Source organism: uncultured Allobosea sp. (genome assembly GCF_945956895.1).
Lineage (GTDB): Bacteria > Pseudomonadota > Alphaproteobacteria > Rhizobiales > Beijerinckiaceae > Allobosea.
On sequence record NZ_CAMFJF010000003.1, the window covers coordinates 171,382 to 226,536 of the forward strand.

Annotated in this window: 54 protein-coding genes and 1 tRNA gene (1 of these 55 only partly in view); 22 read left to right on the plus strand and 33 right to left on the minus strand. The window is 66.7% G+C overall.

Going from position 1 to position 55,155, the window contains the following annotated elements; translation table 11 throughout:
* On the plus strand, nt 1–1,614 hold the 3' portion of the coding sequence (locus tag Q0Q02_RS03405) for a S9 family peptidase (protein WP_293806881.1). Its footprint begins 543 nt before the window's first position; the window shows 1,614 of its 2,157 coding nt (coding positions 544–2,157); its start codon lies beyond the left edge, outside the window; the stop codon is at nt 1,612–1,614.
* Between the two features lie 115 nt (nt 1,615–1,729).
* Here the strand turns inward: Q0Q02_RS03405 and Q0Q02_RS03410 are convergent, their stop codons facing one another.
* Nucleotides 1,730–3,124: a hypothetical protein gene (locus Q0Q02_RS03410; RefSeq protein ID WP_293806883.1), complete on the minus strand. Its 1,395-nt coding sequence runs from the start codon at nt 3,122–3,124 to the stop codon at nt 1,730–1,732.
* 289 nt (nt 3,125–3,413) lie between these two features.
* On the opposite strand from Q0Q02_RS03410, the gene Q0Q02_RS03415 reads away from it, so the two are divergent.
* Nucleotides 3,414–4,010, plus strand: coding sequence for a superoxide dismutase (locus tag Q0Q02_RS03415; RefSeq protein WP_293806884.1), 597 nt, complete (start codon nt 3,414–3,416; stop codon nt 4,008–4,010).
* A 72-nt stretch (nt 4,011–4,082) separates the two neighbouring features.
* Here Q0Q02_RS03415 and Q0Q02_RS03420 read toward each other — a convergent pair whose 3' ends face one another.
* The gene (locus Q0Q02_RS03420) at nt 4,083–5,768 is read right to left on the minus strand and encodes a HAMP domain-containing methyl-accepting chemotaxis protein (protein ID WP_293806886.1); all 1,686 of its coding nucleotides are present in this window, start codon (nt 5,766–5,768) and stop codon (nt 4,083–4,085) included.
* A 114-nt stretch (nt 5,769–5,882) separates the two neighbouring features.
* The gene (locus tag Q0Q02_RS03425; protein WP_293806887.1) at nt 5,883–6,716 is read right to left on the minus strand and encodes a ChbG/HpnK family deacetylase; all 834 of its coding nucleotides are present in this window, start codon (nt 6,714–6,716) and stop codon (nt 5,883–5,885) included.
* Nucleotides 6,717–6,962: 246 nt separating this feature from the next.
* On the opposite strand from Q0Q02_RS03425, the gene Q0Q02_RS03430 reads away from it, so the two are divergent.
* Entirely contained in the window at nt 6,963–7,985 is a 1,023-nt protein-coding gene (locus Q0Q02_RS03430) for a glycosyltransferase family 2 protein (RefSeq protein WP_293806993.1), read from the plus strand.
* A 116-nt stretch (nt 7,986–8,101) separates the two neighbouring features.
* Nucleotides 8,102–9,628: a murein biosynthesis integral membrane protein MurJ gene (murJ, locus tag Q0Q02_RS03435; protein WP_293806888.1), complete on the plus strand. Its 1,527-nt coding sequence runs from the start codon at nt 8,102–8,104 to the stop codon at nt 9,626–9,628.
* Nucleotides 9,629–9,758: 130 nt separating this feature from the next.
* Here the strand turns inward: murJ and Q0Q02_RS03440 are convergent, their stop codons facing one another.
* From Q0Q02_RS03440 to Q0Q02_RS03455, 4 genes are all read right to left on the minus strand, one after another.
* Nucleotides 9,759–10,736: a nitronate monooxygenase gene (locus tag Q0Q02_RS03440; protein ID WP_293806889.1), complete on the minus strand. Its 978-nt coding sequence runs from the start codon at nt 10,734–10,736 to the stop codon at nt 9,759–9,761.
* A gap of 17 nt (nt 10,737–10,753) precedes the next feature.
* Nucleotides 10,754–11,626 (minus strand): branched-chain amino acid aminotransferase, encoded by an 873-nt coding sequence (locus tag Q0Q02_RS03445; RefSeq protein ID WP_293806890.1) that lies wholly within the window; start codon nt 11,624–11,626, stop codon nt 10,754–10,756.
* A gap of 279 nt (nt 11,627–11,905) precedes the next feature.
* Entirely contained in the window at nt 11,906–12,286 is a 381-nt protein-coding gene (locus tag Q0Q02_RS03450) for an AzlD family protein (RefSeq protein WP_293806892.1), read from the minus strand.
* The gene (locus tag Q0Q02_RS03455; protein WP_293806893.1) at nt 12,273–13,004 is read right to left on the minus strand and encodes an AzlC family ABC transporter permease; all 732 of its coding nucleotides are present in this window, start codon (nt 13,002–13,004) and stop codon (nt 12,273–12,275) included. The genes Q0Q02_RS03450 and Q0Q02_RS03455 overlap by 14 nt, the downstream gene beginning before the upstream one ends.
* Nucleotides 13,005–13,274: 270 nt before the next feature.
* Here Q0Q02_RS03455 and Q0Q02_RS03460 point away from each other — a divergent pair, with 270 nt between their 5' ends.
* Complete coding sequence (locus Q0Q02_RS03460) at nt 13,275–13,883, plus strand: 4'-phosphopantetheinyl transferase superfamily protein (RefSeq protein ID WP_293806895.1); 609 nt, start codon at nt 13,275–13,277, stop codon at nt 13,881–13,883.
* A gap of 9 nt (nt 13,884–13,892) precedes the next feature.
* Here Q0Q02_RS03460 and Q0Q02_RS03465 read toward each other — a convergent pair whose 3' ends face one another.
* From Q0Q02_RS03465 to pheS, 7 genes are all read right to left on the minus strand, one after another.
* Nucleotides 13,893–14,633, minus strand: coding sequence for a TerC family protein (locus tag Q0Q02_RS03465; protein ID WP_293806896.1), 741 nt, complete (start codon nt 14,631–14,633; stop codon nt 13,893–13,895).
* A gap of 27 nt (nt 14,634–14,660) precedes the next feature.
* Complete coding sequence (locus Q0Q02_RS03470) at nt 14,661–15,365, minus strand: TerC family protein (RefSeq protein WP_293806898.1); 705 nt, start codon at nt 15,363–15,365, stop codon at nt 14,661–14,663.
* Between the two features lie 29 nt (nt 15,366–15,394).
* Entirely contained in the window at nt 15,395–16,486 is a 1,092-nt protein-coding gene (locus Q0Q02_RS03475; RefSeq protein WP_293806899.1) for a tartrate dehydrogenase, read from the minus strand.
* On the minus strand, nt 16,483–17,385 hold the full coding sequence (locus tag Q0Q02_RS03480) for an alpha/beta hydrolase (protein WP_293806901.1): 903 nt from the start codon (nt 17,383–17,385) through the stop codon (nt 16,483–16,485). The genes Q0Q02_RS03475 and Q0Q02_RS03480 overlap by 4 nt, the downstream gene beginning before the upstream one ends.
* A 338-nt stretch (nt 17,386–17,723) precedes the next feature.
* Nucleotides 17,724–20,147 carry a phenylalanine--tRNA ligase subunit beta gene (gene pheT, locus Q0Q02_RS03485; protein ID WP_293806902.1) on the minus strand — a complete coding sequence of 808 codons (2,424 nt, stop codon included), beginning with the start codon at nt 20,145–20,147 and terminating at the stop codon, nt 17,724–17,726.
* Nucleotides 20,148–20,173: 26 nt separating this feature from the next.
* Nucleotides 20,174–21,355, minus strand: a complete 1,182-nt coding sequence (locus Q0Q02_RS03490; RefSeq protein WP_293806904.1) for a ceramide glucosyltransferase — start codon at nt 21,353–21,355, stop codon at nt 20,174–20,176.
* Nucleotides 21,356–21,383: 28 nt separating this feature from the next.
* Entirely contained in the window at nt 21,384–22,466 is a 1,083-nt protein-coding gene (gene pheS / locus Q0Q02_RS03495; RefSeq protein WP_293806905.1) for a phenylalanine--tRNA ligase subunit alpha, read from the minus strand.
* Between the two features lie 115 nt (nt 22,467–22,581).
* On the opposite strand from pheS, the gene Q0Q02_RS03500 reads away from it, so the two are divergent.
* The gene (locus Q0Q02_RS03500; protein ID WP_293806906.1) at nt 22,582–23,358 is read left to right on the plus strand and encodes a TIGR00730 family Rossman fold protein; all 777 of its coding nucleotides are present in this window, start codon (nt 22,582–22,584) and stop codon (nt 23,356–23,358) included.
* 178 nt (nt 23,359–23,536) lie between these two features.
* On the opposite strand, the gene rplT is transcribed toward Q0Q02_RS03500, so the two are convergent.
* Both rplT and rpmI read right to left on the minus strand, forming a co-directional pair.
* Nucleotides 23,537–23,911, minus strand: coding sequence for a 50S ribosomal protein L20 (gene rplT, locus Q0Q02_RS03505; RefSeq protein WP_047575636.1), 375 nt, complete (start codon nt 23,909–23,911; stop codon nt 23,537–23,539).
* A gap of 28 nt (nt 23,912–23,939) precedes the next feature.
* Entirely contained in the window at nt 23,940–24,140 is a 201-nt protein-coding gene (gene rpmI / locus Q0Q02_RS03510; protein WP_047575639.1) for a 50S ribosomal protein L35, read from the minus strand.
* Between the two features lie 270 nt (nt 24,141–24,410).
* On the opposite strand from rpmI, the gene Q0Q02_RS03515 reads away from it, so the two are divergent.
* Entirely contained in the window at nt 24,411–25,433 is a 1,023-nt protein-coding gene (locus tag Q0Q02_RS03515) for an amino acid ABC transporter substrate-binding protein (RefSeq protein ID WP_293806908.1), read from the plus strand.
* Nucleotides 25,434–25,657: 224 nt separating this feature from the next.
* On the opposite strand, the gene Q0Q02_RS03520 is transcribed toward Q0Q02_RS03515, so the two are convergent.
* Entirely contained in the window at nt 25,658–26,866 is a 1,209-nt protein-coding gene (locus tag Q0Q02_RS03520) for an MFS transporter (protein WP_293806909.1), read from the minus strand.
* Nucleotides 26,867–26,971: 105 nt separating this feature from the next.
* On the opposite strand from Q0Q02_RS03520, the gene Q0Q02_RS03525 reads away from it, so the two are divergent.
* Nucleotides 26,972–27,559 carry a TetR/AcrR family transcriptional regulator gene (locus tag Q0Q02_RS03525; RefSeq protein WP_293806910.1) on the plus strand — a complete coding sequence of 196 codons (588 nt, stop codon included), beginning with the start codon at nt 26,972–26,974 and terminating at the stop codon, nt 27,557–27,559.
* 215 nt (nt 27,560–27,774) lie between these two features.
* Here Q0Q02_RS03525 and infC read toward each other — a convergent pair whose 3' ends face one another.
* Together infC and Q0Q02_RS03535 are read right to left on the minus strand one after the other, a co-directional pair.
* Nucleotides 27,775–28,368 (minus strand): translation initiation factor IF-3, encoded by a 594-nt coding sequence (gene infC, locus Q0Q02_RS03530; protein WP_293806911.1) that lies wholly within the window; start codon nt 28,366–28,368, stop codon nt 27,775–27,777.
* 67 nt (nt 28,369–28,435) lie between these two features.
* Nucleotides 28,436–29,653: a glycosyltransferase family 4 protein gene (locus tag Q0Q02_RS03535; RefSeq protein ID WP_293806912.1), complete on the minus strand. Its 1,218-nt coding sequence runs from the start codon at nt 29,651–29,653 to the stop codon at nt 28,436–28,438.
* Between the two features lie 107 nt (nt 29,654–29,760).
* Here Q0Q02_RS03535 and Q0Q02_RS03540 point away from each other — a divergent pair, with 107 nt between their 5' ends.
* Nucleotides 29,761–30,543, plus strand: a complete 783-nt coding sequence (locus tag Q0Q02_RS03540) for an alpha/beta hydrolase (RefSeq protein WP_293806913.1) — start codon at nt 29,761–29,763, stop codon at nt 30,541–30,543.
* 12 nt (nt 30,544–30,555) lie between these two features.
* Here Q0Q02_RS03540 and Q0Q02_RS03545 read toward each other — a convergent pair whose 3' ends face one another.
* The 5 genes from Q0Q02_RS03545 to Q0Q02_RS03565 all read right to left on the minus strand — a co-directional run bounded on the left by Q0Q02_RS03545 (nt 30,556) and on the right by Q0Q02_RS03565 (nt 33,181).
* A complete protein-coding gene (locus tag Q0Q02_RS03545) occupies nt 30,556–30,822 on the minus strand; it encodes a DUF1150 domain-containing protein (RefSeq protein WP_199087089.1) in 267 nt (88 codons plus the stop codon).
* Between the two features lie 111 nt (nt 30,823–30,933).
* A complete protein-coding gene (locus Q0Q02_RS03550; RefSeq protein ID WP_265058332.1) occupies nt 30,934–31,362 on the minus strand; it encodes an Hsp20 family protein in 429 nt (142 codons plus the stop codon).
* 286 nt (nt 31,363–31,648) lie between these two features.
* Nucleotides 31,649–31,725 (minus strand) — tRNA-His (locus tag Q0Q02_RS03555).
* 150 nt (nt 31,726–31,875) lie between these two features.
* Complete coding sequence (locus Q0Q02_RS03560) at nt 31,876–32,688, minus strand: phasin family protein (RefSeq protein WP_293806915.1); 813 nt, start codon at nt 32,686–32,688, stop codon at nt 31,876–31,878.
* Nucleotides 32,689–32,785: 97 nt separating this feature from the next.
* On the minus strand, nt 32,786–33,181 hold the full coding sequence (locus Q0Q02_RS03565) for a phasin (protein WP_293806916.1): 396 nt from the start codon (nt 33,179–33,181) through the stop codon (nt 32,786–32,788).
* A 224-nt stretch (nt 33,182–33,405) separates the two neighbouring features.
* Here Q0Q02_RS03565 and Q0Q02_RS03570 point away from each other — a divergent pair, with 224 nt between their 5' ends.
* The 3 genes from Q0Q02_RS03570 to Q0Q02_RS03580 all read left to right on the plus strand — a co-directional run bounded on the left by Q0Q02_RS03570 (nt 33,406) and on the right by Q0Q02_RS03580 (nt 37,014).
* A complete protein-coding gene (locus Q0Q02_RS03570) occupies nt 33,406–36,318 on the plus strand; it encodes an ATP-binding protein (protein ID WP_293806917.1) in 2,913 nt (970 codons plus the stop codon).
* A gap of 173 nt (nt 36,319–36,491) precedes the next feature.
* Complete coding sequence (locus Q0Q02_RS03575; protein ID WP_293806918.1) at nt 36,492–36,767, plus strand: BrnT family toxin; 276 nt, start codon at nt 36,492–36,494, stop codon at nt 36,765–36,767.
* Nucleotides 36,736–37,014, plus strand: coding sequence for a helix-turn-helix domain-containing protein (locus tag Q0Q02_RS03580; RefSeq protein ID WP_293806920.1), 279 nt, complete (start codon nt 36,736–36,738; stop codon nt 37,012–37,014). The genes Q0Q02_RS03575 and Q0Q02_RS03580 overlap by 32 nt, the downstream gene beginning before the upstream one ends.
* An 85-nt stretch (nt 37,015–37,099) precedes the next feature.
* Here Q0Q02_RS03580 and mgtE read toward each other — a convergent pair whose 3' ends face one another.
* Nucleotides 37,100–38,467, minus strand: a complete 1,368-nt coding sequence (gene mgtE, locus Q0Q02_RS03585; protein WP_293806922.1) for a magnesium transporter — start codon at nt 38,465–38,467, stop codon at nt 37,100–37,102.
* A 335-nt stretch (nt 38,468–38,802) separates the two neighbouring features.
* On the opposite strand from mgtE, the gene Q0Q02_RS03590 reads away from it, so the two are divergent.
* The 7 genes from Q0Q02_RS03590 to Q0Q02_RS03620 all read left to right on the plus strand — a co-directional run bounded on the left by Q0Q02_RS03590 (nt 38,803) and on the right by Q0Q02_RS03620 (nt 45,561).
* Nucleotides 38,803–39,465 (plus strand): glutathione S-transferase family protein, encoded by a 663-nt coding sequence (locus Q0Q02_RS03590; protein WP_293806924.1) that lies wholly within the window; start codon nt 38,803–38,805, stop codon nt 39,463–39,465.
* Between the two features lie 91 nt (nt 39,466–39,556).
* Nucleotides 39,557–40,492 carry a DMT family transporter gene (locus tag Q0Q02_RS03595; protein ID WP_293806926.1) on the plus strand — a complete coding sequence of 312 codons (936 nt, stop codon included), beginning with the start codon at nt 39,557–39,559 and terminating at the stop codon, nt 40,490–40,492.
* A 180-nt stretch (nt 40,493–40,672) separates the two neighbouring features.
* Nucleotides 40,673–41,656, plus strand: a complete 984-nt coding sequence (locus Q0Q02_RS03600; protein ID WP_293806927.1) for a LysR substrate-binding domain-containing protein — start codon at nt 40,673–40,675, stop codon at nt 41,654–41,656.
* Nucleotides 41,656–42,348 carry a tripartite tricarboxylate transporter TctB family protein gene (locus Q0Q02_RS03605; RefSeq protein ID WP_293806929.1) on the plus strand — a complete coding sequence of 231 codons (693 nt, stop codon included), beginning with the start codon at nt 41,656–41,658 and terminating at the stop codon, nt 42,346–42,348. The genes Q0Q02_RS03600 and Q0Q02_RS03605 overlap by 1 nt, the downstream gene beginning before the upstream one ends.
* 3 nt (nt 42,349–42,351) lie before the next feature.
* Complete coding sequence (locus tag Q0Q02_RS03610) at nt 42,352–43,851, plus strand: tripartite tricarboxylate transporter permease (RefSeq protein WP_293806931.1); 1,500 nt, start codon at nt 42,352–42,354, stop codon at nt 43,849–43,851.
* Nucleotides 43,852–43,912: 61 nt separating this feature from the next.
* Nucleotides 43,913–44,887 (plus strand): tripartite tricarboxylate transporter substrate-binding protein, encoded by a 975-nt coding sequence (locus Q0Q02_RS03615; RefSeq protein ID WP_293806933.1) that lies wholly within the window; start codon nt 43,913–43,915, stop codon nt 44,885–44,887.
* Between the two features lie 242 nt (nt 44,888–45,129).
* Entirely contained in the window at nt 45,130–45,561 is a 432-nt protein-coding gene (locus Q0Q02_RS03620) for a DUF1236 domain-containing protein (protein WP_293806935.1), read from the plus strand.
* Between the two features lie 104 nt (nt 45,562–45,665).
* Here Q0Q02_RS03620 and upp read toward each other — a convergent pair whose 3' ends face one another.
* The 6 genes from upp to Q0Q02_RS03650 all read right to left on the minus strand — a co-directional run bounded on the left by upp (nt 45,666) and on the right by Q0Q02_RS03650 (nt 52,748).
* Nucleotides 45,666–46,307 (minus strand): uracil phosphoribosyltransferase, encoded by a 642-nt coding sequence (upp, locus tag Q0Q02_RS03625; protein ID WP_293806937.1) that lies wholly within the window; start codon nt 46,305–46,307, stop codon nt 45,666–45,668.
* Nucleotides 46,308–46,346: 39 nt separating this feature from the next.
* The gene (locus tag Q0Q02_RS03630) at nt 46,347–47,564 is read right to left on the minus strand and encodes a URC4/urg3 family protein (protein WP_293806939.1); all 1,218 of its coding nucleotides are present in this window, start codon (nt 47,562–47,564) and stop codon (nt 46,347–46,349) included.
* A gap of 26 nt (nt 47,565–47,590) precedes the next feature.
* Nucleotides 47,591–48,853, minus strand: coding sequence for a GTP cyclohydrolase II (locus Q0Q02_RS03635; protein ID WP_293806941.1), 1,263 nt, complete (start codon nt 48,851–48,853; stop codon nt 47,591–47,593).
* 102 nt (nt 48,854–48,955) lie between these two features.
* Entirely contained in the window at nt 48,956–49,117 is a 162-nt protein-coding gene (locus tag Q0Q02_RS03640) for a Thivi_2564 family membrane protein (protein ID WP_176168593.1), read from the minus strand.
* Between the two features lie 344 nt (nt 49,118–49,461).
* The gene (gene glyS / locus Q0Q02_RS03645; RefSeq protein WP_293806943.1) at nt 49,462–51,831 is read right to left on the minus strand and encodes a glycine--tRNA ligase subunit beta; all 2,370 of its coding nucleotides are present in this window, start codon (nt 51,829–51,831) and stop codon (nt 49,462–49,464) included.
* Nucleotides 51,831–52,748: a glycine--tRNA ligase subunit alpha gene (locus Q0Q02_RS03650; protein WP_293806995.1), complete on the minus strand. Its 918-nt coding sequence runs from the start codon at nt 52,746–52,748 to the stop codon at nt 51,831–51,833. The genes glyS and Q0Q02_RS03650 overlap by 1 nt, the downstream gene beginning before the upstream one ends.
* 253 nt (nt 52,749–53,001) lie before the next feature.
* Between Q0Q02_RS03650 and Q0Q02_RS03655 the strand changes: the two genes are divergently transcribed.
* The 3 genes from Q0Q02_RS03655 (at nt 53,002) to Q0Q02_RS03665 (ending at nt 54,142) form a co-directional block, all read left to right on the plus strand.
* A complete protein-coding gene (locus Q0Q02_RS03655) occupies nt 53,002–53,271 on the plus strand; it encodes a hypothetical protein (RefSeq protein WP_293806945.1) in 270 nt (89 codons plus the stop codon).
* A 137-nt stretch (nt 53,272–53,408) separates the two neighbouring features.
* On the plus strand, nt 53,409–53,681 hold the full coding sequence (locus Q0Q02_RS03660) for a hypothetical protein (RefSeq protein WP_293806947.1): 273 nt from the start codon (nt 53,409–53,411) through the stop codon (nt 53,679–53,681).
* A gap of 155 nt (nt 53,682–53,836) precedes the next feature.
* Entirely contained in the window at nt 53,837–54,142 is a 306-nt protein-coding gene (locus Q0Q02_RS03665) for a hypothetical protein (RefSeq protein WP_293806949.1), read from the plus strand.
* On the opposite strand, the gene Q0Q02_RS03670 is transcribed toward Q0Q02_RS03665, so the two are convergent.
* Nucleotides 54,133–54,918, minus strand: a complete 786-nt coding sequence (locus Q0Q02_RS03670; protein ID WP_293806951.1) for a methyltransferase — start codon at nt 54,916–54,918, stop codon at nt 54,133–54,135. The two genes, Q0Q02_RS03665 and Q0Q02_RS03670, sit on opposite strands and share 10 nt — an antisense overlap.
* A complete protein-coding gene (locus Q0Q02_RS03675; RefSeq protein ID WP_293806953.1) occupies nt 54,911–55,135 on the minus strand; it encodes a DUF2007 domain-containing protein in 225 nt (74 codons plus the stop codon). The genes Q0Q02_RS03670 and Q0Q02_RS03675 overlap by 8 nt, the downstream gene beginning before the upstream one ends.
* Between the last annotated feature and the right edge of the window lie 20 nt (nt 55,136–55,155).

Below are 55,155 nucleotides of genomic sequence, written 5' to 3' on the forward strand. Positions count from 1 at the left end.
GGCTCGGAATTGCATGCGATCCGCGTCAAGGATCTGGAAAGCGGCAGCGACCTGCCCGATCGCGTCGAGGATACCACCGGCGAGATCATCTGGGCCCGCGATTCCCGCTCGTTCTTCTACGTCGCGCTCGATGCAGACCATCGCCCGTCGCGGGTGAAGCGCCACCGCCTCGGCACACCCGCCGAGGCTGACGAATTGCTCCACGACGAAGCCGATGCCGGCATGTTCGTCGATATCGACAAGACCCAGTCCGGCCGTTTCCTGCTGATCTCGATCGGTGATCACGAGACCTCGGAGACGCACATACTCGACCTCGACCGGCCAGAGGCGAAGCCCGTGCTCGTCGCAGCTCGTGAGCCCGGACGCCAGTATAGTCTCGAACATCACGGCGACATCTTCGCAATCCTCACCAATGCGGACGGCGCCGAAGACTTCAAGATCGTCACCGCCCCCATCGACGCGCCCGTGCCGGCGAATTGGCACGACCTGATCGCGCACAAGCCCGGACGCCTGATCCTCGATCATCTCTGCCTGAAGGGGCGCCTGATCCGGCTGGAGCGCGAGGACGGGCTGCCGCGCATCGTCATCCGCAGCCTTGCCGACGGTTCCGAGAGCAGCATCGCCTTCGACGAGGAGGCCTATGGACTCGGCATGGATGCCGGCTACGAATTCGAGACGAATACGCTGCGCTTCATCTATGCCTCGATGGCGCGCCCTGCCGAAACCTATGATTACGACCTCGCCACCAGCGGGCGGACCCTGTTGAAGCGGCAGGAGGTGCCATCAGGCCATGATCCGGCGAAGTATAAGGTCCGCCGGATTTTCGCCACGGCCGCCGACGGCGCACGCGTGCCGATCTCGATCCTGCACCGTGCCGATCTCGCGCTCGACGGCAGCGCACCCTGCCTGCTCTACGGCTACGGCTCCTACGGCTCGGCGATGTCGGCCTCGTTCCGGACGCGGCCGCTCAGCCTGGTCGATCGCGGCTTCGTCTATGCGATCGCCCATGTGCGCGGGGGCACCGAGAAGGGCTGGCGCTGGTATCTCGACGGCAAGCGCGAGAACAAGCGCAATACCTTCACCGATTTCATCGCTGCCGCCGGGGCGCTGACTGACGCCGGCTTCACCCGGCGCGGGCGCATCGTCGCCGAGGGCGGCAGCGCCGGCGGCATGCTGATGGGCGCGGTCGCCAACATGGCGCCGGAACTCTTCGCGGGCATCGTCGCGGAGGTTCCCTTCGTCGATGTGCTCAACACGATCCTCGACGACACCCTGCCGCTGACTCCGCCCGAATGGCCGGAATGGGGCGACCCGATCCGCGACGTGAAGGCCTTCGAGACGATCCGCAGCTATTCGCCCTATGACAATGTCGCGGCGCAGGATTACCCGCCGATTCTCGCCATGGGCGGGTTGACTGATCCGCGCGTGACCTATTGGGAGCCGGCGAAATGGGTCGCACGCTTACGCGCCACCATGACCGGCGGCGGCCCGGTCCTGCTGCACACCAACATGGATGCCGGTCATGCCGGTTCGGCCGGGCGCTTCGACTCGCTGAAGGAAACGGCGCTGGCCTATGCCTTCGCCATCCATACAGTCAGCGAAGGCTGGGGCTGAGCCCCCACGTCATGCCCGGGCTTGACCCGAGCATCTTGGGCCGAAAGAGGCGACGGAGCCTCCATGTCATGAGATTCTCGGGTCAAGCCCGAGAATGACGACATCGTCCGCCTGATCAGCCCCCCAGCCGGCTCTTCTCGCTGGCGAGATAGACCTTCAGCTCGTCCATCGAGGCGAAGCTGTATTCGCCATCGGGCGTGCGGGCACGGATCGAGCCATCGGCATAGATGGTGAAATGCGCGTCGCCGACCTGATAGGCGCCGACGATGCCCTCATCGGAGGCAGGGCGGGCTTCAGGCGCCGCCGGCGCTTCTTCGGCCTGCGCTTCGCTTGCCTCGACATGTGCAGCCGCCTGTTCCGGCTCGCCGCTGGAGGCGCCCATTCCCTCGTCATGGTGCACCGGCTCGACGGCCTCGGGAACTGAAGCCGTCTCGACATCGTCGCTCGCAGGCTCGGCCGGCTCGTCGAAAGCATGGGCTTCCGTCCGCGGCGGCCAGTGGAGTGCCGTTTCCGCGGCAGGCTCCGGCTCCGCAACGGGCGGCGTATCGAGCCAGGGCTCGACACGCGGCGAGGCGCGATCCATCCAGGACTCGGCCGCGGCGAAGGGGTCCGGCTCCTGCGAGAAGGACGGCTCGATGCGGCCGGTCTCGCGTTCCGGTTCGTTCAGGTGGCCGGCGAGGCTCGCGCGCAGGGCGCTGAACTCGTCGAGTTCGGGCTCGTCTGCGGCCGCAGCGGGGGCTTCCACCGTCTCGTCAGGCGTCGCCGGCGGCTCCTCCGCGGCCCACTCGCCGGGATGCGCCGGTTCGTCATGCCGCGGGAAGGTCCATTCCCGTTCAGCGTCCTGCACCTTGGCGGCGACCAGCTCGGCGGGCTTATCGCCCTCCGCTTCCAGTTCGACCGAGGATTTGTTGTCGTCGAACGACGGCGCCGCCGATAACGCCTCGTCGAACATGTCGGGCAGCGGCTCGGCTTCCTCGGGCGAACTCGGTTCGTGCTCCTGCGCCTCCTCGGGCTTGTCCTCGGCGGCAGGTTCCGGCTTATCGAGATGCTGCGTGACGAGCGCGCCGAACAAGTCCCTGTCCCCGGATGCATGCGGTTCCTCGGCCGAAGCCTGGGAGCTTTCGCCTTCGGAAGCTGTCAGAGCATGAGCCACGGCGCCGGCTGCCGCAGCGCCGACAACCGCGCCGAGCACCGCGGGAGCCGCAGAGCCTGGGAAGGACGGGAGATCGGGGCGCGAAGGCATGACCGGCGGGGGCTCCGCCACCGCGGCTGCCGGAACCTGCACTTCGGACCGAAGGCCCAGCGCCTCGGTCAAAGCGCGGCGGGTCGCCCGGACTTCCCTGAGCACCCAGGCGAGCGACAGCATGATCAGGCCTGCGCCGCTCGCGATCGAGCCGATGATGACCTGCGTGAAGCCGCGTTCCAGCACCAGATAGGGCCAGCCGTCGAGGATGGCGTAGGCGCCACCGCCGAACAGGAGCACACCCAGGATGGTAAAAATCGCGATCAATTCGGTATCCTTGGCAGGGCCGCATCGGCGCCGGTCCGAGGCCGGCGTTTGCGTCACTATCTAACGTATTGAATAAGGGAGAGTTTCCAATCCGGACCGCTTAGAGCGAGAAATCTGGCGCGATTGTGGCGGCCTGTCGAGAAGACATATGCTTTTCGCAGCCGGAGCGGTTGTCGACCGACGCGGAGGCGCTTAACTATCGCGGGGAATGGCAGGGCCTCCACGGCTCCGCCTGCCCTGGGCAGGCCATTCTCATTTCAAGCGATTTCACAGCCCGAGGAGAGGCCTCATGTCCTTTACCCTTCCCGATCTTCCCTACGCCCATGATGCGCTCCAGCCCTTCATGTCGAAGGAGACGCTCGAGTACCATCACGACAAGCACCACCTCGCCTATGTGACCAACGGCAACAATGCCATCAAGGGCACGGAGTTCGAGGGCAAGTCGCTGGAGGAGATCGTCAAGGGCTCCTATGGCAAGAACCCCGCCGTCTTCAACAATGCCGGCCAGCACTACAACCACCTCCATTTCTGGAAGTGGATGGAGCCGAATGGCGGCGGCAAGATCCCGGGCGCGCTGGAGAAGGCGATTGTCGACTCATTCGGCTCGGTCGACAAGTTCAAGGAAGACTTCGTCGCCGCCGGCGTCGGCCAGTTCGGCTCGGGCTGGGCCTGGCTCGAGGTCAAGGGCGGCAAGCTCGCCGTCAGCAAGACCCCGAACGGCGAGAGCCCGCTCGTCCATGGCGCGACCCCGATCCTCGGCGTCGACGTCTGGGAGCACTCCTACTACATCGACTACCGCAACCGTCGCCCCGACTATCTCAAGGCTTTCCTCGAGAGCCTAGTGAACTGGGAATACGTGGCCGAGCGCTTCGACGCCGCCAAGTAATCGGCAGATTGCCGGATATGAAAACGGGGCCTCGCGGCCCCGTTTTTTTTATGCCCTTGATTTGCGCCGCGCTCAGGCCGCGACGTTGCGCAGGAACTGGTCCACGGTCGAATCGAGGCGCTGCGCCTGATCGGCAACCTCGCCGGCCGCGCCACGCACCTGCTCGGCCGAGCGGCCGGTTTCCTCGACGCTGTCGGCGAGCACGCTGAGATCGCTCGACACCGAAAGCGCCGAGGTGCTGGCCATGGCGACGCCGCTGGCGATCTCGCCGGTGGCGATAGCCTGCTGCTCGATCGAGGTCGCGACCGAATTCGCGAATTTCTCGATGGCGTTCATGCGCTCGGCGATGTTCTGGATCGCCCCGACCACCTGGCCGGTCGCGCCCTGGATCGCGGCGACCTGCGCCACGATGCGGTCCGTCGCATCGGCCGTCTGCGCCGCCAGCGACTTGACCTCGTTGGCCACGACCGCGAAACCGCGCCCCGCCTCGCCGGCACGCGCTGCCTCGATCGTCGCGTTGAGAGCGAGCAGGTTGGTCTGAGAGGCGATATCGCGGATCAGGTTGACGACCTCGCCGATGGCGCGGGCGGTCTCGTCGAGCGCCTGCACGGAGCCGGCGGTATCGCGCGAAACGGAAGCCGCCTCGACGATCTCGGTGCGGACACGGCGCACCTGGAACTCGACCTCGCGGATGGCCGCGCCCATCTCCTCGGCCGCCTGCGCGGCATTCTCGACATTGCCCGAGGCGCCATGGGCATTGTCGGCGGCGCGTGCGGCGCGCTCGGAGGATTCGGCCGCAACGCGGGCGAGGCCGTCCGAAGCCTCGCGCATGCGCTCGGCGTTGTTCTTGAAGGCTTCGAGCGCCAGACTGACCTCAGTACGGAACGAGGTGATCGCGTGGTCGACGCCCTGCTGGCGCGAACGCCGCTCGATTTCGGCTGCGCTCTGCCTCTCCTCGAGGGTCGCCCGCTCGGCGAGGCGGATCTTGAGGACGCTGAGCGCGCGCGCGATCGCGCCGATCTCGTCGCGCCGGCCGATCGCGTCGATCCGCGTCGAAAGGTTGCCGTCGGAGATGCTGACGATTGCCTTGGTCATGCTGCGCAGCGGCCGCATCGCCCGCGACAGCGAGAACCAGAGCAGCGGGCCAAGCACCAGCAGGATGAGCAGGCCGAGCCCCATGGTCACGAACTGCTCCCAGGCGGCACGCGCCACAAGGCGCGTCTTGTCGAAGCGCAGCGCGACGTAGCCGATCTGCTTCTGCTGGCTGCCGACGCGGACTGCGTGGATCTTCGTCACATAGACATCGTCCTCGATGTCGATCTGGTTGCGCGTCTGCAGCGCCTTCCAGGGCTCTTCGCCGATCTGTTCGGCGAGCCATCGCGGCGTCAGCGACAACCGCGCTTCGACAGTACGCCCGGAGGACGCCAACCCTGCGACATCGTCGGCGACGATGCCGGCATCGAAATCGGGATCGCGCTGCAACGAGGTGAGGATGTATCCCAATGTGCTGTTGTCCCGCGACAGGATCAGCGACGGCGCGGCATTGACCACCATCAGGGTCAGCGCCGTGACCTTCTGGTCGAGATCGGCGCGCGTGCGCGCATCATTGTAGCGGGCGATAGCCATCACGACGAAAACAACGGCGACGGCGACGATCGCCACGGCCGCCGCTGCGATCTGCCGGCTGAGGGAGCCCAGGCCCTGCCCGCCCGGCTGCGCCGCCTCTTTCGCGCCGGCTGCGCGCCTGAACACCTTCATCGAGCCGATCATCTCCGAAACCGGCGCATGCTGCTGCGAAGAGCGGCGCCTCCAACTCGCTGCCAGAATGGCCTATCCCGGTAAACAAATCGCTTGCGGCGTGCCGCCCCTCGATCAGCCTTCCAGCGCGCTGAAACGGCGCAGCGGCAGGTCCGGCGGCGGCGCGAAAGCAGCGATGGCGGCATGCTCGACAGGCCGCGCCGCGACGACCGGGTCGAGGCTCGCCAACTCGTCGTCGATGAAGCCCGGGTGGCACATCACGAGATGGCACGGGCCAGGCTCGATCAGGAAACGCGCGAGATCCTCCGTGAAGTCCCGGCTGGGATCGAAGGGAGCCACGCCGGAAAAGCCGCGATTGACGCGCAGGCCCCGCTTGAGCGCCGCGGCGCGGAAGCCGGTCGCCAGGCCTGCGATGACGAGCGCCTTGCCGACCGCCACGCCCCGCGCGCGAATGGCAGAGAGGCGGTCCGCCGGGTCGCGCACGTAAAGCGTGCCCGCCCGGTAGCGTCGGGCGAGCGTGTCGAGCAGCGCGCGCCGCACGCCCGGCAGCACATGCACATGCTGGTGCCCGTCGACGAAATCCGGGGGGCGCCCGAGCGCATCCTCGAAGGCATCGAGCTGGCGGGCGATCTCCGCCGAAATCTCGGCTCGCACGCCGGGAGAGAGAGCGGCGGCACGCGCAACATCCTTCAGACCCGGCAAGATGCCGCCAGGGGCCAGTCGCGGCATCACCGAGATCGGAGCCGCGCAGGTCAGGTTCAGATGCAGCCCGAGATCGGCCTGGCCCGCGAAGGCCGCAAGCTCCGGCGCCAGACGCCGCCAATGCGGGCGATTGGTCATGGCGCCCGTCGCGGTCAGCTTGCCGCGTCCGAGGAGGTCGAGGATCGCACGGCTGACGCCTCCCGTCATGGCGAAATCATCGGCGCACAGGATGAACCCCTTCGCCATTGCGTTCCTCAGCCTCCATTCGCGCCAAAGCCGCCGTCGCCCGTTTCCGCGATCGTGGCAACCCTTTTGTGGCGCATCTCCGGCTGAGCTTCCCCGTAAAATCACCTTGCTCATGAGCGATTTTCGATGGAACGCACACCACGCTGTGAGGCTGTGGGCTTGTCGGCCGGCGAGCTTTGCGGTTCTGTGCGTCGCGCGCCGCCCCCGAAGCGACGCATCCTCGATGAAAGGTCGTTCGTGTCGGATATCGGGTCCCAGCCGGTTCAACGTGCGCCTCGGGCTTCCCGCTGGCCCGAGCTCTCCATCGTCGTGCCCGTACACAATGAGGCCGCCAATCTGCCCCTGCTCGTCGAAAGGCTGCAGGCCGCGCTCCAGGGGCAGGTCGCCTCCTGGGAGATCGTCTTCGTCGACGACGGCAGCCGCGACGAGACATTGGCCGTGATCCGCAATCTCAACGCGGCCGACCCGCGAATCAGCGCCGTCTCGCTGAGCCGCAATTTCGGCAAGGAGATCGCGATCGCGGCCGGGCTCGACCATGCGCTGGGCGACGCCGTCGTCATCATGGACGCCGACCTCCAGCACCCGCCGGAGACAATTCCCGCGTTTCTCGCGAAATGGCACGAGGGCTACCTCAACGTCTACGGCCAACGGACCGACCGCGCAGGCGAAACCCGGATGAAGCGCGGCTTCGCCAAGCTGTTCTACCGGCTCTTCGGCTATTTCGGCGAAACGCCGCTGCCGGAAGGAGCCGGCGATTTCCGCCTGCTCGATCGCAAGGCCGTCGATGCGCTGCGGGCGCTGCCTGAACGCGCGCGCTTCTCGAAGGGGCTTTATGCCTGGGTCGGCTTCCGCTCGATCGGCGTGCCCTTCCACGTCGCCGATCGCGAGCACGGGCAGTCGAAGTTCAGATACGGCAAGCTGTTCTCCTTCGCCTTCGACGGCCTCTCGTCGTTTTCGACCGTGCCGTTGAAGATCGCGACCTGGTCGGGTGCCGTCATCGCGGTGATCGCGGCCTTCTCGGCGGTCTACTTCCTGCTGCGGACGCTGCTGTTCGGGACCGACCTGCCCGGCTTCCCGTCGCTGATCGTCTCGATCATGTTCTTCTCGGGCATCCAGCTCTTGTCGCTCGGGATGATCGGGGAATATGTCGGGCGCATCTTCGCCGAGGTGAAGCGCCGGCCGCTCTACCTGATCGGCGAGCGCGTCGGCTTCGACGCCCGCACAGTCGACCACCCGCATGGCGACGCCTTGCCGCCGCTGATCCGCTGAAGACCATGACAGGGCGTCATTCCCGGGCTTGACCCGGGAATCTCGTTCAGGAAGAGGCTCAGGCGCCTCAGCGTCCCGAGATGCTCGGGTCAAGCCCGAGCATGACGAGGTTGGAGATGCTCAAGAACATCCTGTCGGTCGGCGGCTACACGCTGATCTCGCGCATCACCGGGTTCGTGCGCGATATCGCGCTCGCGGCCGTGCTCGGCGCCGGCGCGACGATGGACGCCTTCTCGGTCGCGCTGCGCCTGCCCAATCATTTCCGCGCCATTTTCGGCGAGGGCGCCGTCAACCAGGCCTATGTGCCGACCTATGCCCAGATCGCCGAGAAGGACGGGCAGGAGGCGGCCAATCTCTTCGCCGACCGGCTCTTCACCGTCCAACTGATCGTGCAGGTCGTGCTGCTGGCGCTGGCCTTGCCCTTGATGCCGTGGCTGGTGAAGCTGCTGGCGCCGGGCTTCAGCGCCGATCCGGCGGTCTTCGAGCTCGCAGTCGCGCTGACGCGGATCACCTTCCCCTATCTGCTGTTCGTGACCATGGTCACGTTCCTCGGCGCGACGCTCAATGCCGTCGAGCGCTATGCTGCCTTCGCGGCCGCGCCGATCCTGCTCAACGTCTTCATCGTCGCGGCGCTGGCCGTGCCCTTCCTGTTCCCGAGCGCCGCCCATGCCGCCGCCTGGGGCGTCGCGATCTCGGGCGTCGCGCAATGGGGCCTGCTCTATGTCGCGGCCAAGCGGGCTGGCGTTTCAAGCAAGCTGGTGCGCCCGCGGGCGGATGCCGGCGTCCGGCGCTTCCTCAAGATGTTCGGCCCGGCCGTGATCGGATCGGCCGGCGTGCAGATCGCGATTTTCGCCGACACGATCATCGCCTCGCTGCTCCCGCGCGGCGGCTATGCGGCGCTCTATTATGCCGAACGGCTCTACCAGTTGCCGCTCGGGCTGATCGCGATCGCGGTCGGCACCGTCGCGCTTTCGGCGATGAGTCGCGCCATCGCGCGAGGCGACGAGGCCGCCGCCAACCGCGCACAGAACCGCGCCATCGCGATCTCGCTGATCGCCAGCGCGCCTTTCGTCGCAGCCTTCGTGGCCGTGCCGGAACTGATGGTCGCCGGCCTGTTCCAGCGTGGCGCCTTCGATGCGCAGGCGAGCGCGGCGGCGGGCGCCGTGCTCTTCGCCTATGCGCTCGGCCTGCCGGCGATCGTGATGATCCGCGCGCAGGTCTCGGCCTTCCAGGCGCGCGGCGACACCAAGACACCGATGCTGGTCGCGCTTGCGGCGATCGCCTGCAATCTCGCGGTGAAGCTGCTGCTCTGGCGTGACTGGGGTGCGCCGGGCCTGGCGCTGGCGACCGCCGCCGGCGCCTGGATCAACCTCACGACGCTGTTCGTGCTGGCCAAGCGACGCGGCTGGACCGAACCGGACAGGCGCCTGCCGGGTTTCGCGGCCATCGTCTGCGGCGCGGCGGCGATCTGCGGTGCGCTGGCCTGGTGGGGCAAGCCATTGGCGCTCAAGCTCACCGCCGGCCTGCCCTTCGAGCCGCTGCTGATGACGGTGCTGCTGGTGTCGGGCGTCGCTGCCATCGCCTACGCCGTGCTTGCCGGCGGCCTGCTCAAGGCGACGGGGCTGCTCCGGCTGCTGCGATAGAGGACTGGAATCTAGCCGTCATTCTCGGCGCAGCAAAGCGCAGACCCGAGAATCTCAGGCCGAAAGAGGCTCTTGAGCCTCCCCGGCAAGAGATGCTCGGGTCAAGCCCGAGCATGACGGAGAATGTTCTTCAGACGACGAAGCGCCCTGCCCCGCCGAGCAAGGCCGCAGCCTCCGCAACCATGCGCTCGACGATCTCGCCGGCGCTGGGAATATCGGAGATCAAGCCGGCAGCCTCGCCGAAAATGACGGCGGCCTTGTCGGGATCACCGGCCATGAACGCCTCGCGATAGGCGGAGCCCTCGACGGCGATGGCGTCCTTGAGTTCGGTATCGCGGCCGGTCCAGTTGGCGATGAAGGCGTTGTCGGAGACGCGGATATCGAAGGGCTTGGGCCAGTCGAGCTGGCGAGCGATATCCGGCAGCGAAGAGCGCACGGTCTGGTCGCCGGTCGCGGCGACGGCAGCGGCGTGGTGGCGCTCGTGGACCATCGCCTCTCGGCTCGCCCAGAAGCGTGTTCCGGCAAGCACGCCATCGGCGCCGAGCATCAGGGCCGCGGCGAGCCCCCGGCCATCGGCAATGCCGCCGGCAGCGACGAGCAGGGTATCGGGGCTTTCGCGGGCGATCAGATCAGCCGCCTCGGGCACGAAGGGCAGCGTCGCGCGGCTGGCGCCATGCCCGCCGGCTTCAGAACCCTGCGCGACAACGATTGTGGCACCGGCCTCGAGCGCCTGCCGGACATGGGCGAGCGACTGGCACTGGCAAATCAAGGGCACGCCCGCCGCCGCGATCTCGTCGGCAAAGGGGCGCGGGTCGCCGAAGGAGAGCATCAGCGCGGCCGGCTTGTGCGATAGCGCCTGCGTCAGAAGCTCGGGCTTCCTGGCCATCGACCAGGTGATGAAGCCGCAGCCGACCTGCGTGTTGCCGGCTGCGGTGAATTGCTGCTCGATCCAGCCGGCATCGCCATAGCCTCCGCCGATGAGGCCGAGGCCGCCGGCGCGGGTGACCGCCGCAGCCAGCGCCCCGCCGCCTGCCAGCGCCATCGGCGCCGACAGGATGGGGTGAGCGATACCGAGGCGCTCGGTCAATCGCGTGGCGAGGCGCGCCATGGAGCGGGCCTTCCGGCTCAGGCCGCCTTCGGCTTGCTGTGGGCGTAGTCCATGTAGAGCTCGCGGGCGCGGCGGAAGAGCGGGCCGGGCTGGAGCGTGCGGTTGTCGATGCGGGTCACCGGCATGCACTTGGAGTAGTTGCCGGACATGAAGATCTCGTCGGCCTGCTCGAAATCCTCGTAGCGCAGGCTGCATTCCTCGACCGGCACGCCGCTCTCGCGCATCAGCTTGATGACGCGCTGGCGGGTGATGCCGTTCAGGAAGGTGCCGTTCGGAACGGGGGTCTTCACGACGCCGTCCTTGGCGAGGAAGATGTTCGAGGTCGCGGTCTCCGCGACATTGCCCTGCATGTCGAGCACCAGCGCGTTGTCGAAGCCGGCAGCCTTCGCCACCTTCAGCACGCGGGCATTGTTCGGGTAGAGGCAGCCTGCCTTGGCGTCCGTCGGAGCGGTCTCGTAGCTCGGACGGCGGAAGGCGCCCTTGGTCACAGAGAAGCCGGCCGTCGGCTGCGGCATCGCCGCCTCGAACAGGCAGAGCGCGAACTGGGTCGATTCCGGATCGGGCATGATGGTGGACGGGCCGTCCGCCTCGCCCCAGTACATCGGCTTGACGTAAATCGCCGTACCGGGGGCGAATTTCTTGACGCCCTCGAACATCTTCCCGACGATGAAATCCGCCTCGACGGTCGGCTTCAGGCCGAGCGCCGTCGCCGAACGATTGACGCGGGCGGCATGCAGGTCGATGTCCGGCGCGACGCCGTCGAAATAGCGGCCGCCGTCGAAGACCGAAGAGGCCTGCCAGAGCACATGGCTGCGCGGACCGACGATGCCGGGGTTGCCCTCATGCCAGGCCCCATCGAACCAGGTCCACGTCTGAGAATACCATGCCATGACGGCGCTCCATTGTAGGCGGATTTGCTGTGCCCGCACCGTCCTCCCACGCTCGCCCGCCGTCAACATGCCGCGACGCATATCGCGATGACGGGATGTGATGGAAGCAATCGCCCCGCGTGATGGATCAAGGGCTTTCTGAAACTCAGCCCTCATCCTGAGGAGCAGCCACAGGCTGCGTCTCGAAGGATGCTCCAGATGGTTCCGGGGCCTCCTGAAACATCCTTCGAGACGCCGCTGACGCGGCTCCTCAGGATGAGGGCTTCGTTCACAATCTTCCTAGAAGCCGAGCGCGCGCAGGCCCGAGATCGCGGCCATGCCGACGAGCAGCGCCAGGAGCTCGCTGCGCCGCAGGATCATGGTGCCCACAGCAGCCAGCAGCGCGATCGCCGCAGCCCAGCCCAGCCGCTCGATCAGGGGCAGCACCGTTGCCACGACGATCGACCCCGGCAGGGCCGCAAGCCCGCGCCGGACATGTGGCGTCAGCGGGATGATGCTCATCAGCGCCACGCCGGAGATGCGGCAGAGATAGGTCGCGGCCGCCATCGCCGTGATGGCGATGATTGGGCCCCAGATGGCTAGATTCGGTGCGGGCAGCTTTGCCAACAGGCGCCCCAATTGGACGATCAGCATAACGTCCGACGGATCAGGCAGCGTCATCGCGGAACGCTCCCGTGATCGCGCCGGCGAGCGAGCCGACGATGATGAAGGCATAGCCATCGACCAACCGGGCCGTGACTAGCGCGACGAGGCCGGCGACGACCCAGGGCACCATGCCGCGCTTCCCGCGCCAGAGCGGCACGATCATCGCGGCGAAGAAGATCGGCATGACCAGATCGATGCCGTAGCGGCGCGGATCGCTGACGAGTGCGCCCAGCGTGTAGCCGCCCCCCGTTGCGATCACCCAGACCAACCAAAGCCCGAGCCCGGCGCCGACGAGCACGCCGAGATCGCGCCCGCCCTCTGCCTGATAGCGCGTGCCGATCAGCCAGCTGGCATCGGTGAAGAAGAAGAGATGGAAAGCGTTGAGCGTCTTCGGATATTTCGCGAACCAGGGTTGCAGCGAGGCGCCTTGCAGCACCATGCGCGCGTTCACGGTGGCGGTGACGACGGCGATGCCGGCTATGGCGCCCCAGCTCCATTCCGGACGCCAGAGCTCCAGCGAGACGAGCTGCGCGACGCCGGCATAGACGAAGCCGCTCATCAACATGGCTTCGAAGAAGGACAGCCCCTTGGCGGCGGCCGCCGCGCCGAAGGCCACGGCAAAGACCACGATGCCTGGCATCAGCACCGAGACCTTGCGCAAGCCGAGCATCATACCGGCGGCGGTGATCGGTGCTTCCTGGACGGCCGGCGGTGTATTCGGATCGGGTGACATGATCCTTCCAAAAGCGGGAAAGCCTGCGCGAAGGTCAACGCGCGCGAACGGCGCGCCTGCATGAATTCCGCGCAGGGCGCGACAGCCTTCGGCAGGAGCCATGAAAGGCCTCCAGCCTCCCGCAATCGTCATTGCGAGCGAAGCGACGAAGCAATCCAGGAGGACTGGGTGAGCGCTTCGGCCCAGTCCCCCTGGATTGCTTCGTCGCTTCGCTCCTCGCAATGACGGCTCGCGTTTCAGCGCGATCGAAAAACCGCTTACAGATGAGCCATGCACTGGTTTGACGACGCCGATGCCATCGCTCCCGCCCTGCCCGCAATCTGGGTCGTCCGGACGGACGCTAATCCGCGCAACCTGACGGAACGGTCGGCGTTACGGCGCAGCATCGCGCGTCGGATTCTGGCGCGACAGCTCGGCCGTCAGGAAGACGAGATCGTCATCGACCATGACCCGGCCGGGCAGCCGCTGCTCACTCTGCCCGGCACGCCCCATCTCCATCTGTCGCTGGCAACGCGATCAGGCGTCGTCGCCGTCGGCCTGGCTCGATACCCGGTCGGTGTGGATGTCGAGCGCGTCGATGCGCAGGCGGCTGCGCCGCTCGACCTGCTGCATCCGGACGAGCGCCGGCTTCTGGAGGCTGTCGCATTGACTGCTCGCCCTCTCGCCTTCGCCCGCCTCTGGGCCGCGAAGGAAGCCTATGTGAAGGCGCTCGGCACCGGCTTCGCCCGGCCGCCCGAGAGCTTTTGCGTATCGCTGCTGTCCGAGACGCGGTTCGGCGTCCTCGATCCGTTGCGCTCAGCGAAGTCGGACGGCGAGCTGCGCCTCATGAAAAACGGCGGCCAGGATACCCTGGCCGCCGCAGCAATCGTTCTCGGCTGAGACTGGTCTTCAGCCCGGCTGGTTGGCCGGCTTGTTTTTCAGGACGTAGCCGACGACGCAGACAAAGACCGCACCGATCACCGCCGCCGCATAATGCGGCAGGTTGGCCGGAACCAGGCCGACGGGGTTGATGTCGATCGGCACGGTGACGACCCAGCTCGGCATGACCGTGGTCAGCCAACGCAGCACAGCGGCGTCGCCGAGGATCATTTCGGCAGCGATCCAGCCGAGCAGAGCCGCGCCAAGCCAGACCAGGATCGGATAGCGCTCGATGATCGTGGTGAGCAGCTGCGCCCCCATGATGATCAGCGGGATCGAAAGCAGCAGGCCGAAGATGAAGAGCTCCGGATGGCCCTTGGCCGCGCCGGCGATGGCAATGACGTTGTCGAGGCTCATCACCGCATCGGCGATGGCGATGGTGCGCACGGCCTTCCACAGATTCTCGGACGCCTCGATCTCGCCATGCGACTCCTCCTCGCCGACCGCAAGCTTGATCGCGATCCAGAACAGCAGGACGCCGCCGATCACCTTCAGATAGGGCACGCCGAGCAGGTAGCTGACGACCAGCGCGAAGATGATACGCAGGCCGACAGCCGCGCCGGCCCCCAGCCAGATTCCGAGCCTCCGGCGGTTCTCCGGCAGGGAGCGGCAGGCCAACGCGATCACCACCGCATTGTCGCCGGACAGCAGCAGGTCGATCCAGACGATCTGCAGCAGCGAGATCCAGAAGGTGGAGGAGGAAAAATCCATCGTTATTCTTGCCCTCTTGTCGGGTGGTCAGTGCGCCGGATCGGGCCGACGCGCCTTGATGAAGTAGCCGAGGCCGACCACGAGCAGGGCGCCCAGGATCGCGGCCGGGTATTCCAGCTTGTGCAGCACTTCCTCGCCGAAGCGGGCGATCAGCCACGGGTCGCTTTCGAACATCTCGCCGGCGACCCAGCCCAGCAATGCCGCGCCGGCCCAGACCAGGATAGAGAAGCGCGCCAGCAAGCTGGTGATCAGCGAGGCCCCAAGCACGATCAGCGGAATCGAGATGACGAGGCCGGCGACCAGCAGGGGGATCGAATCCTTGGCGACGGCGGCAATGGCCAGCACGTTGTCGAGGCTCATGACGATGTCGGCGATCGCGACCGTCTGCACCGCCCTCCAGAGCTTGCTGCTGGCGGTGATCGAATCCTCGTCCTGGCCCTCGTCCTCGACGATCAGCTTCACGGCGATCCAGATCAGCAAGCCCGCACCGACGATGCGCAGGAAGGGCGTGTTCAGGAGCGAGGCGATCAGCACGGTGAAGACCACGCGCAGCACCACCGCGACGCCGGCGCCCAGCGCGATGCCTTTGGTCCGTTGAGCCGGTGCCAGTGCACGGCAAGCCAGCGCGATGACGACGGCGTTGTCACCCGAGAGCACGATATTGAGCAGGATGATCTCAGCCAGCTTGCCCCAGACAAGCGGGTCGACGAACGAAACCGACGACAAATCCATTCCTCAAATCCTTGCGTTCAAAGTCCTGCTCAAAGCGCCTGCTCGACCGCCTTGCCGGCGGCTTCCGTGCCGAGCGCGCCGCCGAGGTCGCGCGTGCGGGTGCGGGCATCGCCGAGCGCCCGCTCGATCGCGGCCTCGATCCCCTTGGCGGCCTCGTGCTCGCCGAGATGGTCGAGCATCATCGCGCCGGACCAGATCATGCCGACGGGATTGGCGATGCCCTGGCCCGCGATATCCGGCGCCGAGCCGTGGACCGGTTCGAACAGCGAGGGATGGTCGCCGGTCGGGTTGATGTTGCCGGAAGGTGCGATGCCGATCGTGCCGGTGCAGGCCGGGCCGAGATCGGAGAGGATGTCGCCGAAGAGATTTGAGGCGACGACCACGTCGAAGCGGTCGGGATTCAGCACGAAATGCGCGGTCAGGATGTCGATATGGTACTGGTCGACGGCGACGCCCGGATAGTTCTTGGCCATCTCCTTCACCCGCTCGTCCCAGTAAGGCATGGTGATCGAGATGCCGTTGGACTTGGTGGCCGAGGTCAGCTTCTTGCGCGGACGGCGCTGAGCCAGTTCGAAAGCGTATTTCAGCACGCGGTCGACGCCGACGCGGCTCATCACCGTCTCCTGGATGACGATCTCGCGCTCGGTGCCGGCATACATGCGCCCGCCGACCGAGGAATATTCGCCCTCGGTGTTCTCGCGCACGACGAAGAAGTCGATATCGCCGGGCTTGCGGTTGGCGAGGGGGCCGGGCACGCCCGGCATCAGACGCACGGGACGCAGGTTGACGTATTGGTCGAACTCGCGCCGGAACAGCAGCAGCGAGCCCCAGAGCGAGATATGGTCCGGCACCTGCTGGGGCATGCCGACGGCGCCGAAATAGATCGCGTCATGGCCGCCGATCTTCTCCTTCCAGTCGTCCGGCAGCATCTTGCCGTGCCTGGCGTAGTAGTCGCAGGAGGAGAAATCGAACTCGTCGAGGCGCAGTTCGAAGCCATATTTCTTCGAGGCGGCCGCGAGCACGCGCAGCCCCTCGGGCATGACTTCCTTGCCGATACCGTCGCCGGGGATGACGGCGATACGATAAACGCGATTGGTCCCGCTGGTCGTTGTTCCGCTCATGCGGCTTCTCCGAAAAAGGCTTCGAACTCCGCGGCAACGAGATCGGGGACCTCCTCCGCGAGATAATGACCGCCCGGCAGGGCGTGGCCGCGCACATCCTGCGCACGCTCGCGCCACAAGGCCAGAGGATCGAAACACTTGCCGATGATGCCGCGCTCGCCCCAGAGCGCCAGCAGCGGACAGGAGAGCTTCCGGCCGCCATCGGCATCGTCATGCGCGATGTCGATCGTCGCAGCGGCGCGATAATCCTCGCAGCTCGCATGGATCATCGCGGGGTCGCGGAAGCAGCGCAGATATTCCTGCAACGCCTCCGGCTCGAACAGGCGCATGTCCGAGGCGCGCCGGCTCGCCCAGTAGAAGTCGGGATCGCTCTCGATCATGCGCTCCGGCATCGGAGCCGGCTGGATCAGGAAGAACCAATGCCAATAGCTACGAGCGAAGGCATCGGTCGTGTCGCGATACATCTCGCGCGTCGGTGCTATGTCGAGGGTCGCGAGCTTCAGCACGCGCTCGCCATGATCCAGCGCCAGCCGGTGCGCGACGCGGGCACCGCGATCATGCGAGCCGACAAAGAAGCGCTCATGACCGAGCGCGCTCATGACCTCGGCCATATCCTGCGCCATTGCGCGTTTCGAGTAAGGCGCGTGATCGGACGCGCTCGGCGGCTTCTCGGAATCGCCGTAGCCGCGCAGGTCCGGACAGATCAGGGTAAAACGCTCAGCCAGCCGCGGGGCGACCCGGCGCCACATCGCGTGCGTCTGCGGATAGCCATGCAGCAGGAGTAGCGCCGGCCCTTTGCCGCTCGTCCGCACGCGAATCCGCGCGCCCGACGTCTGGACATCGAGCAGGCGAAAGCCAGGGAACAGATTGTCCGTGACGGGACGTTCGGTGAGAACCATAGGACCGCGGAGATGCAAGAATGCGTCAGCGCTTACCCCGAAAGCTCAGGGATTTCGCGCACGGATTATTACATAATATCGATCAATGGTCGGGAAGGGCTCCGCCGTTTCCTTCTCCCCTTGCGGGAGAAGGTGGCAGCGCGTCAGCGCTGACGGATGAGGAGTCTCGCAACCTCTCCATTCCAGCCGCCAGGCAGGCGCAAACGCTTCAGGGCAGCGCGACCCCTCACCCCAACCCTCTCCCCCCGGGGGAAGAGGGTTGGGTCGCGGTTCACGCGCCTCATCCTGCACGTGATGCTCGGGTCAAGCCCGAGCATGACGCGCTTCTGATGGCTGCCTCAGCCGCGCAGGGTCGCGCCGTAGCGCTTGCCGATCTCGGCGACGATCTTGCTGCCGACGGCCTCGATCTCGGCTTCGGTCAGCGTTTTCTCGGTCGGCTGGAGCGTGACCGCCAGCGCAACCGACTTCTTGCCGGCCTCGACGCCCGCGCCCTCATAGAGATCGAAGACGCCGACATTGGCGATCAGCGCGCGGTCGGTGCCCTGCGCCGTCTTGACCATGTCACCGGCCGCCACCGCCTTGTCGACGATGAAGGCGAAGTCGCGCGTCACCGGCTGGAAGTCGGAAAGCGCGAGCTTCGGCTTGACCTTGGTCGGCTTGGCCTTGGGCGGGGGCAGCGCGTCGAGATGGATCTCGAAGGCGACCAGCGGGCCCTTCACGTCGAGCGCCTTGAGAATCTTCGGATGCACCTCGCCGAAGGCTCCGATCACGCCCTTGGGGCCGAACTGCAGCGTGGCCGAGCGGCCGGGATGGGCCCAGGCCGGGCCGCCCGCGACGATCTGGAGGCCGCCGGTCGGGATGCCGAGCCCTGAGAGCAGGCCGAGCACGTCGGCCTTGGCATCGAAGACATCGACATTCTTCGCGCCGCCATCCCAGTGACGGCCGGTGCCGTCGAGACGCGCCGTGCCGCGGCGCAGGCCGGTCGCGGCGATGAGCTGGCCTTCCGGCTCGTCGCTCTTGAAGACCTGGCCGACCTCGAACAGCGCGACATCGGGGAAACCGCGATCGGCGTTGCTCTGCGCGGCGCGGATCAGGCCGGGCAGCAGCGAGGGACGCATGTCCGAGAGATCGGCGGCGATCGGGTTGGCGAGCGCGAGCTTGGGCGAGCCGCCGCCGAAGAGCTTGGCCTGATCATGCGAGATGAAGGACCAGGTCACGGCCTCGACGAGGCCGCGCGCGGCGAGCGTGCGCTTGGCGGTGCGGGTGCGCTTCTGCAGCACGGTGAGGACCGGCTTCACGACCTCGCCCTTGATGCGCGGCAACGGCGTCGAGGCGACGCGGTCGAGCCCGGCGATGCGGACGATCTCCTCGACGAGATCGGCCTTGCCGCCGACATCGGCGCGCCAGGACGGGACTGCAACCGTGACGCGGTCGCCCGCGCCCGAGACGTCAAAGCCCAGCGAGGTCAGCGCCTGCTTCATCTCCGCCTGCGGCAGGTCGAGCCCGGTCAGGCGCTTGACCTCGGACCAGGGGAAGTCGATCGCGGCGGGGCTGGCGGGCAGTTCGCCGACGAATTCCATCTCGGAGGCTTCGCCGCCGCAGAGTTCGATCACCAGCGCGGTGGCGAGATCGAGGCCGGGGCGCGCGAAATCGGGATCGACGCCGCGCTCGAAGCGATAGCGCGCATCGGAATTGATGCCGAGCGCGCGGCCCGAGCGAGCGACGTTCAGCGGGTCCCAGAGCGCGCTCTCGATCAGGACGTCGGTGGTGGTCTCGCTGCTGCCCGAGGCCTCGCCGCCCATGATGCCGGCGAGCGACTCGACGCCATGCTCGTCTGCGATCACGACCTGCTCTTCGGTCAGCGTATAGGTCTTGCCGTCGAGCGCGAGGATGGTCTCGCCTGCCCTGGCGCGACGGACGGTGAGATTGCCCTTCACCTTGGCGGCATCGAAGACGTGCAGCGGCCGATTGCGGTCGAGCGTCATGAAATTGGTGATGTCGACCAGCGCATTGATGGGGCGCAAGCCGACGGCGCGCAAGCGGGCCTGCAACCAGTCCGGTGAGGGGCCATTCTTGACGCCGCGCACGAGGCGCAGCGCGAAGGCCGGGCATAGCTTCTTGTCGTCTTGGGCGAAGTCCAGCTTCACCTTGACCGGGCACGGGAAGGAGCCGCTGATCGGCTGGACCGGCGCGTTCTTCAGCTTGCCGAGGCCGGCAGCGGCGAGGTCGCGGGCGATGCCGGCTACGCCGAGCGCATCGGCCCGGTTCGGCGTCACCGCGATCTCGATCACGGCGTCGTCGAGCCCGGCATAGGGAGCGTAGGGCTGGCCGACCGGCGCATCGGCAGGCAGTTCGATGATGCCGTCATGATCGTCGGAAAGCTCGAGCTCGGCCTCCGAGACCAGCATACCGTTCGATTCGATGCCACGGATCACGCCCTTGCCGAGCGTGACCTTCTTGCCGGGGATGTAGCTGCCGGGCGGCGAGAACACGCCCTTCATGCCGGTGCGGGCGTTCGGCGCCCCGCAGACCACCTGCACGGGCTCGCCCGCGCCGGTATCGACCATGCAGACGCGCAGGCGGTCGGCGTTGGGATGCGGCTTCGCCTCGATGACATAGGCGATGGTGAAGGCCGACAACGCGGCGGCGCGATCCTCGATCGCCTCGACCTCAAGGCCGACGCGGGTCAAGGTCTCGGCGATCTCCGCAACGGAGGCGTCGGTGTCGAGGTGCTCTTTGAGCCAGGAGATCGTGAATTTCATCGGGCTATCGGGTCAGTATCTTCGGATCAATCGGGAAGCTTGGCATTGGCCGCCGACAAGGTCGGGGCCGCATCGTTGAGCTGGTTGGCGCCGTCGGTGCGGATCTTCATGGCATTGCCGCGCCAGCTCACCTCGCCGCCGACGAAGGCATAGGCCCAGATGCCGGGGAAGGCGATGTCGCGCGCCAGCATCGCCAAAGGGGCGCGCCAATTCAGGAACCAGCCGACGCTGGCGGACAACAGGATGTCGCCGGCATACCAGAGGAGCAGCACGAGGAGCGGCGCCAACCAGGCCGGCAGGCCCAGCGCAGAGGCGCCGAAGGCGGCCAGAACGGCGGCAAGGAAAGGCGTGGAGAGGATTTCCAGCGCGAAGAAGGGCAGGAAGGTCACGCGCCGGAGCCGCGCCCAGCGGAACTGGCGCTGCACGACGTCTCTCAGTCGGCGCCGGCCAAGCGGCTGCTCGAAGGGCTGGCCGACGAGATGGACTTGGCGGCCGGTATTGCGCACCAGCTTGGTCGAGGCCGCATCCTCGGCGATCTCGGTGCCGAGTGCGGCGATGCCGCCATTGGCGTCGAGGAAGGGCTTGTTCCAGAGCATCGACTTGCCCTGCGCGAAGCCGAGGCCCAGCGCCTCGCCGACATATTGCCAGCGCGCCTGGAAGGCATTGAGGAAGGCGCATTCGATTTCTGCGCCAATGCACAGAGGCCGGGAACCGGCCGGGGTCGAGCAGACAAGGCCGGTCGCGGGCTGCCACGCAGCCAGCATGCGCTGGATATAGTCACGGGGCATCAGCACGTTGGAATCGGCGAGGATGACCCAGTCGGTCGCCGCCGCCTCCCAGCCGCGCACGCAGTTGTTGAGCTTGGGATTGGCGCTGACCGGCACGTCGCCGACGATCAGGCGTGCCTTCTCGGCGCCGTAGATGCCGATCAGTTCCTCGATCAGCGGGATGATCGGGTCATGCGCGTCGGCGACGCAGAAGATCGTGCTGTAGCGGGGATAGTCGAGTTCGAGGCCAGAGACCGCCGTCTCGCGGCTGAAGGCTTCGATGCCACGGACCGGACGGACGATCGTGACCGGCGGCAAGGCGTCGAGCAGGGCCGAGCGCTGCAGGGGCCGGCGCAGCCGCCAGAGCGCGATGACCTGGCTCGCCAGGTTCATCACGACCAGCAGCACGGCGATCACCGCCGCCCAGCCCGCAAGCGTCATCGCGCTCTCCCCTGCCCGGCCCGCGCCGTCATGAGGAGAGGCCGCCCGTCAGCGTCGGCAGGTCGAGCGGGCGGAAGCCGTAATGGGCGAGCCAGCGCACGTCGGCCTCGAAAAAGGGGCGCAAGTCCGGCATGCCGTATTTCAACATGGCGATGCGGTCGATGCCCATGCCCCAGGCGAAGCCCTGATAGACCTCCGGGTCGAGCCCGCAATTCCTGAGCACGTTCGGGTGGACCATGCCGCAGCCGAGAATCTCCAGCCAGTCGTCGCCCTCGCCGAAGCGGATTTCGCCGCCCTTGCGCGAGCACTGGATGTCGACCTCCATCGAGGGCTCGGTGAAGGGGAAGAAGGACGGGCGGAAGCGCATCTTCACATCGTCGATCTCGAAGAACGACTTGCAGAACTCCTCGAGGATCCACTTGAGGTGGCCGAGATTGGCGGACTTGTCGATGACGAGCCCCTCGACCTGATGGAACATCGGGGTGTGGGTCTGGTCGGAATCGTTGCGATAGGTCCGGCCCGGACAGATCACGCGGATCGGCGGCTGCTGCGCCAGCATGGTGCGGACCTGGACCGGCGAGGTATGGGTGCGCAGCAGCTTGCGCTCGCCATTGGCATCCGGTTCGAAGAAGAAGGTGTCGTGCATCTCGCGGGCGGGATGGCCGACCGGGAAGTTCAGCTTGGTGAAGTTGAGATCGTCGGTCTCGACATCCGGACCTTCGGCGATGGCGAAGCCCATATCGCCGAAGATCGCGGTGATCTCGTCGATGACCTGGCTGATCGGGTGAATGCGGCCGCGCGCCTCCGGGCCGTCCTGCACCGGCAGCGACACGTCGACGCGCTCGGAGGCGAGCCGGGCTTCGAGAGCCGCCTCGCCCAGCGCCTCCTTGCGAGCCGCGATCGCGCCCTGCACGCGGTCGCGCAGGCCGTTGATCTGCGGGCCCTTCTCCTTGCGCTCGTCCGGCGTCATGCCGCCGAGCGTCTTGAGCAGCGCCGAGATCGAGCCGGACTTGCCGAGGGCGCCGATGCGCACATCCTCGACAGCGGTTTCGTCGGCGGCAGAATCGATCGCGGCGAGGACGTCGCGTTCCAGGGTGGCGATATTGGTCATGGATTCAGTCGCAAGCGTTTGAAGGCGTGGGAACGGGCGCGTTCTAGCGGGAACGGCCGGGTTATGCCAGAGCGAAGCGACGCTTTGCCGAACCCGCCCGACATGGCCGGCGCCGATGCAGGAGGATGCCTTGCCCGACAATATCCGCCAGAAGGAATCGCCCTCTTACCGGATGGCCGCGCTCGACCCGGATTTCATCCTCGGCGATTCGATGCGCGGCGCGCGCTTCATGCTGGAATACCAGAAGGCGGAGGACCAGCTCAGGGCGCGCGGCGTCGTCTCGACCATCGTCGTCTTCGGCTCGGCGCGGGTGCGCGAGGGCAATCCCTGGTACGAGGCTGCCCGCGCCTTCGGCCGCATCGCCTCCGAACGCGGCGGCGCGCTGCGCGACGGTGAGGCCGGACGCCACCATGTCATCGCCACGGGTGGCGGCCCCGGCATCATGGAAGCCGCCAATCGCGGCGCGACCGAAGCCGGCGCGATCTCGATCGGCTTCAACATCACCCTGCCGCACGAGCAGGAGCCGAATGCCTGGTCGACGCCGGACCTGACCTTCCTGTTCCACTATTTCGCGATGCGGAAGATGCATCTGGCGATGCGCGCGGCGGCGCTCGTGGTCTTCCCCGGCGGTTTCGGCACGCTCGATGAACTCTTCGAGATCATGACGCTGGTCCAGACCGGCAAGATGGGGCCGGTGCCGATCGTGCTCTACGATTCCGCCTACTGGAAGGGCCTGCTCAATCTCGACCGCATGGCGGAGGCGGGGTTTATCCGGCCTGATGACCTCAAGCTGTTCGCTTACGCGGATTCGCCGGAAGAGGCCTATGACCGGATCGTCGAAGGTGCCGGTGCGCACTGGGATCCGCCAAAGAACGGCAGCGTGCAGACGTAGTTCAGGGCCGTCATGCTCGGGCTTGACCCGAGCATCTCTCTCAGAATGGGCGCCTCGTCTGGCACGAGATTCCCGGGTCCGCGCCAGCGCGGCCCGAGAATGACGGCCTGAGGCATCGACCCAAAGAAAAAGGCCGGCGTCACCGCCGGCCTTTTCCAATTCAGCATGGCAAGGCCGCTCAGGCAGCCTTGGCCTCGGCGCCCAGCACGCCCTTGACCGTCTCGACAACCGCAGCGAACGAGGCTGCATCGTCGATGGCCATGGCCGACAGGGTCTTGCGGTCGAGCTCGATGCCCGACTTGATCAGGCCGCCGATGAAGACCGAATAGGTCAGGCCGTGTTCGCGCACCGCAGCGTTGAGACGCTGGATCCAGAGCGCGCGGAACGAGCGCTTCTTGTTCTTGCGGTCGCGATAGGCGTACTGCATCGAGCGATCGACGGCCGCCTTGGCGGCGCGGATCGTATTCTTGCGGCGGCCATAGAAGCCCTTGGCGGCCTTGAACGTCTTCTTGTGCTTGGCGTGGGCGGTAACGCCCCGTTTCACGCGAGCCATGTCATGATCTCCGGAATATCAGGTGGCGTCAGCCGTTGGGGAGGAAGAACTTCTTCACGTTGGCAGCATCGCCCTCGAAGAGGGTCGTGGTGCCGCGGTGATTGCGGATCTGCTTGTTGGTCCGCTTGATCATCCCGTGACGCTTGCCGGCCTGGGCGTAGAGCACCTTGCCGGTACCGGTGATCTTGAACCGCTTTTTAGCGGCCGATTTGGTCTTGATCTTGGGCATTTCAGCTCCTCAATGGTCGAGGCTCCACGTCTTTTGAACGCGTTGCCAATGTCTTGCTTTCAGGAAGCAAAGCACGATCGCCACGGCAGCCCTTATCAGCCGGGCGATCGAAGGCCGGGCCTATCGCAGAAAACGACCGCTATTGCAAGTGCGAAGCCGGCAATCCGCTATGAGACGGACTGAAAAAAGCAGCAGCCGCTTATCCCCTTCCTTCAAACCCTTGTGACGCCGTATGGTCAACAGGCGCGTTCCGCGACTGGAGAATACCCCGTGAAGAAGCTTCTCACCCTCGCCGCAGGCTTGGTCCTGACGGCCGCCGCCTCGGCCCCGGCGCTTGCCCAATCGACGCTCGACAAGATCAAGGCGCGCGGCCACATCATCTGCGGGGCCAGCGAGGGCGTTCCCGGCTTCTCGCTGCAGGACAAGAACGGCGTCTGGCAAGGCTTCGACACCGATGTCTGCCGTGCGCTCGCGGCTGCGATCTTCAACGACCCGACCAAGGCGACCTATCTCTCGCTGTCGAGCAAGAACCGCCTGGTCGCGCTGCAGTCCGGTGAGATCGACGTGCTCGCCCGCACCACCACCTGGTCGCTCGGACGCGATATCGGTCAGGGCGTCGCCTTCACCACCGTCAACTACTATGACGGCCAGGGCTTCATCGTCCGCAAGAAGCTCGGCGTGAAGGGCGTCAAGGATCTCAACGGCGCCTCGGTCTGCGTTTCGCAGGGCACGACGACCGAGCTCAACCTCGCGGATTACGGCCGCACCAACAACATCAAGTTCGAGACCGTCGCCTTCGCGACGCTGGAGGACACGGTGCAGGCCTATGAGGCCGGCCGCTGCGACGCCTACACCACCGACCTCTCGGCGCTCGCCGGCACGCGCGGCCGCCTGAAGGACCCGGAAGAGCACATGCTGCTGCAGGAGGTCATCTCCAAGGAACCGCTCGGCCCCTGGGTGCGCAAGAACGACCCGACCTGGTTCGACCTCGTCCGCTGGACCGTCATCGCCACGATCAATGCCGAGGAGCTCGGCGTGACCCAGGCCAATGTCGAGGAACTGGCCAAGACCTCGCAGAACCCTGAAGTTCGCCGCATGCTGGGCGCCGAGGGCAAGTTCGGCGAAGGCCTCGGCCTAACCAATGACTGGATCGTGCGCATCATCAAGGCGGTCGGCAATTACGGCGAGAGCTTCGAGCGCCATTTCGGCGCGAAGACCAGCAATCCGCTGCCGCGCGGCGTCAACAACCTCTGGACCAAGGGCGGCCTGCAATACGGCCCGCCGATCCGCTGAGGCGAGAGCAAGACGCTTCGAGCAAGAAGGCCGCCCCGGTCGGGCGGCCTTTTTTGATAGGGATAATTTGTGCTCGGAAACACGCTGTCATCCCGGGCTTGCCCCGGGATCCATCGAAAGGCGCCAAAGCTCTACGATGGATCCCGGATCGGCGCCGCTTCGCGGCTTGTCCGGGATGACGGCCCATTTTCTGATCGGTCGGCGAACTCTTGAGCTGCGCGCCTTCAGGCAGCTTCGCAGACCAGCGTTTCGCTCCGTGCGCCGGGCAGGCGGTTGTAGCCCGCGAGCACGATCAGCAACGCGGCAGTCCCCGCCCCGACCGAAATCCAGAAGCCGCTCTGCGCGCCGAAGGCGTCGATCAACACGCCGGCCACCGAGGCGCCGGCCGCCATGCCGATACCGATGCCGGTGATGCCCCAGGTCATGCCCTCGGTGAGCTGGTGCGGCGGCACCAGGCGCTCGATCAGGCCCATGGCGATGATGATCGTCGGCGAGACCGCAGCGCCGGCCATGAAGAAGACCAGCGCCAGCGAGGCGAGCCCCGTCACGGCCAGAAGCGGCAAGGTCGTCGCTGCCGCCAGCGTGATCGCCGCGAGGAACTGCGTCGCGAGCGAGGCCTTGAGCCGGAGCGTTCCGAAGACGAGGCCGACGATCAGCGAGCCCGCCGCATAGATGGCGAGCACGAAGCTGGCGGCGGCCTTCTGTCCTTGCGCCTCCGCGAAGGCGACGGCGGTGATCTCGGCCGTGCCGAAGATCGCGCCGATCGCGATCATGGCGAGCACGACGACCTGGACGCCACCGACGCGAATGACCGAGATGTCGCCCCCCGCAGTGCGGGCGCGGACTGGCGGCTCTGTCCGCCGCTGGGCGCAGAGCAAGGGCACGCCGACGACGAGGAAGATCAGGGCGGCGAGCGGCCCGGCTTCGGGAAACAGGCTGACGCTCAACCCGATCGCGACGATCGGCCCGACGATGAAGATGACCTCGTCAACCACCGATTCGAAGGCGAAGGCCGTACGCAATTGCGGGGTGTCGCGGTAGAACTCGGTCCAGCGCGCCCTGACCATCGCGCCGATGCTCGGCATCAGGCCGGCGAGCAACGCGAAGACGAAGAGCAGCCAGCTCGGCGCGCCTGCCCAAGTCGCAAACATCAAGCCGCCGAGTGCGAGCGCACCAGCCGCCGCGACCGGCATCAGCACGCGGCGCTGGCCATAGCGATCGACGAGGCGCGAGACCTGCGGCGTGATCAACGCGCTGGCGAGCGCGAAGGTCGCGGCCACCACGCCCGCGATCGCATATTCCCCGCGACGCTCGGACAGCATGGTGACGATGCCGAGCCCGACCATCGAGGCCGGCAGGCGGGCGATGAAACCGGCACCGGAAAAGGCGAAGGCGCCCGGCGCCTGGAAGATCTCGCGATAGGGGTTAGGCATGATCTGAACCGTGATTGCAGACATACGCCGCGTATGTGAATGAAGGCGTAATTGCATACGCTCCGTATGTCAATTAACATACGGAGCGCATGTGAAGAGGATGTGATGGCCCGCAGACTTCGTGCCGACATGATCGCGGAAACCCGCGCCAGCCTGATCGCTGCCGCTCGCGAGGCCTTCGGGTCAGTCGGCTATGCCGGCGCCTCGATGGACGAGATGACGGCTGCGGCCGGGCTGACGCGCGGCGCGCTCTATCACCATTTCGGCGACAAGAAGGGCCTTTTCGCCGCCGTCATCGACCAGATCGATGCGGAAATGACGGTCAGGCTGCGCGCCGTCTCGGCCCGGGCTAGCGACCGCTGGACCGGTTTCCGCGACGAGTGTGCCGCCTATCTCGCCATGGCGCTGGAGCCGGAAATCCAGCGCATCATGCTGCGCGACGGCCCAGCCGTGCTCGGCGATCCCTGGAGCTGGCCGATCCAGAACGACTGCATCCGGATGATGGCCCGAAGCCTCGACGCGCTTGTCGCTGAGGGCGTTCTGGCGCCGCTCGACCCGGAAGCGGTGGCGACACTGATCTTCGGCGCGACCCAGCATGCGGCGCAATGGATCGCGCATGCACCGGATCCGGAGGCAGCGCTCAAGGGCGCGACCGATGCCTTCGACGCGATGCTGAATGGATTGCTGCGTTAAAGCTGTTTTCGATCTGACTGAATCGTCATTGCGAGCGCAGCGAAGCAATCCAGGGGGACTGGGTAAGGCATTCAACCCAGTCCCCCTGGATTGCTTCGTCGCTTCGCTCCTCGCAATGACGGCTCAGTCAGATCGACAATGCTCCTGCCGGCATGAAAAAGGGCGCCAGCGGCGCCCTTTTTCTCGATCCAACATGATCGTGGGTGACGCGCGCCTCAGCGCGGCGCGAGCACCATGACCATCTGGCGGCCTTCGAGCTGCCAGTCGCTCTCGACCTTGGCGATCTCGGCGGTATCGACCTTGACGCGCTCCAGCACCTTCACGCCGAGGTCCTGATGCGCCATTTCGCGGCCGCGGAAGCGCAGGGTGACCTTCACCTTGTCGCCTTCCTCGAAGAAGCCGTGCATGGCCTTCATCTTCACGTCGTAGTCGTGCTTGTCGATGCCGGGGCGCAGCTTGATTTCCTTGATCTCGATGGTGCGCTGCTTCTTGCGCGCCTCCGAGGCCTTCTTCTGCTCGAGAAAGCGGAAGCGACCGTAATCGAGGATCTTGCAGACCGGCGGAACGGAGTTCGGGGCGATCTCGACGAGGTCGAGACCGGCGTCCTCGGCGAGCTTCAACGCATCGAAGAACGAGACCACGCCACGGTTGGCGCCGGTATCGTCGATGAGCTGGACTTCGCGAACTCCGCGGATATCGCGGTTCGAGCGGGGACCTTCCTTGGTCGGGGTCGGGGCAGCGCGGTAGGGACGACGAATGGGGGTATTCTCCTGTACTTGGCGCGCGTCGCGCCGTTGTTGCAGACACATTGCACAAAGATGGGCGATGTCAATGCATGACACAGCGATGGCAGGCATCTCCCACCGGAGAGGCCGGTCAGCGACCCAGCAACGCGCAATAGACGTCGAGGGTTTCCGCGACCATCGCTTCCAGCGAGAAATGCCGCTCGACATGGGCGCGCGCCCTTCGCGCCAGCGCATCTCTGGCGGATGGACGCAGACTCAACGCCTCGTTCAGGCCCTCTGCGAGCGCCGCGGCATCGCCTGGAGGCACGCGCCAGCCGGTGCGTTCTGCCGGCGCGACCTGCGGTGGCGCCAGCACCGTCTCCGGCACGGCGCCGAGATCCGAGACCACGACCGGCGTGCCCATCGCCTGCGCCTCGACCGCGACGCGGCCGAAGGCCTCCGGATCGGTCGAGGGCACCGCGACCACCGCTGCCGAGAGCATCGCCGCCGGCATGTCCGTGCAGTGGCCGACACGCTTCACGCGCCCCTCCAGCCCGGCCTTGGCGATCAGCGCGTCGAGTTCCTTGACGTAACCGTCCCTGCCCTGCGCGTCGCCGGCAAGGATGAAGGCCGTGTCGGTATCGCCGCCGTCGCGCATCAGGCGCGCCGCCTCGATCAGCACGCGCTGGCCCTTCCAGTTGGTCAGGCGGCCGGGCAGCAGCACGATGCGCTGGTGAGGCTCGACGCCCCAGGCCTTGCGCAACGCCTGCACGCGCTCGGCACCGACGGCAGCCGGCGCGAAGGCCGAGAAATTGGTGCCGCGATTGACGACCCTGACGCGGTCGCCAGCCACCGGGTGCTTCGCCTGGATCAGGCCGGCCGTATAGACGGAGTTGGCAATGACCACATCGCCGCGCGCCATCACCGAATTATAGAGTGTCTTCACCGCCGAACGGCTGTTGTAGGAGCCGTGATAGGTGGTGACGAAAGGCAGCTTCAGCAGTCGCGCCGCCCCGAGCGCGACCCAGGCCGGCGCGCGCGAGCGGGCATGGATCAGCTCCACCCCCTCCTGCTGGCAGAGCCGCGCGAGCTTGCGGATGTTGAAGAGCATCGCGACCGGGTTCTTCGAGGCCGCCGGGAATGGCAGCCAGACCCCGCCCTTGGCCTGCAACTCCGCGACGAGGCGCCCGCCTTCGGTCGCGACCAGCGCACGCGCGCCGACATCGGTCAAACCCTTGGCGATGTCGACGGCGGTGCGCTCTGCCCCTCCAGCTTCCAGCTCGGGAATGATCTGCAGGATCGTCCGCCCCGCCAGCGGATGCGTTTCGGTCGAAGGCAGCGAAAGATGGGCACCCGGCTTGAAGGACATTCGTTCTCGGTCTGGACTTTCGTTCGGCGGGGCGAATATGCCCCTATCGGTCGATAGCCGCAGCCTCTAATCGCCGCGGCCAGGTGATTCGTCACAGGAGATTTGCCTTGGAGCGCCAGCCGCCGCAATGGCTCGAAGTCGGGAAAGGTCCCGCGAAGCGCCGCCTCGCCTATCTCCTGCAGGAGGGAACGGCTGCACCGGTGGTCTGGCTCGGCGGCTTCCGCTCCGACATGCGCGCGACCAAGGCCGAGGCGCTGGCCGACTGGGCGCGCGCCAACGGCCGGGCCTGCCTGCGCTTCGACTATGGTGGCCATGGCGAGAGCGATGGCGATTTCGGCAGCTTCACCCTGTCGGACTGGCTCGGCGATGCGCTTGCGGCGGTCGAAAGCCTGTGCCGCCAGCCACCGATCCTGGTGGGGTCATCAATGGGCGGCTGGATCGCACTGCTCGCGGCGCGCAAGCTGTTTGGAACACCGCTGCAGCCGGCCGGGCTCGTCCTGATCGCGCCTGCGGTGGATTTCTCCGAGGAGCTGATGTGGGCGCAGATGCCCGATTCGATCCGCCGGATGATCCTTGACGAGGGCGTCTGGCTGCGGCCTTCGGAATACGCGCCCGAGCCGACGCCGATCACCCGTGCCCTGATCGAGGACGGACGCCGGCACCTGCTGTTCGGCGGCGAGATCAAGGCCGGCTGCCCCGTTCATATCCTGCAGGGCATGCGCGACCCCGACGTGCCCTGGCGCCAGGCGCTGAAGCTCGTCGAGCATCTCAGCGGCGATCCCGTCGTCCTGACCTTGATCAAGGACGGCGATCACCGCCTGTCCACGCCAGAGGATATCGTGAGGCTGCAAGCGGCGGTCGCCGGGATGGCGACCGCGCCCCGACCTTGAGCGTGGCCGGCGTCAGTGGACGCTGACCATCTTCAGGTCATGCTCCCAGGCATTGGCCGTGGCGGCCTCGCGCGAATCCGTGACGAGGATCGGCGCGCCGTCGGCCGAGAGCAGGGTGAAGAGCTGCAAGCCGGACTCGATCTTCGGAGCCTGCGGGAAAATCCGCATCAGCTCGTCCGAGGTCATCGACTTGACATAGGCCACTTCGCCGGCGCCGAGCGCGGCGAATTCCGCAGGGGTCAGCGGGTTGGCCTGAATAAGGATTCTGTCCTGTTTCATCGCGCCCTCCTTCAGAGCAGTGCGAATGCGGTTCTGATACTGCGCCTTCAATTATGAACAGATGCGAAAACCGCTTGCCGCATCCTTCAAAGCTGGACGGGTCTCCGTCCTCTACTCCCGGCTCATGATATCGATACGCCGGATGAGCCGTTCCGGTTCCGGCCTGACCAGATCAATCGCGAGCAGGCCGTTCGACAGATCGGCGCCGAGCACCTGCATTCCGTCGGCCAGCAGGAAGCTGCGCTGGAACTGACGGGCGGCAATGCCGCGGTGCAGAAACTGGCGATTCTTGTCGTCGCCCTGGCGCCCCCGGATCGTCAGCTGGTTTTCTTCCAGCGTGATCTCGAGCTGCTCCCGAGCAAAGCCCGCGACGGCCAGCGTGATGCGCAGGCGATCGGGCTCGTCCTCCGTCCGGGGCATCCGCTCGATATTGTAGGGCGGGTAACCCTCGCTCGCGCCCTTGGCGACGCGATCAAGCGCACGCTCGATATCGTCGAAGCCGAGCAGGAACGGATGTGACAGGCTAGGCGTACGCGTCATCTTCCAGGCCCTCGAAAGGCGCCTCACAAACATCGGAACCCGCCGCTGGCAGCATTCCGCAGGCGAAAGGCGAACCCTCCCGCTTGAGCAAGATATGGCGAAGCGCGGAGGTGGCTTCAAGAGGAGCCACCCTTGGCCGGTATCGGAGCGGTCCCCTATGCCGTCATTCTCGGGCGGAGCGACGCTTCGACCCGAGAACCTCATGACGAGAAGGCACTGGTTTCCGAGATGCTCGGGTCAAGCCCGAGCATGACGGCGGCCTTCGAGACGATGTCCGGAAGAAGAATGGTACAGCCACCCCGGCTTGAACGGGGGACCTCTAGATCCACAATCTAGCGCTCTAACCAACTGAGCTATGGCTGCCCAAACACAGGCTACGCGACCGGCCGCCGTGGCGGGGGTCGTCAGCGGCGCGGACCCTAGTGCCGACTCTCCGCTTTTGCAACCGCGTAATTCAACTCCGGCTACGGAATTTCGGCGCGGCCTTCGCACGCGCCGAATCCGGCCGTTCGATCAGTCCTTGCGCAGGGCCGCGTTGGCGGTGCGCGCCAGCTCCTTGAGATGCTCGGCATAGGATTCGTAGCTGCGACGCACGGCCTTGGCCTGCAACGCGATCGCTTCGGAGGCGCTGTTGCTGCGCGCCAGCGTCTGCGCGTCGCCCAGCGTCGCCTCCAGCTCGGCGCAGGCATGGTCGAGCATGCGGGCCTGCAAGGCACCGAAGGCCCGCGCCATGGTGAGCGCCTGGCTCATCACCGTGGCGGTCGCGACGGCCGCCGCCTCGGGCGGGCGCGGCAGGGGCAGCGAATCAAGGGAGGCAGGCTGCTGCGGCGGAGCCACCTTGGCAGCCGGAGCGGGAACGGGCTCCGCGGGCTTGGCAACCGGGGCCACCGGCGCGGCCTGGACGGGCGCAGGCCTGGCAGGCGCCGTTTCGGCGGCAACGGGCTTGACGGGCGTCGGCTTCGCCTCGGCGACGACGGGCCGTGAGACCGCGGCTGCGGGCTTGGCAGCCTTCGCCGCAAGCTTCGGCCCTGCGACCTTCGTCACGGGCTTCTCGACCCTGACCTTGACCGGGGCCGTCTTTTTCGGGGCGCTCGCGACCGGCGGCTTGACGGCAGGGGCGGGCTTGGCGGCAGCCGGCGCGGCCTGGACGACCTTCGGCGGCGCGACAGAGGCAGCCACTGCGACGGGCGCGGGCTTCGCAGGAGCGGCCTCCAGCGGCTTCGCCGTGGATGGTGGTGTCTCGACCGGCGCGGGCGTCAGCGCCTTCACCGGGGACAGGCTGACCGGAACCTTGGACTTGGTCCGGGTCGGAGCAGGCTTGACCATGACAGCTCTCCTTCAGCGGCAAACAGCGAAGGCCGGACCGCGCGGTCCGGCCAGAATAGCGATGAACGGCGCCATGCGGCGCCGAATCAGCGGCGCCTCAGCGGCCCTTGGTCGCCTTGCTGACAGTCTCGGCAGCCTTGGTCGCGGCATCCTGCGCGGCGGTGCCGAGGTCCTTGAGCTGGTTCTGGAGCGCGGCAACCTGCGACTTCAGGAAGTCGGACTGGTGCTGCATCACCTCGGTCAAATCCTTCGACTTCACCAGCTTCTGGGCGAGATCGAACGCGGCCGCGACATTGTTCTCGGCATAGGCGATGGCCTTGCGGGTCGCGTCCTGAGTATTGGCGCGGGCGCTCTCGGCGGAGCCGTGGGCATTATCCACAGCCTTATGGGCAGCGCCCATGAAGCCGTCGAACGCCTTGCGGGCCTGCTCTACGCTGCGCTCGGCGAACTCGCGCATTTCGGTGGGCACTTCATAAGGCAGCTTGCCGTTCATCGAATCCTCCTGTCGAGTGACGATCCATCCCGAGGTCATTGTGCACTGCAATATCATTGTTGCACCGCAGTGACAACAGCGTGACAATTGGCGACGCCAGCCATGTTAACGCTGTTTCGATGAGAAGCGGGAGAGCGATCTTCGGTTCCATGGATTTGCTGCCGTTTGGGGTCTATTAAGGCTTTGTTAGGCATAACGGGCGCGGATCGAACGAGCGGGCAGGCATGAGCAAGGCCGGAGAGGACTGGGCGAAGTGGAGCGTGGCGGCGGCTGAAGACGCCGCCCTTGCATCCTTTGCCGCCGGCGGCGCCCTGCTGCTGTGGGACCCGGCTTCGGAGCAGCCGCATCTCGTCAATGCCGCGGCGCAAGCGCTGCTCGGCGGACAGGCGAGCCTGCCGGCACCGACGCGGCAACGCTTGAACCTCCTGGCCGGCGGCCTGGCCTCCGCCAGCGGCATCCGCCTGGAGCGCCTGCGCCTGACCGCGAGTTTCGCCGCGGTGCCCGTCACCTGCGGCAGCAAGCTGGTTTCGCTGGCTGACGGGCGCTCCGCCCTGGCCATCGCGGTGCAGGCATCCGAACTGCGCCGCCTCGGCATCATCGTTCCCAAGGCTGCCGAACCGGCGCCCGTTGCCGCTCCGGCTCCCGCGGAGGACGCGCCCCGCAACGCAGCGCCCTCCCCCGCCAAGCCGGCGACGGTCCGTTTCCTCTGGCAAAGCGATCGCGAGGGCAGACTGACCAAGCTCTCCGACAATATCGCCATCCTGACCGGGCAACCGGCAGCGGCCGGGCTGATCGGCCGGCGCTGGCAGGACCTGCTCGGCTCAGCCTTCGCCGACAGCGATGGCGGGCTGATCGAGCGCTTCGCCAAGCCTGCGACCTGGAGCGGCCATGGCGTGCTCTGGCGCACCGTTTCGCCTGGCGAGGCCGCGCCGGTCGAGCTCTCCGGCGTGCCGGTGCTCGACGCCGCGCGCCAGCTAGCCGGCTTCCGTGGCTTCGGTATCGCCCGCCTCAACGAGCGCTGCCCCTTCCCGGTGGCCGAGGCCGCGCCCGACGATGCTCCGCAAGCGGCGGCCGATCTCTCGGCCATGGACGAAACGCCTCCCGCAACTTCATCTCACATCGACAACGTGATCGCCCCTGCCGTACCCAGCGCTGCAGATGAGGACGCTCCAGCCATCGGCGAACGTCAGACCGACGAACTCCCGGATTTGTCCGAGGATGACGAGGAGGAGGCAGAAGCAACCGCCACCTCGCCCGCGCCCGGCGAGCCGGAGGAAGAAGCGGCACAGGTGCCCGCTCCCGCAGCACCTGCTGCGCCCGAACCCGATTCGCTGCCCGGCAAGATCGTGCCGCTGCGCAATGGCCACCTGACCGCGATCCGGCCGGTTCTCGAACCGTCGAAGTCGCATCTGAGCTCGGCCGAGCGCAATGCCTTCCGCGAGATCGCCAAGGCGCTGGGCGCGAGGCTTGCCGGCGACGACGAGCCGAGCGCGCCGCGCCTTCCCCCGGTGGCGCCATTGCAGGTCAAGGACAAGGAAGAGATCACTGCCGCGAAACTCGCAGCGGAGACTGAGGCCCTCGCCCCTGCCCGGCAGCGCAACTCCCATGCCGATGTGCTCGACCGGCTGCCGATCGCCGTTCTCGTCAATCGCGGCGACGAGGCGCTCTATGCCAACCGCACGCTGCTCGAACTGCTGGATTATGCCGACCTTGCCGACCTCAAGGCCGGCGGCAAGGTCAGCCGCCTGATCAAGGAGGCCACCCGCACCGACGGCGGCACGATGACGCTGATCGACCGGCTCGGCCATCTCGTCCATGTCGATGCCGTGCTGTCGAGCGTGAGTTGGCAGGACGAGCCGGCGACGCTGATGGCCTTCCGCCATCCGACCGGGGATGGCAGCGAAGTACCGGTGCTGACGCCGGAAGAGGCGGAAGAAGCCGAGCTCGCGGCCGAATTCGCGGCGGAGGAAGCCGAATCGGCGGCACGGGTCGAGGCGCTGCGACTTGATGCCGATGCCCGCGATGCCCGCATCGGCGAGCTCACCGCCATGCTCGATACCGCGACCGACGGCGTCGTCACCGTCGACGATCGCGGGCGCATCCTGTCGCTGAACAAGGCGGCCGAAGCCCTGTTCGGCTACGACCAGCGCGAAGTCACCGGCGAGTTGTTCACCCTGCTCTTCGCCAGCGAGAGTCATGCTCCCGCGCTCGACTATCTCGAAGGGCTGAAGGGTGGCGGTGTTGCTTCCGTGCTCAATGACGGGCGTGAGGTGCAAGGCCGGGTGCGCCAGGGCGGCAAGATCCCGCTGTTCATGACGATGGGCCAGATCGCTCATGGCAACGAGCCGCGCTTCTGCGCCGTGCTGCGCGACATCACCGCCTGGAAGAAGACCGAGGGCGAGCTGGTCGATGCCCGCAAGGCGGCGGAGATGGCCAGCGCCCAGAAATCGGACGTGCTTGCCAAGATCAGCCACGAGATCCGCACCCCGCTCAACGCGATCATCGGCTTCGCCGAGGTGATGGCGGAGGAGCGCTTCGGGCCGATCGCCAACGAGCGCTACAAGGAATACCTGCGCGACATCCACCAGTCGGGCGGCTACGTCATCAGCCTCGTCAACGACCTGCTCGATCTCGCCAAGATCGAGGCCGGCAAGCTCGATCTCGACTTCGTCAGCGTCAACCTGAACGAGATCGCGCTCTCCACAGTGTCGCTGCTCCAGCCGGAGGCGCAGCGCGGCCGTGTCGTCCTGCGCTCGGGGTTGTCGCCGAAGCTGCCGCCGGTCGTCGCCGACGAGCGCTCGATCCGCCAGATCGCGATCAACCTGCTCTCGAATGCAGTGAAGTTCACCGATGCCGGCGGGCAGGTCATCATCTCGACCGCGCTCGGCGACCAGGGCGAGGCGATCCTTCGGGTGCGCGACACCGGCATCGGCATGGACGACGACGAACTCCGGCTTGCGCTCGAACCGTTCCGCCAGGTGCCGACGACGCGCCGCGCCGGCGGCACGGGCCTCGGCCTGCCGCTGACCAAGGCACTGGTTGAAGCAAACCGCGCGGCCATGGCGATCACCAGCGTCAAGAAAGAGGGCACGCTGGTCGAGATCACCTTCCCGCCGCAGCGCGTGCTGGCGAGCTGAAGCAACTCCAAGTCGCCGTCATGCTCGGGCTTGACCCGAGCATCTCGTGACGAGAGGGCGCCCCATCCTGCCGGGACTTCCCGGGTCGAAACTGTGCGTCGCCCGAGAATGGCGACTGCCCCAGGGAGTATCGGGGTTGCGCCCTATACCGAAATCCCGTACCATCCCTAGATATGTCGGAAGACAGATTTGATCCCGCCAAGGACGTGATCAACCGTGAGAAGCACGGGCTGCCGCTGGCTTTCGGCGATCGGGTTTTCGAGGATGGCAATCACCTGATCATCCCCTCCATCCGCGAGATCGATGGCGAAGAACGCTTCAAGGTCGTCGGGATCGTTGGGGGCAAGCTGTTCACCGGCATTTTCGTCTGGCGGGGCGATTGGCCTCGCTTCATCTCGGTGAGAAGGAGCAATAAAGGTGAAGAACGAGCCTACCGCTCTTCCTGCTGATGCCGCCGATGCCGAAGATTTCAGCGCATCAGCCAAGGCGCTGGACCGCGGCCAGCGCGCACGCCTGATCCGCCAGACGCGGACCGGGCTCGGCCTGTCGCAATCCGAGTTCGCTACCCGTTTCCGGGTTCCGGTTGGCACGCTGCGCGATTGGGAGCAGGCACGGGCGACGGCGCCGGATTTCGCCATCGCCTATGTGCGCGTGATCGGCCAGCATCCGGAGATGGTGGCGAAAGCAGTCGCCTAGCCTGCATGGCGGCCGAGAACGCGCCTCGACCTCCCAGAGTGTCTCGGGTCGAAGCTGCTTCGCCCGAGAATGGCGGCCCTCTGCCTTACAGCAGCGTCCCGGTCAGGATCGCGGCAGCGACGCCGAAATAGATCACCAGGCCGGTGACATCGACCAGCGTCGCGACGAAGGGCGCCGAGGCGCTGGCCGGGTCGAAGCCAAGCCGCTTCAGCGCAAAGGGCAGCATCGAGCCCGCGAGCGAGCCGAAGGTGACGATGCCGACGAGCGCGCCGCCGACCGTCGCGGCAATCAGGATCCAGTGCGGCCCGTAATCGTAAAAGCCGAGCCACTGCCACGCGATGATCCGGACCACGCCGATCACGCCGAGAATGCTGCCGAGCGTCAGGCCGGTCGGCAATTCGCGCAACGCGATCCGCCACCAGTCCTTCAGCGTGACTTCGCGCAGCGCCAGCGCCCGGATGATCAGCGAGGTCGCCTGCGAGCCGGAATTGCCGCCCGAACTCATGATCAGCGGGATGAACAGCGTCAGCACGAGCGCCTTCTCCAGCTCGCCCTCGAAGAACTGCATGACGGAGGCCGTCAGCATCTCGCCGACCAGCAGGATCGAGAGCCAGCCGGCGCGCTTGCGGATCATCGCGACGAAGCCGATCTCGTTATAGGGCTCGTCCAGCGCCTCCATGCCGCCGAGCTTCTGCACGTCCTCGGTCGTCTCGGCGATCATCGCGTCGATGACGTCGTCGAAGGTCACGATGCCGATGACCTGTTCATCCGCATCGACGACGGGCACGGAGAGCAGGTCGTATTTGGTGATGAGGCGAGCGACCTCCTCGCGATCGATCTCGGCGGTGACGCAGATCGGCTTGTGCGCCGGCACGACCGACTCGACCGGAGCCTCCGGGTCGCCGCTGATCAGGCGGCGCAGCGAGACGGCGCGCACCAGCTTGCGGGTCACCGAATCGAGCACGTAGATCGCGTAGACCGTCTCGCGCGAGCGCTCGACGCGGCGGATATGGTCGAGCGTCTGCTGCACCGTCCAGTTCGAGGGCACGCTGACGAACTCGGTCGTCATGATCGAGCCGGCGCTGTGCTCGGGATAGGCCAGCAGCTTCTTCAGATCGGAGCGGGTCTGGCGGTCGATGCGACCGCTCAGGCGCGCCTGCGTCTCCTCGTCGAACTCCTGGAAGACGTCGGCCGCCCGGTCCGCCGACATGGCGGAGAGCAGCGAGCCGGCGCGCCGATCCGGCAGCAGCGCCAGCGCCTCGGCGGCGGCGGTGAGTTCGGGCTGGTCGAGCACCTCGACGGCGCGCTCGAACGGCAGTTCGCCCAGGACATGCGCGATGGTCGCATCATCCTGATCGTTCAGCGTCTCGACGATATCGGCGACGTGTTCCTGCGCCAGCGTCTGGGCCAGCGTCACGGCAAGGAGATCCGTGGTGGCGGCGGTATCATTCATGGCTCTGTTCCTTGCGATCGGGCCGTCGTGGCCGGACCGCAGGCGAGCCGGGGGACCCGGTCAGGCGCGCGAGACGGCGGCAGACGGCTTCGACTGTCGGCTGGGACTGTCGCTTGGCATCGGGTCGGGGTTTCCTGTGAGCAGCCGGCCGCAGAGGCCGGAAGCAGGAGGCCAATGCACCTGTAAGGCGCCCGCGTCAAACGGTTTTTGCTGCGCGTGGAGAGCAATCATCGGCATTGGCTGACGCCACTTGTCCGGCCTATGGTCGCGGGTGACGAACCGGCAGCATGAGCCGGCCTCCGTCGCCGTTCGCACTCTCTCGCCGGATCCCGCCGATGTCCCTGACCATCTATGGCTGTTACCGCTCGCGCGCCTCGCGCAACATCTGGCTCGCCAACGAGCTCGGCCTGCCCTTCAATCATGTGCCGGTGATCCAGGTCTATCGCCTGCCCGATCCGAACGCGCCCGGCGTGCCGCTGCATACCCGCAGCGCCGATTTCCTGAAGGTCAACCCGAACGGCCATATCCCGAGCATCGACGACAACGGCTTCAAGCTGCACGAGTCGCTGGCGATCAACCTCTATCTCGCCCGCAAGCATGGCGGCCCGCTCGCGCCCAAGGACGCGCAGGAGGAAGGGCTCGCCATCATGTGGTCGCTCTGGGCCGCGACGGAATGCGAGACGAACGCCCTCAACCTGCAGCAGCACCTTGCCGCTTTCCCGCCGGAGAAGCGCAAGCCGGACGTGGCCGAGGCCTCGCTCGCAGCCCTGAAGGCTCCCTTTGCCGTGCTCGACCGCGCGCTGGCCGAGGGCAAGGGCTATCTCGTGGGCGGACGCTTCACCGTAGCCGACATCAACGTCGCGGAGGTGATCCGCTACGCGAAGCCAGCGACGCAGCTCTTCGACGCCAATCCGAACGTGAAAACCTGGCTCGATGCCTGCCAGGCACGGCCGGCCTTCCAGGCCATGTGGCAGGCGCGCGACGCCGAAGCCGCCTGAGCGGGCAGACACACGCAGAATACGGGTGGCCGGGCTTCGCTCGGCCACCTACTGACGCGGAATGACCCGGCCCAAGAGCAGAGCTTCCGCCATGACACAGCCGACCTCTCCCTCCGCGCTGCGCATGGGCCCGATCGAATGGCTCATGCTGATCGCCCTGTCGATCCTGTGGGGCGGCTCGTTCTTCTTCAACAAGCTGACCGTGGCAGAATGGCCGCCCTTCGCGGTGGTGCAGGTGCGCGTCGGCCTCGGGGCGCTGGCGTTGCTGCTCGTCGTGCGAATCGCCGGGCAGTCGATGGCGGTCGGACGCGAGTTGTGGATTGCCTTCTTCGGAATGGGCATCCTCAACAACCTGATCCCGTTCAGCTTGTTTCTCTGGGGCCAGCAGCAGATTGCCAGCGGCCTCGCCTCGATCCTGAACGCAACCACGCCGATCTTCGCGGTCCTGGTGATGCATTGCTTCGGCAACGAGAAGGCGACGGGCTTAAAGCTCGGCGGCGTGCTGGCCGGGCTCATCGGGGTCGCCATCCTGATGGGCCCCGACGCGATCAGCGGGCTCGGCTCCAATCTCGCGGCGCAGATCGCCTGCATCCTCGCTGCTGTCTCCTACGCCTTCTCCGGCCTGCTCGGCCGGCGCTTCCGCGGTGTGTCGCCGCTGGTCGCCGCCACGGGCCAGCTCACGGCCTCGACCTTGATGATGATCCCGATCGTCTTCGTCATGCATCCGCCCTGGACACTGCCGGTGCCCTCGCAGACGGCGTTTCTCGCGCTCGTCGGCCTAGCGCTGATCTCGACGGCGCTGGCCTATCTGCTGTTCTTCCGGATCATGCGCACGGCCGGGCCGAGCAACGTCATGCTCGTCACGTTCCTGATCCCCGTCAGCGCGATCCTGCTCGGTTCCGGTCTGTTGGGCGAGGATCTGCTGCCGCGCCATTTCGCTGGCATGGCGGCAATCTTCGTCGGCCTCGCGCTCATTGACGGGCGCATCCTGCGCATCGCCCAGGCGAAACCGGCTCCGATCTCCTGAACCACATCGTCTTCCGGAACCATCCCCAGCCGGACGCCCCGATCCACCCCTCAGCCGAAAGGCTTTGTTGCCAAAAGATTATGAATTTCTGTAGGGTCGACACCTTGGCCGGAACCGCTATTGGCCACGGCCACCGATAGAGATATCGCGGCAAGCGATACACGGGACAGGGGACGGCTTATGGATGTGCGGCAACTGCGATGTTTCATCGCGGTGGCGGAAGAGCTGCATTTTGGTCGCGCGGCCGAACGCCTCGGTGTGGCGCCCCCTGCGCTGTCGCGCCAGATCAGCGCCCTCGAAGATGAACTTGGCGTCGCCCTGCTGACCCGCACCACCCGGCAGGTCGCGATGACCCGTGCCGGGCTGATCATGCTCGAGGAGGCCAAGGGCATCCTCGTCAAGATGGAGCATGCCTCGCGGGCCGTGCGCGAAGCCTCGCTCGCCTCCGGCAAGGTCTTGCGCGTCGGGGCCATCGATGCAGCCTCGTCCAGTTTCGTGCCGGAAGCGCTGATGGCTTTCCGCGCCCGCTTCCCCGGCGTCGAGATCAAGTTCGTCGAGGCGATGACGGCGGCGCTCGTCCAGATGCTGGAGGCCGGCAAGCTCGATCTGGCATTGACCCGCCCACCACGCAAGCCGACCGACTGCGCCTTCGAGATCCTGCGGGTCGAGCGCCCGATCGTGGTGCTGCACGAGAATCACCCGCTCGCGGCGCGCGAGCACCTGACGATGCTCGACCTCGTCGGCGAGCCTTTCGTCGTGCCCTCCAAGCGCATCCGGCCCTATGCCTACGATCTGGTCATGGCCTATTTCGAGAGCGTCGGCGCGGTCCCGAACGTCACGATCGAGGCGACAGAGAAGCCGGCGATGATGTCGGCGGTCGCCGCGGGGCTCGGCATGGCGCTGGCTCCGGACTGGGTTTCGCGCCTGTCCTTCCCCGGCGTGACGATGCGGCGCCTGCGCGGCGCGATGCTCGATCCCCCGCCGCCCGGCGCGCTCGTCGGCGTTTCCTGGCGGCCGCAGCAGAAGCTGCCCTCGCGTGACGACTTCCTCGCGATCCTCAGGAAAAGCGTGACGCTGCTCGACGAGCGCCACGTCCTGCCCTTGAGCCCGCCCAAACCACTGAAACGAACAGCCCGCACCGGGTCGTCAGTCGGAGGAGCCTGATGAGTTTGAACCAGATAGAACAGGCCCAGGGCCTGCGCGTGCGATCGACGCAGGATCTGGCCGGCGGCCTGTTCATGATCCTGCTCGCGGTCGGTGCCTTCGTCTTTTCCTGGGACCTGCCTGCCGGCACGCTGCGCCAGCTCGGGCCCGGCATGCTGCCCAAGGCCTTCGCGGTGATCTGCGGCGCGCTCGGCCTGATGCTGGCGCTGGCCTCGCTGCGCTATCACGGCGAGCAACTCTCGGGCTGGTCCTGGAAGGGCATCTTCTTCGCGCTCGGCGGGGCCTTGCTATTCGGGCTGACCATCCGCGGCTTCGAAGTTAACGGCTTTCTGGCCCGCGTCATCGCCGCCGGGTTGATGGGCGCCGCCGCGACGATCATCCTCAGCTACCTATCTCCCTTGAATAATCCGCTGTCGCTGAAGCTCGGCCACCGCAATGCCGCAACGTCGATATTTGCGTTGCTGTTCCTGATCGCGCTCATTCTCTACCCCGTAACCACGATCAGCGTCCCGGCGCTGGGGCTGCTGGTCTCCGGCCCGCTGCTGATCTTCTTCTCCGGACTTGCCGCCGATGACCGCAAGCCGAAGGAACTACTGATCTTCGCCGTGGCCATGTCGCTCGGCTGCATCCTGCTGTTCAAATACGCGCTGAGCCTGCCCATCCCGCTTGCGCCCTGGCTGCTGGGTATCTGACCGATGGACATGTTCTCCAATCTCGCACTGGGCTTCGGCGTCGCGCTGACGCTGAAGAACATCGCGCTCTGTTTCGCCGGCTGCCTCGTCGGCACGCTGATCGGCGTGCTGCCCGGCGTCGGGCCAATCGCCACGATCTCGATCCTGCTGCCGATCACCTTCGGCCTCGACCCGACCGGCGCGCTGATCATGCTCGCCGGCATTTATTACGGCGCGCAATATGGCGGCTCGACCACCGCGATCCTGGTCAACATCCCCGGCGAGGCGACCTCGGTCGTGACCACGCTGGACGGCCACCAGATGGCCAAGCAGGGCCGCGCCGGCGTGGCGCTCGGCACGGCCGCGATCGGCTCCTTCTTCGCCGGCTGCGTCGCCACCGTGTTCATCGCCGCGCTCGGCGCGCCCCTGACCAAGATGGCGCTGCTCTTCGGCCCGGCCGAGTATTTCTCGCTGATGGTGATGGGCCTGTGCTTCGCGGTGGTGCTGGCGCGCGGCTCGATCCTCAAGGCCTTCTGCATGATCATGCTGGGCCTGCTGTTCTCGACCGTCGGCACCGACCTCGAAACCGGGCAGGAACGCCTGACCTTCGGCATCGCCTCGCTCTCGGACGGCATCGACTTCTCGGTGCTTGCGATGGGCGTATTCGGTTTCGCCGAAGTGCTGCGCAATCTCGAGAGCCCGGAGGCGCGTGACGTCGTCAAGAACAAGATCGGCCGATTGCTGCCGGGCTGGGACGACATCAAGCAATCCGCCGCCCCGGTGCTGCGCGGCACCTTCATCGGCGGCATCCTCGGCATCCTGCCCGGCAACGGCGCCGTGCTCGGCCCCTTCGCCAGCTATACCGTCGAGAAGAAGATCGCCAAGGATCCCTCGCGCTTCGGCAAGGGGGCGATCGAGGGCGTGGCGGGGCCGGAATCGGCCAACAATGCCGGCGCACAGACCGCCTTCATCCCGCTGCTCACGCTCGGCATCCCGCCGAATGCGGTGATGGCGCTGATGGTCGGCGCGATGACGATCCACGGCATCATCCCCGGTCCGCAAGTCATGACCCGCAATCCGGAGCTGTTCTGGGGCATGGTCGCCTCGATGTGGATCGGCAACCTGATGCTGCTGATCATCAACCTGCCGCTGGTCGGCATGTGGGTGAAGCTGCTGCAGGTGCCCTACCGGCTGATGTTCCCGGCGATCCTGATCTTCTGCTGCATCGGCATCTACTCGGTGAACAACCAGCCGCTCGACGTCGCCTTCACGGCGCTGTTCGGCCTGTTCGGCTACCTGCTGATCAAGCTCGGCTTCGAGCCGGCGCCGATGCTGCTCGGCTTCGTGCTGGGCAAACTCATGGAGGAAAAGCTTCGGCAGGCGCTGATCATCTCGCGCGGCTCGTTCATGACCTTCGTCGAGCGGCCGATCTCCGCGGGGCTGCTGGTGGTTGCCGTGGTCGTGCTCGCGATCGCGCTGCTGCCCTCGATTTCGAAGAAGCGCGACGAAGTCTTCACCGAATGACGGGGTTGCCGCTGCGGCGGCGCCCAGTCTCGATTCACGCAACGTCCAGGGAGAAATACGGATGAAGAAGCTCGTTCTTGGCCTTGCCGCGGCTGCCGCGCTGGCCGTCGCCGGCGCCGCGCAGGCGCAGGGCTATCCGACGAAGCCCATCACCATGATCGTGCCCTTCGCGGCCGGCGGCCCGACCGACATCATCGCCCGCATCGTCGCCGACAACATGTCGAAGACGCTCGGCCAGCAAATCGTGATCGAGAACGTCGCCGGCGCCGGCGGCACGACCGGCATCGCCCGCGCCGTGACGGCCGCGCCCGACGGCTACACGATCGCGATGGGGCATCTCGGCACCTTCTCGGCGGCGCCAGCGACCTATCCCGGCCTCAAGTATGACCCGATCAACGGCATGCAGACGATCGGCATGGCCGGCGGCACGCCGATCCTGATCGTCGCCCGCAAGAACCTCGAGGCGCCCGACCTCAAGGCCTTCGTCGCCGCCGTGAAGGCCAACCCGGACAAGTTCAACGAAGCCCATGCCGGCCTCGGCTCGGTCTCCTGGACGACCTGTACGCTGCTGAAGGGTATCCTCGGCACGCCGAAGATCAACGCCGTCGCCTATCGCGGCACCGGTCCGGCCCTGAACGACCTCGTCTCCGGCCAGGTCGACTTCATGTGCGACCAGATTGTCTCGGTCGCCGAGCAGGTCCGCGCCAACACCATCAAGGCCTATGCCATCGCCTCGGCCCAGCGCTCGCCGGCGCTGCCCGACGTTCCGACCACCAAGGAAGCCGGCCTGCCCGAATACCAGATCGAAGCCTGGAACGGCATCGCCGGCCCGAAGGGCATGCCGAAGGAGGCCGTAGACAAGCTGGTCGACGCGCTCGGCAAGGCGCTCAACGACGAAGGCACCAAGAAGCGCCTGCTCGATCTCGGCACCGTGTTGCCGACGGCCGAGGAGCGGACGCCCGCCGGCTTCGCCGCCCTGATCAAGCGCGACGCCGACAAGCTCACGCCCGCGCTCTCGGCCGCGCCGAAGCAGTAATCCGTCTCATCATCGACATGCAGAACGGCGGGCCTCATGGGCCCGCCGTTTTCATTTCCGGGCTCCGATTCGGTTCGGCTGACGGCAAGCGGTCTTTTGACGTAACCGAGCAAGCCATTGTCAAAAATGGGCTTTCTTTGCTCCGTTATCGAGCGTTAACATCTCGTGACCCGATTTCCGGGAACGCCCCCCCGCACGCCTTGGTTGTCTCCTCGAAGGTTCGCTTCGAAAGGAGACATATCATGTTCAAGAAGCTTGCTCTTGTCGCCGCCCTGACCATCACCCCGGCGGTCGCCTTTGCGCAGAACCAGCCTTCGGGTGGCGCGGTCGGCGGCGCGACCAGCGGTGCCGCGACCGGTGCGGTCGGTGGCGCCATCGTCGGCGGCCCGGTCGGTGCGGTTGTCGGCGGCGTCGGCGGCGCCGTGGTCGGCGCGATCGTCGGCGATGCGGCCTCGCCGCGCTTCCGTACCTATGTCGTCGAGCAGCGCGTGCCGTCCTATAGCTATGCCGAGCCGGTCGCGGTCGGCACGGTCTTACCGCAGCAGGGCGTCGTCTATCAGCGCCTGCCGGCCGAGTACGGCCCGTCGGCTTCGAACTACAGCTATACCGTGGTGAATGACCGCACGGTCATCGTCGAGCCGCAGACGCGCCGCATCGTGCAGATCATCGAATAACGCCGCCACGATCCGAAGGACGGGCGGTTTCAACTCCAGACACGCCCGTCTTTCAGGTCAGCCCGCTCCAGAAACGGGGCGGGCTGCTTTGCGTCGGGGGGAGTTCAGCGCGTGCCGAACATGCGGTCGCCGGCATCGCCGAGGCCCGGAACGATATAGCCGTGGTCGTTCAATCGCTCGTCGATCGCCGCCGTCCAGATCCGGATATCGGGATGGGCGCCGCGCAGACGAGCGATGCCCTCCGGCGCCGCCAGCAGGCACATGAAGCGCAGGTCCCTGGCGCCACGCTCCTTCAGGCGCTCCACCGCCGCCACGGCGGAGTTCGCCGTGGCCAGCATCGGGTCCATCACCACGATCATGCGATCGGCGATGTCGGACGGAGCCTTGAAATAGTACTCGACGGCCTGGAGCGTATCGGGATCGCGGTAGAGGCCGATATGGGCGACGCGGGCCGCCGGGACGAGCTCCAGCATGCCGTCGAGAAAGCCGACGCCGGCGCGCAGGATCGGGGCGAAAACCAGCTTCTTGCCGGAGATGACCGGCTGCATCGACTTCTGCAGCGGCGTCTCGATCTCGATCAATTCGGTCGGCAGATCGCGCGTCACCTCGTAGCAGAGCAGCATGCCGATCTCGTTGAGGAGCTGGCGGAAGCTCTTGGTGGAGCGATCCTTCTCGCGCATCAGCGTGAGCTTGTGCTGGACCAGCGGATGGTCGACGACGGTGACGCCGTCCTGGCTCGAAGTCATACGCCGGTTACCCCTCTATCTCTCGGACTTGGCTTACCCTCAAAATACCGTGCCATCGCTGACGATGGTCAAGGGCGGGCCGCCATCCACACGCTTTTCGCGCGCGATCCGGCGCCCGGCCGCCCAGCTGCCGCCTTCGAGCACCTTGGCGAGCGGCAGCTCATCGCGCGAGCGACCGAGCCGCTGGCGGATGAGCGCGCCAACCTCATCAAGCAGCGCGACGGTCAGCGCCCGCCATTCCACCACGAGCGGCGACGAAACCTCATGGGCCTTCGCCCGATCCGCCTCGTCCTTGAGCGCGATGACGCCGCTATCGAGGAAGAGCCCGCCATTGCGGTATTCCGGCAGGCCGGTCATCTCGTCGATACCGACCACGGCGATGCCGGCCCATTGCAGCGGCTCGATCAGCGAATAGGTCAGCCATTGCGAGAGCTTGTGGAAGGGCACGAGCCCCTCGGTCTGCTTCCCCGGCGCGATCAGAGGATGGCGCCAGGTGTCGCCGAGCGCAACGCCCGCCAGCGTCAGGCGCGACGGCCAGATGCCGCCGAAGGTGCCGAGGACCTCGCCGAGCATATGCGGCGCCCGTAGGGTGCCGGTCTCGGCGGCGGCAGCGAAGCGGTCGAACAATGCGCCCGGCCGCGACAGCCCCTGACGTTCCAGCTCCTCGCCGAGGCGGTTGAGCAGCGCGGCCCGCCCCTCGAGCGCCAGCAGCGGATTGCCCGGCCCGGCCTGGAAGCCACGCGCCAAAGCCGCTGCATCGAGTCGCTTCAGGCCGGCTGCATCGGCCTGCAAGAGGCTAGCCGGATCGCTGGAAAAGAGACCGGCAGCGAACATGTCGAGCGAGGCGAGCGCCAACCCTTCCGAACGGCCGATCTCGCGGCCGGTGGCCGCGTCGCGATAGCGCCAGTCGGGGCCGGCACCCGCATCGAGCAGAACGCTGACCACGGCGAGATCATAGGCGGCGCGGCCGCGCGCGGCGGGATCGGCGAAGCCGGCCGCCTTGTCGAGCTTCTGCCAGCGATCCTCGCCATCGAGGACAAAATGGCGCCAACGGGCGTGGAAGGGGATGTCGAGCTTCGGATAATTCGCGCGGATCGTTTCCAGCACATAATCGGCGCAGGCTTCGAGCCGCTCCGGATGCACGCTGAAATGCAGGAGCTGGCCGGCGAGCCCAAGCTCCAGCATCTCCTGCGCGCGCTCGCGCACGGCAGCGGGTTTCAACAGGGTGCGGAACGCCTCGGGATCACGGTCGGGCATCATCAACTCAGGCAGGCGTGACGGAATCAGAACTTGTCGAGATCGCGGCCGACCGTCGATTTCAGGGCGTTGTCGCCGGGCGCGCCGTCAGGCGAGTAATAGCCCGCCGCCTTCTTGGCCTCGATCTCGACGGAGGCGTCAGGCGGGACCAGTTCGGGCGGGATCGCGACGCGCTCGCCAATCTCGATACCGGACTGCACCATGGCGTCGTATTTCATGTTCGACATCGACATCAACCGGTCGATCCGCGTCACACCCAGCCAATGCAGCACGTCCGGCATCAATTGCTGGAAGCGGGCGTCCTGCACGCCGGCGACGCATTCGGTGCGCTCGAAATAGGTCGCGGCGGAATCGCCGCCCTCCTGGCGCTTGCGGGCATTGTAGACGAGGAATTTCGTGACCTCGCCGAGCGCCCGCCCCTCCTTGCGGTTGTAGACGATCAGGCCGACGCCGCCGCTCTGGGCCTCCTTCACGCATTCCTCGATGCCATGCGTGAGATAGGGCCGGCAGGTGCAGATGTCGGAGCCGAAGACGTCCGAGCCGTTGCACTCGTCATGGACGCGGCAGGCAATGCGCGTTTTCGGATCGGCGAGCCGCGAGGCCTCGCCCATGACATAGGCGGTGATCGAGCCGATCGGCGGCAGGAAGACCTTGAGGTCCGGCCGCGTCACCAGTTCGGGATACATGCCGCCGGTCTGCTCGAAGAGCGTGCGGCGCAATTCGTTCTCGGTCGTGCCGAAACGCTCGGCGATGCCCGGCAGGTACCAGACCGGATCGACCGCGATCTTGGTGACGCTGATATCGCCCGTGCTGTGCAGGATATGCCCGTCAGCGGCGAGGCGATGCGCGCCCATCGCCGCGAGGATCTCGGGCAGGTTGAGCCTGGCCTTGGTGATCGCGATCGAGGGGCGGATATCGATGCCCTCTCCAATCAGCTTGCCGAAATCCTGCGCAACGGTGTGCCCGAAGGGATCGAGCGAGACGATCTTCTTCGGGTCAGCCCATTGCGGCTGGGGCAGGATCTCAGCTGTCGGATGGGTGTTGGTCAGGTCCGGGCGCTGCTGCGGATTCATCGCGCGGGCCGAGATCGCCAGCGCCCGATAGACCGAATAGGAGCCGCCATGGGCGCCGATGACGTTGCGGTCGGCCGGGTTGGTGGTCGAGGCGATGATCGGGCCGCGCTCGGCGGCGGTCGGGGCGCCCCATCGGATGGGGAAGCGCGCGGCGGCGCTGCCCGGCTCGGGATGGGAGGTCAGCCTGATATGGCCGTTGCGGTTCGGCGCGTTCATCGCGGTCACGTCCTGAAACGGAAAAAGGCCCCGGGACGGGATCGTCCGGGGCCTTCTGGACCTCATGAAGTCTGAACCAGCGCGGCGGCGCCGTCAATCGCCTTAGAAAACAGCGAGATAGCGCAGCAGAGAGATGATGCCGATCACGATCACGATGATCTGGACGACATTCTTGATCTGCCCGTCGAGCGGCAGCATCCGCACGAGATAGAGCACGAGGCCGATGACGAGAACGGTGATCAGCAGCGAAATCAGAATGCCCATGCTTTCAGCCCTTTGTCGCGGCCGGTAGCCGGCCCCCCGGAAGCCCCACCGCGACGGGTTCGCGGCATGTCAGCCCCGTCGACAGAACGTCGCAGGGTGGGAATAGGTTCCGGGGCGGGCCTTAGCCGGCGAAACGGGCTCGGAAGCTATTTCCAGACGAACGCTGGAACCGCAAACAGAAAACCCCTCTCCCGGATGGGAGAGGGGTAGGGGTGAGGGAAGGCCGGAAAACCAGTCCGGCGCGAACCAACCGCAGCGGCGGAGAGCGCAGAGCAAGGGCTATCGGCAGCAGGCCCTCACCCCTGCCCCTCTCCCATCCGGGAAAGGGGTTCCCCGTGCCCTACTTATCCGGCGATGCGATCGAAATCCGCGACGGCGCGCGTCGCCTGGCGGAGCTGGTTCAGCAGCTTCAGGCGGTTGGCGCGCTGGGCCGGATCGGGATCGTTGACCGTGACCTTGTCGAAGAAGGCATCGACCGCCGGGCGGATTTCGGCGAGCGCGGCCATGGCGCCCTCGTAATCCTCGGCGGCGACGGCGGCCTCGGCCTTCGGCGTCGCCTGTGCGAGCGCAACGGCCAGCGCCTTCTCCTCGATCAGGCCGGCATCGGCGATGAGGTGCAGATCGGGAGCATCGGCGAAAGCACCCTCCCCGTCCTTCTTCTCCTCGGCCTTGAGGATATTGGCGGCGCGCTTGTAGCCGGCGAGCAGGTTCTTGCCGTCCTCGGTGTCGAGGAAGCGACCGAGCGCCGCGACGCGGCGGGTGATGAGCAAGAGATCGTCGTTCGAGGCGCCCGCCTGCCCCCTCTCCCCTTGCGGGAGAGGGTTGGGGTGAGGGGTCGCGCCGCCCTCACCGGAAACGTCGCGAGACCCCTCATCCGTCAGCGCTGACGCGCTGCCACCTTCTCCCGCAAGGGGAGAAGGGGCGCCAACGAGAACCGCGTCGACGAGATCATGCCGCGCGCCCTGGTCACGGAGCATGACCTTCAGGCGGTCGTGGAAGAAGGAGAGGAGGTCGGCAACAATTACAGGGCGTTCACCCGCATTACCGAGAACACGCGCTGTCGCTCCGTCCAAGGTCGAAGTCATCTCCATTATTAATGGCATTCTGCCGATATGTTCGAATAACTTCGCACACAGTGACAGGCTAGCCTTGTTCTCCACGACCAACCGAATGACGCCGAGCGCAGCTCGCCTTAACGCATAGGGATCTTTGCTACCGGTAGGCTTTTCCTCGATCAACCAGAAGCCGACGAGCGTATCGAGCTTGTCGGCCAGCGCCACCGCCACCGAAACCGGATCGCTCGGCACGCGGTCGGACGGGCCGAGCGGCTTGTAATGCTCCTCGACCGCCGCGGCGACCGAGGCGTCCTCGCCCTGCAACTCCGCGTATTTCCGGCCCATCAGTCCCTGAAGCTCAGGGAACTCGCCAACCATCTCGGTCGGCAGGTCGGCCTTGGCGAGTTTGGCAGCGCGCTCGGCCTTCTCGGGATCGGCGCCGACGATCGGAGCTAGCTCCTTGGCCAAGGCAGCGATGCGCTGGACGCGCTCGCCTTGTGTACCGAGCTTCGCATGGAAGACGACGCCGAGCTTGTCGAGCTTGGCCATGCGCTGGTCGAGCGGCTTGGCCAGATCGAGCCCGAGCTTTTCGGCGCTGTCCTTGAGGGTATCGAGGTCCGGCAACGAGCCGCGATCGGTCTGCCAGAAATAGGCGGCATCCGAGAGGCGCGCACGGACGACGCGGCCGTTGCCGGCGGTGATCGCCACGCCGCCGTCGCTGGCGACGAGGTTCGAGACCAGGATGAAGCGATTGGCGAGGTTGCCGGTCGCGGGATCGCGCAGCACGAAGCATTTCTGGTTCGCGCGGATGGTGGCGCGGATCGCCTCGCCGGGGATGTCGAGGAAGCGCTCCTCGAAGGAGCCCATCAGCACGACCGGCCATTCGACGAGCCCGGCGACCTCCTCCAGCAGCCCTTCGTCCTCGACGAGGTCGAGCCCCTGCGCGAAGGCCAGGTTGCGGGCGTCGGTGAGGATGATCTCCTTGCGCCGGTCGGCATCGAGCACGACCTTCGCCTTCTCCAGCGAGCTGACGTAGTCGTCGAGGCGCTTCACCGTGATGGGCGCAGGCGCATGGAAGCGGTGGCCATAGGTCACGTTGCCCGAGACGATGCCGTCGACCTCAAAGGGCACGACCTCCGGGTCCTCGGTCTCGGCCGCGCCGAAGGTGCAGAGGATCGAATGCAGCGGGCGTACCCAGCGCAGGCTGGCGCCGGCAGCCGAGGCCTTGCCCCAGCGCATCGATTTCGGCCAGGGGAAGGCGCGGACCACCGCCGGCACGATCTCGGCGATGGCCGCGACGGTCTCCTGGCCGGGCTTCTCGATGATGGCGACGTAAGAGTCGCCCTTCTTGGGATCGCTGACGATCGTCGCCTGGTCGAGCGAGGAAAGGCCGGCAGCCTTGAGGAAGCCCTGCACGGCAGCGTCGGGCGCGCCGACGCGCGGACCCTTGCGCTCCTCGCGCACGTCGCGGCCGCGCACCGGCAGGCCAGCGATATGCAGGGTGAGCCGGCGCGGCGTGACGAAGGCCTTGGCGCCCTCATAAACGAGGCCGCGCTCGACCAGCGCATCGGTCACGAGCTTCTTCAGGTCCTCGCCGGCCTTGCGCTGCATGCGCGCCGGGATTTCCTCGGAAAAGAGTTCGAGCAGAAGATCGGGCATTACGCAGCTCCCCCGCCGGCGGTCTTCAGCCAGGCCGCACCGCAGGCCTTGGAGAGCTCGCGCACGCGCAGGATATAGCTCTGGCGCTCGGTGACCGAGATCACGCCGCGCGCATCGAGCAGGTTGAAGATATGGCTGGCCTTGATGCACTGGTCATAGGCCGGCAGGGCGAGTTCGTGGCGGGGCTGGTTGGCGCCGGCAACCGGCTCGCCGGCGGCGAGCAGCGCCTTGCACTCGGCTTCCGCATCCGAGAAACGCCGGAACAGCATCTCGGTATTGGCATGCTCGAAATTATGCCGCGAATATTCCTGCTCGGCTTGCAGGAAGACGTCGCCATAGGAGATGCGGTCCTCGCCATCGAGGCCGTTGAAGTTGAGGTCGTAGACGTTCTCGACGCCCTGGACATACATCGCCAGGCGTTCGAGCCCGTAGGTCAACTCGCCCGCGACCGGAGCGCATTCGACGCCCGCGACCTGCTGGAAATAGGTGAACTGGCTGACTTCCATGCCGTCGCACCAGCACTCCCAGCCAAGCCCCCAGGCGCCGAGCGTCGGGCTCTCCCAGTCATCCTCGACGAAGCGCACGTCATGCAGGCCGAGATCGACCCCGATCGCCCGGAGCGAATCGAGATAGAGCTGCTGCAGATCCGGCGGCGACGGCTTCAGGATGACCTGGAACTGGTAGTAATGCTGAAGGCGGTTGGGGTTCTCGCCGTAGCGGCCGTCCTTGGGGCGGCGCGAGGGCTGGACATAGGCCGCCCGCCAGGATTTCGGGCCGAGCGCGCGCAAAGTCGTCGCCGGGTGAAAGGTGCCGGCGCCGACCTCCATGTCGTAGGGCTGCAGCACCACGCAACCTCGCTCGGCCCAGAAGCGCTGCAGCGTCAGCAGCAGCCCCTGGAAGGAGCGGGTCGGGTCCATCGCCGGGGAGGAAGCCGGGATGGTGGAATGCGAGAGTGGCGCGGGGGCGGACAAGTGCCTGCAACCTTCCGATAACGAGGGAATGGCGGTGATTAGGGTTCGCGCCGGCCAGGGTCAAGCGCGGGCCGGAACCGCAAGCCGACAGGTTTCGTTCATAACCGGCCTGATATCCATTGAGGCAACCGCAGGTTCGCGATGTTCGGGGCGAGCATTTGATGCCGGGCCGGCGGTCGAACAACGAAGGAGTACGCCCGTGTTGACAACCCGCATCATTGCCGCCGCCTTTGGCGCCGCAACCTTGCTCGGTGCCGCCATGAGCAGCGCCCCGGCCTCCGCGGCCCCGATTTCCGCCGGCACGACCTTTGCCGCCGGCGCCGAAACCGGCCTCGTCCAGCAAGCCTGGCATCGCGGCCGGCCGCATTACGGCCCAAGCCGCCCGCATGTCCGCCGCTGCTGGACCGATCACCGCCGCGTCTGGAACGGTCGGCGCTGGGTCGTTCGCTCGGTGCGCGTCTGCCGCTGAGGCCGGACGATCCTTCCTAGATGAAGGCAAGCTGAACGGCGCGGTTTCGCGCCGTTCACATGAGAAGAGATAGGGTTCTGCCAGGGACGACTTGACGACCTTCGGCATGCCCGACGGGACCAGCCATGGAGAACATCATGTTCCGGACAACCATTCTTGCCGCCGCGACGGCCGCCGCGCTCGGCGCCGGTGCCCTGATGACGACATCCGCTTTCGCGGCCCCGGTCTCGGCCCCCGCGGGACAATCGGCACAGGCGGGGCAAGGCCTCGTCGAACAGGCCCAGTATTATTACGGCCCGCGCCGCTACTATCGCCCGCGCCCCTATTACCGCCCGCGCTGCTGGACTGAAGGCCGCCGCGTCTGGAACGGCTGGCGCTGGGTCGTCCGTCCCGTGCGGGTCTGCCGTTGAGCGGAGTAAAGCATGGCCGCAATGTGGCCATTCACTGAAGGCAAGCTGAACGGTGCGATCCCGTGCCGTTCAGGTTCGAGACTCTAAAGTCTCAATCCAAGGGCGGCGCTTCATCCGACGGCACAGACTGCCGACGCCATCTCATGGAGGTTTTCATGTTTCGGACAATGATCGTCACGATGGCGACAGCCGGCGCGCTGGGCGTGGCCGGCCTCGCCGTCACTCCGGCCTCCGCGGCTCCGGTCGGCGCAGCTCCGATCGCGGCCGTTCCCGCTGTCGCAAGCGACGGCATGGTCCAGCAGGCGCAGTATTATTACGGCCCACGCCGCTATTACGGGCCGCGGCGCTACTATGGTCCGCGCTACTATTATGGCCCCCGGCGCTATTACGGCCCGCGCTTCTACGGGCCGCCGCCGGTTTTTGCCCCACCGTTCTACGCCCCGCGTCCGTATTACTGGTAATCGGGCGCCAGACGCGCGCGGCCGCGATGCACGGTGTCGCTTGCGGGCGTCAGCCGGCCATCGGGACCGTTGATCACGAAAGCCGGCAGCAGCGCTGTCGGCTTTCTGCTGTTCAGGACGGCCGTGACGATGATGCGAATCGCCGGCTTGTCGGCGAAGGCATGAACCGGGCGGACAGCGACCGCGCCGAAGCCGGTTCCGAGGCCAGCCAGCACCTCCGCCAGCGCCTCCGCGCGATGGATGAGCGCCAGATGCCCGCCCGGCCGGAGCAGGCGGCGTGCGGTCCTCAGCCAGGGGGCCAGGGCCCCCTCGGCGACATGGGCTGCCTTGCGATTGGGTACTGGCGAAGCCCTGCTGCCCCCCGGCGGATAGAAGGGCGGGTTCATCGCGACCGCGTCGAAGGAGGCGGATGCAAGGCCGAGCCCGGACAGAATCGCCGCCCGCGCGGTGACATCTCCGGCCAACGCCGTGACACGCCCGGTCATGTCGTTGAGCCCGGCATTGCGCGCGGCCAGGGCGGCGAGTTCCGGATCGCGCTCGAGCAACGTGACGCGCAGCTCCGGCTGCGCCAGCGCCACTGCCAGGCCGACCGTGCCGACACCGGACCCCATGTCGAGCAAGGCGCCCTGCCCCAGTTCCGGCAAGGCCGCCGCCAGCAGAATCGCGTCGCTGCCGGCACGATGCCCCTTGCGCGGCTGCAACAGCCTCAAGCGGCCGTCGAGCAAGCGATCCTCGACGATCTCGCCCAGCGCCGAATCCCTCCCGATCTCACTCATCGCGCAATTCTGATCCGTAGCCGGCCTCGATGAGCAGGGCCCTCGCGCGCTTGCGATCGGCATCGCGCACCAGCAGGCGGCGGGGGAAAGCGCCGATCATGCCCTCCAGCGAGCTGATATGCTGATCGGCGATCAGGCAATCGAGATTGGCCGAGGCCAGCAGGGCTTCGACCGCACCGAGCAGGATGAGATCGTTGGTGCGCATGAGTTCGTGCATCGCTCCATGGAGCCCAAGCA

What these genes read in the sequence shown, in the direction of transcription:
- infC (WP_293806911.1), bottom strand. Translation starts at nt 28,368, where the DNA reads ATGTGTCTGCAACAACGGCGCGACGCGCGCCAAGTACAGGAGAATACC.
- Q0Q02_RS03640 (WP_176168593.1), bottom strand. Translation starts at nt 49,117, where the DNA reads ATGGGCATTCTGATTTCGCTGCTGATCACCGTTCTCGTCATCGGCCTC.
- Q0Q02_RS03520 (WP_293806909.1), bottom strand. Translation starts at nt 26,866, where the DNA reads ATGCCTAACCCCTATCGCGAGATCTTCCAGGCGCCGGGCGCCTTCGCC.
- Q0Q02_RS03565 (WP_293806916.1), bottom strand. Translation starts at nt 33,181, where the DNA reads ATGAACGGCAAGCTGCCTTATGAAGTGCCCACCGAAATGCGCGAGTTC.
- Q0Q02_RS03590 (WP_293806924.1), top strand. Translation starts at nt 38,803, where the DNA reads ATGTCCCTGACCATCTATGGCTGTTACCGCTCGCGCGCCTCGCGCAAC.
- murJ (WP_293806888.1), top strand. Translation starts at nt 8,102, where the DNA reads ATGCTCAAGAACATCCTGTCGGTCGGCGGCTACACGCTGATCTCGCGC.
- Q0Q02_RS03455 (WP_293806893.1), bottom strand. Translation starts at nt 13,004, where the DNA reads ATGTCACCCGATCCGAATACACCGCCGGCCGTCCAGGAAGCACCGATC.
- Q0Q02_RS03450 (WP_293806892.1), bottom strand. Translation starts at nt 12,286, where the DNA reads ATGACGCTGCCTGATCCGTCGGACGTTATGCTGATCGTCCAATTGGGG.
- Q0Q02_RS03630 (WP_293806939.1), bottom strand. Translation starts at nt 47,564, where the DNA reads ATGCCCGACCGTGATCCCGAGGCGTTCCGCACCCTGTTGAAACCCGCT.
- pheS (WP_293806905.1), bottom strand. Translation starts at nt 22,466, where the DNA reads ATGACCAATATCGCCACCCTGGAACGCGACGTCCTCGCCGCGATCGAT.
- Q0Q02_RS03440 (WP_293806889.1), bottom strand. Translation starts at nt 10,736, where the DNA reads ATGGCGCGCCTCGCCACGCGATTGACCGAGCGCCTCGGTATCGCTCAC.
- Q0Q02_RS03575 (WP_293806918.1), top strand. Translation starts at nt 36,492, where the DNA reads ATGTCGGAAGACAGATTTGATCCCGCCAAGGACGTGATCAACCGTGAG.
- pheT (WP_293806902.1), bottom strand. Translation starts at nt 20,147, where the DNA reads ATGAAATTCACGATCTCCTGGCTCAAAGAGCACCTCGACACCGACGCC.
- Q0Q02_RS03635 (WP_293806941.1), bottom strand. Translation starts at nt 48,853, where the DNA reads ATGAACGCGCCGAACCGCAACGGCCATATCAGGCTGACCTCCCATCCC.
- Q0Q02_RS03465 (WP_293806896.1), bottom strand. Translation starts at nt 14,633, where the DNA reads ATGGATTTTTCCTCCTCCACCTTCTGGATCTCGCTGCTGCAGATCGTC.
- Q0Q02_RS03525 (WP_293806910.1), top strand. Translation starts at nt 26,972, where the DNA reads ATGGCCCGCAGACTTCGTGCCGACATGATCGCGGAAACCCGCGCCAGC.
- Q0Q02_RS03660 (WP_293806947.1), top strand. Translation starts at nt 53,409, where the DNA reads ATGTTCCGGACAACCATTCTTGCCGCCGCGACGGCCGCCGCGCTCGGC.
- Q0Q02_RS03605 (WP_293806929.1), top strand. Translation starts at nt 41,656, where the DNA reads ATGAGTTTGAACCAGATAGAACAGGCCCAGGGCCTGCGCGTGCGATCG.
- Q0Q02_RS03460 (WP_293806895.1), top strand. Translation starts at nt 13,275, where the DNA reads ATGCACTGGTTTGACGACGCCGATGCCATCGCTCCCGCCCTGCCCGCA.
- Q0Q02_RS03445 (WP_293806890.1), bottom strand. Translation starts at nt 11,626, where the DNA reads ATGGCATGGTATTCTCAGACGTGGACCTGGTTCGATGGGGCCTGGCAT.
- Q0Q02_RS03415 (WP_293806884.1), top strand. Translation starts at nt 3,414, where the DNA reads ATGTCCTTTACCCTTCCCGATCTTCCCTACGCCCATGATGCGCTCCAG.
- rpmI (WP_047575639.1), bottom strand. Translation starts at nt 24,140, where the DNA reads ATGCCCAAGATCAAGACCAAATCGGCCGCTAAAAAGCGGTTCAAGATC.
- Q0Q02_RS03480 (WP_293806901.1), bottom strand. Translation starts at nt 17,385, where the DNA reads ATGGTTCTCACCGAACGTCCCGTCACGGACAATCTGTTCCCTGGCTTT.
- Q0Q02_RS03475 (WP_293806899.1), bottom strand. Translation starts at nt 16,486, where the DNA reads ATGAGCGGAACAACGACCAGCGGGACCAATCGCGTTTATCGTATCGCC.
- Q0Q02_RS03535 (WP_293806912.1), bottom strand. Translation starts at nt 29,653, where the DNA reads ATGTCCTTCAAGCCGGGTGCCCATCTTTCGCTGCCTTCGACCGAAACG.
- Q0Q02_RS03675 (WP_293806953.1), bottom strand. Translation starts at nt 55,135, where the DNA reads ATGCACGAACTCATGCGCACCAACGATCTCATCCTGCTCGGTGCGGTC.
- Q0Q02_RS03595 (WP_293806926.1), top strand. Translation starts at nt 39,557, where the DNA reads ATGACACAGCCGACCTCTCCCTCCGCGCTGCGCATGGGCCCGATCGAA.
- Q0Q02_RS03560 (WP_293806915.1), bottom strand. Translation starts at nt 32,688, where the DNA reads ATGGTCAAGCCTGCTCCGACCCGGACCAAGTCCAAGGTTCCGGTCAGC.
- Q0Q02_RS03500 (WP_293806906.1), top strand. Translation starts at nt 22,582, where the DNA reads ATGCAGGAGGATGCCTTGCCCGACAATATCCGCCAGAAGGAATCGCCC.
- Q0Q02_RS03425 (WP_293806887.1), bottom strand. Translation starts at nt 6,716, where the DNA reads ATGGCGAAGGGGTTCATCCTGTGCGCCGATGATTTCGCCATGACGGGA.
- Q0Q02_RS03665 (WP_293806949.1), top strand. Translation starts at nt 53,837, where the DNA reads ATGTTTCGGACAATGATCGTCACGATGGCGACAGCCGGCGCGCTGGGC.
- Q0Q02_RS03620 (WP_293806935.1), top strand. Translation starts at nt 45,130, where the DNA reads ATGTTCAAGAAGCTTGCTCTTGTCGCCGCCCTGACCATCACCCCGGCG.
- upp (WP_293806937.1), bottom strand. Translation starts at nt 46,307, where the DNA reads ATGACTTCGAGCCAGGACGGCGTCACCGTCGTCGACCATCCGCTGGTC.
- Q0Q02_RS03615 (WP_293806933.1), top strand. Translation starts at nt 43,913, where the DNA reads ATGAAGAAGCTCGTTCTTGGCCTTGCCGCGGCTGCCGCGCTGGCCGTC.
- Q0Q02_RS03610 (WP_293806931.1), top strand. Translation starts at nt 42,352, where the DNA reads ATGGACATGTTCTCCAATCTCGCACTGGGCTTCGGCGTCGCGCTGACG.
- glyS (WP_293806943.1), bottom strand. Translation starts at nt 51,831, where the DNA reads ATGCCCGATCTTCTGCTCGAACTCTTTTCCGAGGAAATCCCGGCGCGC.
- Q0Q02_RS03650 (WP_293806995.1), bottom strand. Translation starts at nt 52,748, where the DNA reads ATGGACCCGACCCGCTCCTTCCAGGGGCTGCTGCTGACGCTGCAGCGC.
- mgtE (WP_293806922.1), bottom strand. Translation starts at nt 38,467, where the DNA reads ATGAATGATACCGCCGCCACCACGGATCTCCTTGCCGTGACGCTGGCC.
- Q0Q02_RS03545 (WP_199087089.1), bottom strand. Translation starts at nt 30,822, where the DNA reads ATGAAACAGGACAGAATCCTTATTCAGGCCAACCCGCTGACCCCTGCG.
- Q0Q02_RS03570 (WP_293806917.1), top strand. Translation starts at nt 33,406, where the DNA reads ATGAGCAAGGCCGGAGAGGACTGGGCGAAGTGGAGCGTGGCGGCGGCT.
- Q0Q02_RS03420 (WP_293806886.1), bottom strand. Translation starts at nt 5,768, where the DNA reads ATGAAGGTGTTCAGGCGCGCAGCCGGCGCGAAAGAGGCGGCGCAGCCG.
- Q0Q02_RS03490 (WP_293806904.1), bottom strand. Translation starts at nt 21,355, where the DNA reads ATGACGCTTGCGGGCTGGGCGGCGGTGATCGCCGTGCTGCTGGTCGTG.
- Q0Q02_RS03550 (WP_265058332.1), bottom strand. Translation starts at nt 31,362, where the DNA reads ATGACGCGTACGCCTAGCCTGTCACATCCGTTCCTGCTCGGCTTCGAC.
- Q0Q02_RS03670 (WP_293806951.1), bottom strand. Translation starts at nt 54,918, where the DNA reads ATGAGTGAGATCGGGAGGGATTCGGCGCTGGGCGAGATCGTCGAGGAT.
- Q0Q02_RS03600 (WP_293806927.1), top strand. Translation starts at nt 40,673, where the DNA reads ATGGATGTGCGGCAACTGCGATGTTTCATCGCGGTGGCGGAAGAGCTG.
- rplT (WP_047575636.1), bottom strand. Translation starts at nt 23,911, where the DNA reads ATGGCTCGCGTGAAACGGGGCGTTACCGCCCACGCCAAGCACAAGAAG.
- Q0Q02_RS03470 (WP_293806898.1), bottom strand. Translation starts at nt 15,365, where the DNA reads ATGGATTTGTCGTCGGTTTCGTTCGTCGACCCGCTTGTCTGGGGCAAG.